The 56,865-nt window shown below is 65.2% G+C and carries 51 protein-coding genes and 1 other RNA gene (1 of these 52 only partly in view); 21 read left to right on the top strand and 31 right to left on the bottom strand.

The annotated features are described in order from the left end of the window. A protein-coding gene (locus ACVJ5M_RS09295) for an ABC transporter substrate-binding protein (protein ID WP_063981054.1) crosses the window boundary here: on the bottom strand, positions 1-1,008 show its 5' portion. The gene continues 30 nt to the left of window position 1, outside the view; only the first 1,008 of its 1,038 coding nucleotides appear in the window; it begins with the start codon at positions 1,006-1,008; its stop codon lies beyond the left edge, outside the window. A gap of 273 nt (positions 1,009-1,281) precedes the next feature. Here ACVJ5M_RS09295 and ACVJ5M_RS09290 point away from each other — a divergent pair, with 273 nt between their 5' ends. Then, a complete protein-coding gene (locus tag ACVJ5M_RS09290; RefSeq protein ID WP_354098869.1) occupies positions 1,282-2,199 on the top strand; it encodes a LysR substrate-binding domain-containing protein in 918 nt (305 codons plus the stop codon). Here the strand turns inward: ACVJ5M_RS09290 and ACVJ5M_RS09285 are convergent. Genes ACVJ5M_RS09285 through ACVJ5M_RS09245 form a run of 9 tightly spaced genes read right to left on the bottom strand, consistent with a single transcriptional unit; the run spans position 2,189 to position 10,981 of the window. Beyond that, positions 2,189-3,562: an amidohydrolase family protein gene (locus ACVJ5M_RS09285; protein ID WP_063981052.1), complete on the bottom strand. Its 1,374-nt coding sequence runs from the start codon at positions 3,560-3,562 to the stop codon at positions 2,189-2,191. The genes ACVJ5M_RS09290 and ACVJ5M_RS09285 overlap by 11 nt on opposite strands. After that, positions 3,559-5,142 (bottom strand): ABC transporter substrate-binding protein, encoded by a 1,584-nt coding sequence (locus tag ACVJ5M_RS09280; RefSeq protein ID WP_456679280.1) that lies wholly within the window; start codon positions 5,140-5,142, stop codon positions 3,559-3,561. The genes ACVJ5M_RS09285 and ACVJ5M_RS09280 overlap by 4 nt, the downstream gene beginning before the upstream one ends. 22 nt (positions 5,143-5,164) lie before the next feature. Then, a complete protein-coding gene (locus ACVJ5M_RS09275; RefSeq protein WP_063981050.1) occupies positions 5,165-5,821 on the bottom strand; it encodes an aspartate/glutamate racemase family protein in 657 nt (218 codons plus the stop codon). A gap of 8 nt (positions 5,822-5,829) precedes the next feature. Then, complete coding sequence (locus ACVJ5M_RS09270) at positions 5,830-6,714, bottom strand: polysaccharide deacetylase family protein (protein ID WP_063981049.1); 885 nt, start codon at positions 6,712-6,714, stop codon at positions 5,830-5,832. Continuing rightward, a complete protein-coding gene (locus ACVJ5M_RS09265; RefSeq protein ID WP_354099849.1) occupies positions 6,701-7,516 on the bottom strand; it encodes an ABC transporter substrate-binding protein in 816 nt (271 codons plus the stop codon). The genes ACVJ5M_RS09270 and ACVJ5M_RS09265 overlap by 14 nt, the downstream gene beginning before the upstream one ends. A gap of 15 nt (positions 7,517-7,531) precedes the next feature. After that, a complete protein-coding gene (locus ACVJ5M_RS09260; RefSeq protein ID WP_063981047.1) occupies positions 7,532-8,296 on the bottom strand; it encodes an amino acid ABC transporter ATP-binding protein in 765 nt (254 codons plus the stop codon). Then, entirely contained in the window at positions 8,293-9,150 is an 858-nt protein-coding gene (locus ACVJ5M_RS09255) for an amino acid ABC transporter permease (protein WP_063981046.1), read from the bottom strand. The genes ACVJ5M_RS09260 and ACVJ5M_RS09255 overlap by 4 nt, the downstream gene beginning before the upstream one ends. After that, positions 9,147-9,971 carry an ABC transporter substrate-binding protein gene (locus ACVJ5M_RS09250; RefSeq protein ID WP_283017567.1) on the bottom strand — a complete coding sequence of 275 codons (825 nt, stop codon included), beginning with the start codon at positions 9,969-9,971 and terminating at the stop codon, positions 9,147-9,149. The genes ACVJ5M_RS09255 and ACVJ5M_RS09250 overlap by 4 nt, the downstream gene beginning before the upstream one ends. 53 nt (positions 9,972-10,024) lie before the next feature. After that, entirely contained in the window at positions 10,025-10,981 is a 957-nt protein-coding gene (locus ACVJ5M_RS09245; protein WP_084795331.1) for an N-carbamoyl-D-amino-acid hydrolase, read from the bottom strand. 151 nt (positions 10,982-11,132) lie between these two features. On the opposite strand from ACVJ5M_RS09245, the gene ACVJ5M_RS09240 reads away from it, so the two are divergent. After that, on the top strand, positions 11,133-12,059 hold the full coding sequence (locus ACVJ5M_RS09240) for a LysR family transcriptional regulator (protein WP_063981043.1): 927 nt from the start codon (positions 11,133-11,135) through the stop codon (positions 12,057-12,059). A 29-nt stretch (positions 12,060-12,088) separates the two neighbouring features. Next, positions 12,089-12,802, top strand: coding sequence for a type 1 glutamine amidotransferase (locus ACVJ5M_RS09235; RefSeq protein ID WP_063981042.1), 714 nt, complete (start codon positions 12,089-12,091; stop codon positions 12,800-12,802). A 274-nt stretch (positions 12,803-13,076) separates the two neighbouring features. Here the strand turns inward: ACVJ5M_RS09235 and ACVJ5M_RS09230 are convergent, their stop codons facing one another. The 9 genes from ACVJ5M_RS09230 to ACVJ5M_RS09190 all read right to left on the bottom strand — a co-directional run bounded on the left by ACVJ5M_RS09230 (position 13,077) and on the right by ACVJ5M_RS09190 (position 20,132). Beyond that, positions 13,077-14,036 carry an IS5 family transposase gene (locus tag ACVJ5M_RS09230; RefSeq protein ID WP_283016890.1) on the bottom strand — a complete coding sequence of 320 codons (960 nt, stop codon included), beginning with the start codon at positions 14,034-14,036 and terminating at the stop codon, positions 13,077-13,079. 106 nt (positions 14,037-14,142) lie between these two features. Next, positions 14,143-14,610 carry a nuclear transport factor 2 family protein gene (locus ACVJ5M_RS09225; protein WP_063981040.1) on the bottom strand — a complete coding sequence of 156 codons (468 nt, stop codon included), beginning with the start codon at positions 14,608-14,610 and terminating at the stop codon, positions 14,143-14,145. 93 nt (positions 14,611-14,703) lie between these two features. Further along, entirely contained in the window at positions 14,704-15,153 is a 450-nt protein-coding gene (ybgC, locus tag ACVJ5M_RS09220; RefSeq protein WP_084794960.1) for a tol-pal system-associated acyl-CoA thioesterase, read from the bottom strand. A 69-nt stretch (positions 15,154-15,222) separates the two neighbouring features. Next, the gene (locus tag ACVJ5M_RS09215) at positions 15,223-16,137 is read right to left on the bottom strand and encodes a metallophosphoesterase (RefSeq protein WP_283018005.1); all 915 of its coding nucleotides are present in this window, start codon (positions 16,135-16,137) and stop codon (positions 15,223-15,225) included. 148 nt (positions 16,138-16,285) lie between these two features. After that, positions 16,286-17,338, bottom strand: a complete 1,053-nt coding sequence (gene ruvB, locus ACVJ5M_RS09210; RefSeq protein WP_063981038.1) for a Holliday junction branch migration DNA helicase RuvB — start codon at positions 17,336-17,338, stop codon at positions 16,286-16,288. Beyond that, positions 17,335-17,865, bottom strand: a complete 531-nt coding sequence (locus ACVJ5M_RS09205; RefSeq protein WP_063981037.1) for a hypothetical protein — start codon at positions 17,863-17,865, stop codon at positions 17,335-17,337. The genes ruvB and ACVJ5M_RS09205 overlap by 4 nt, the downstream gene beginning before the upstream one ends. Next, a complete protein-coding gene (gene ruvA / locus ACVJ5M_RS09200) occupies positions 17,862-18,479 on the bottom strand; it encodes a Holliday junction branch migration protein RuvA (protein ID WP_354100154.1) in 618 nt (205 codons plus the stop codon). Before ruvA ends, ACVJ5M_RS09205 begins: the two co-directional genes overlap by 4 nt. A gap of 142 nt (positions 18,480-18,621) precedes the next feature. Then, a complete protein-coding gene (gene ruvC, locus ACVJ5M_RS09195; protein WP_028157463.1) occupies positions 18,622-19,149 on the bottom strand; it encodes a crossover junction endodeoxyribonuclease RuvC in 528 nt (175 codons plus the stop codon). A gap of 236 nt (positions 19,150-19,385) precedes the next feature. Beyond that, entirely contained in the window at positions 19,386-20,132 is a 747-nt protein-coding gene (locus tag ACVJ5M_RS09190; RefSeq protein WP_063981035.1) for a YebC/PmpR family DNA-binding transcriptional regulator, read from the bottom strand. 203 nt (positions 20,133-20,335) lie between these two features. Here ACVJ5M_RS09190 and ACVJ5M_RS09185 point away from each other — a divergent pair, with 203 nt between their 5' ends. The 5 genes from ACVJ5M_RS09185 to ACVJ5M_RS09165 all read left to right on the top strand — a co-directional run bounded on the left by ACVJ5M_RS09185 (position 20,336) and on the right by ACVJ5M_RS09165 (position 28,332). Further along, entirely contained in the window at positions 20,336-22,084 is a 1,749-nt protein-coding gene (locus ACVJ5M_RS09185) for a methyl-accepting chemotaxis protein (RefSeq protein ID WP_283018003.1), read from the top strand. A 108-nt stretch (positions 22,085-22,192) separates the two neighbouring features. Next, positions 22,193-23,617, top strand: a complete 1,425-nt coding sequence (locus ACVJ5M_RS09180) for a methyl-accepting chemotaxis protein (protein ID WP_063981033.1) — start codon at positions 22,193-22,195, stop codon at positions 23,615-23,617. 733 nt (positions 23,618-24,350) lie between these two features. Then, on the top strand, positions 24,351-24,815 hold the full coding sequence (locus tag ACVJ5M_RS09175) for a (2Fe-2S)-binding protein (RefSeq protein WP_187387920.1): 465 nt from the start codon (positions 24,351-24,353) through the stop codon (positions 24,813-24,815). A gap of 8 nt (positions 24,816-24,823) precedes the next feature. Beyond that, positions 24,824-26,992, top strand: coding sequence for a xanthine dehydrogenase family protein molybdopterin-binding subunit (locus ACVJ5M_RS09170; RefSeq protein WP_063986084.1), 2,169 nt, complete (start codon positions 24,824-24,826; stop codon positions 26,990-26,992). Continuing rightward, a complete protein-coding gene (locus ACVJ5M_RS09165) occupies positions 26,989-28,332 on the top strand; it encodes a c-type cytochrome (RefSeq protein ID WP_354100153.1) in 1,344 nt (447 codons plus the stop codon). The genes ACVJ5M_RS09170 and ACVJ5M_RS09165 overlap by 4 nt, the downstream gene beginning before the upstream one ends. 270 nt (positions 28,333-28,602) lie before the next feature. Here ACVJ5M_RS09165 and ACVJ5M_RS09160 read toward each other — a convergent pair whose 3' ends face one another. Further along, positions 28,603-29,700, bottom strand: coding sequence for a cyclase family protein (locus tag ACVJ5M_RS09160; RefSeq protein WP_063981030.1), 1,098 nt, complete (start codon positions 29,698-29,700; stop codon positions 28,603-28,605). A gap of 120 nt (positions 29,701-29,820) precedes the next feature. On the opposite strand from ACVJ5M_RS09160, the gene ACVJ5M_RS09155 reads away from it, so the two are divergent. Next, positions 29,821-30,888: a CobW family GTP-binding protein gene (locus tag ACVJ5M_RS09155; RefSeq protein WP_063981029.1), complete on the top strand. Its 1,068-nt coding sequence runs from the start codon at positions 29,821-29,823 to the stop codon at positions 30,886-30,888. Positions 30,889-31,094: 206 nt separating this feature from the next. On the opposite strand, the gene ACVJ5M_RS09150 is transcribed toward ACVJ5M_RS09155, so the two are convergent. The 5 genes from ACVJ5M_RS09150 to ACVJ5M_RS09130 all read right to left on the bottom strand — a co-directional run bounded on the left by ACVJ5M_RS09150 (position 31,095) and on the right by ACVJ5M_RS09130 (position 33,604). Next, on the bottom strand, positions 31,095-31,919 hold the full coding sequence (locus ACVJ5M_RS09150) for a TIGR00282 family metallophosphoesterase (RefSeq protein ID WP_028150900.1): 825 nt from the start codon (positions 31,917-31,919) through the stop codon (positions 31,095-31,097). Continuing rightward, entirely contained in the window at positions 31,897-32,493 is a 597-nt protein-coding gene (locus tag ACVJ5M_RS09145; RefSeq protein WP_166079786.1) for a 5-formyltetrahydrofolate cyclo-ligase, read from the bottom strand. Before ACVJ5M_RS09145 ends, ACVJ5M_RS09150 begins: the two co-directional genes overlap by 23 nt. Before the next feature lie 190 nt (positions 32,494-32,683). Next, positions 32,684-32,844, bottom strand: a non-coding RNA gene (gene ssrS, locus ACVJ5M_RS09140) — 6S RNA. Positions 32,845-32,903: 59 nt separating this feature from the next. Next, complete coding sequence (locus ACVJ5M_RS09135) at positions 32,904-33,287, bottom strand: cell division protein ZapA (RefSeq protein WP_028150902.1); 384 nt, start codon at positions 33,285-33,287, stop codon at positions 32,904-32,906. Then, a complete protein-coding gene (locus ACVJ5M_RS09130) occupies positions 33,284-33,604 on the bottom strand; it encodes a DUF4164 domain-containing protein (RefSeq protein WP_020608063.1) in 321 nt (106 codons plus the stop codon). The genes ACVJ5M_RS09135 and ACVJ5M_RS09130 overlap by 4 nt, the downstream gene beginning before the upstream one ends. A gap of 285 nt (positions 33,605-33,889) precedes the next feature. Between ACVJ5M_RS09130 and tkt the strand changes: the two genes are divergently transcribed. From tkt to ACVJ5M_RS09090, 8 genes are all read left to right on the top strand, one after another. Beyond that, a complete protein-coding gene (gene tkt, locus ACVJ5M_RS09125; RefSeq protein WP_063981027.1) occupies positions 33,890-35,875 on the top strand; it encodes a transketolase in 1,986 nt (661 codons plus the stop codon). Between the two features lie 168 nt (positions 35,876-36,043). Continuing rightward, positions 36,044-37,051, top strand: a complete 1,008-nt coding sequence (gene gap, locus ACVJ5M_RS09120) for a type I glyceraldehyde-3-phosphate dehydrogenase (protein WP_063981026.1) — start codon at positions 36,044-36,046, stop codon at positions 37,049-37,051. 138 nt (positions 37,052-37,189) lie between these two features. Further along, complete coding sequence (locus ACVJ5M_RS09115; protein ID WP_063981025.1) at positions 37,190-38,386, top strand: phosphoglycerate kinase; 1,197 nt, start codon at positions 37,190-37,192, stop codon at positions 38,384-38,386. Between the two features lie 52 nt (positions 38,387-38,438). Next, positions 38,439-39,506 (top strand): class II fructose-bisphosphate aldolase, encoded by a 1,068-nt coding sequence (gene fba / locus ACVJ5M_RS09110; protein ID WP_071916654.1) that lies wholly within the window; start codon positions 38,439-38,441, stop codon positions 39,504-39,506. A gap of 289 nt (positions 39,507-39,795) precedes the next feature. Beyond that, positions 39,796-40,821: a class I fructose-bisphosphate aldolase gene (locus ACVJ5M_RS09105; protein WP_063981023.1), complete on the top strand. Its 1,026-nt coding sequence runs from the start codon at positions 39,796-39,798 to the stop codon at positions 40,819-40,821. A gap of 3 nt (positions 40,822-40,824) precedes the next feature. Then, complete coding sequence (locus ACVJ5M_RS09100) at positions 40,825-41,499, top strand: thiamine phosphate synthase (protein ID WP_063981022.1); 675 nt, start codon at positions 40,825-40,827, stop codon at positions 41,497-41,499. Positions 41,500-41,507: 8 nt separating this feature from the next. Next, the gene (locus ACVJ5M_RS09095) at positions 41,508-42,590 is read left to right on the top strand and encodes a tetratricopeptide repeat protein (RefSeq protein ID WP_063981021.1); all 1,083 of its coding nucleotides are present in this window, start codon (positions 41,508-41,510) and stop codon (positions 42,588-42,590) included. Positions 42,591-42,674: 84 nt separating this feature from the next. Continuing rightward, positions 42,675-43,460, top strand: coding sequence for an inositol monophosphatase family protein (locus tag ACVJ5M_RS09090; protein WP_063981020.1), 786 nt, complete (start codon positions 42,675-42,677; stop codon positions 43,458-43,460). A 160-nt stretch (positions 43,461-43,620) separates the two neighbouring features. Here the strand turns inward: ACVJ5M_RS09090 and ACVJ5M_RS09085 are convergent, their stop codons facing one another. From ACVJ5M_RS09085 to ACVJ5M_RS09070, 4 genes are all read right to left on the bottom strand, one after another. Then, positions 43,621-46,776: a multidrug efflux RND transporter permease subunit gene (locus tag ACVJ5M_RS09085; protein WP_063981019.1), complete on the bottom strand. Its 3,156-nt coding sequence runs from the start codon at positions 46,774-46,776 to the stop codon at positions 43,621-43,623. A gap of 6 nt (positions 46,777-46,782) precedes the next feature. Further along, positions 46,783-47,976 (bottom strand): efflux RND transporter periplasmic adaptor subunit, encoded by a 1,194-nt coding sequence (locus ACVJ5M_RS09080; protein ID WP_187387919.1) that lies wholly within the window; start codon positions 47,974-47,976, stop codon positions 46,783-46,785. Positions 47,977-48,303: 327 nt separating this feature from the next. Continuing rightward, entirely contained in the window at positions 48,304-48,867 is a 564-nt protein-coding gene (locus ACVJ5M_RS09075) for a hemerythrin domain-containing protein (protein WP_063981018.1), read from the bottom strand. 302 nt (positions 48,868-49,169) lie between these two features. After that, positions 49,170-50,195 (bottom strand): SAM-dependent methyltransferase, encoded by a 1,026-nt coding sequence (locus ACVJ5M_RS09070; protein WP_063981017.1) that lies wholly within the window; start codon positions 50,193-50,195, stop codon positions 49,170-49,172. A gap of 381 nt (positions 50,196-50,576) precedes the next feature. On the opposite strand from ACVJ5M_RS09070, the gene ACVJ5M_RS09065 reads away from it, so the two are divergent. From ACVJ5M_RS09065 to ACVJ5M_RS09055, 3 genes are all read left to right on the top strand, one after another. Next, a complete protein-coding gene (locus ACVJ5M_RS09065; RefSeq protein WP_063981016.1) occupies positions 50,577-51,599 on the top strand; it encodes a hypothetical protein in 1,023 nt (340 codons plus the stop codon). 160 nt (positions 51,600-51,759) lie between these two features. Next, positions 51,760-52,788 carry a peptidoglycan -binding protein gene (locus ACVJ5M_RS09060; RefSeq protein WP_063986082.1) on the top strand — a complete coding sequence of 343 codons (1,029 nt, stop codon included), beginning with the start codon at positions 51,760-51,762 and terminating at the stop codon, positions 52,786-52,788. Then, entirely contained in the window at positions 52,788-53,234 is a 447-nt protein-coding gene (locus tag ACVJ5M_RS09055; protein WP_063981015.1) for a GNAT family N-acetyltransferase, read from the top strand. Before ACVJ5M_RS09060 ends, ACVJ5M_RS09055 begins: the two co-directional genes overlap by 1 nt. A 227-nt stretch (positions 53,235-53,461) precedes the next feature. Here the strand turns inward: ACVJ5M_RS09055 and ACVJ5M_RS09050 are convergent, their stop codons facing one another. Beyond that, positions 53,462-55,306, bottom strand: a complete 1,845-nt coding sequence (locus ACVJ5M_RS09050; protein WP_063981014.1) for an ABC transporter ATP-binding protein/permease — start codon at positions 55,304-55,306, stop codon at positions 53,462-53,464. A 200-nt stretch (positions 55,307-55,506) separates the two neighbouring features. Here ACVJ5M_RS09050 and rpmE point away from each other — a divergent pair, with 200 nt between their 5' ends. Further along, positions 55,507-55,734, top strand: a complete 228-nt coding sequence (gene rpmE, locus ACVJ5M_RS09045; protein ID WP_007599895.1) for a 50S ribosomal protein L31 — start codon at positions 55,507-55,509, stop codon at positions 55,732-55,734. Positions 55,735-55,928: 194 nt separating this feature from the next. On the opposite strand, the gene rcdA is transcribed toward rpmE, so the two are convergent. Continuing rightward, complete coding sequence (rcdA, locus tag ACVJ5M_RS09040) at positions 55,929-56,438, bottom strand: protease adaptor protein RcdA (RefSeq protein ID WP_028148425.1); 510 nt, start codon at positions 56,436-56,438, stop codon at positions 55,929-55,931. Positions 56,439-56,865: the final 427 nt, after the last annotated feature.

The raw sequence follows: 56,865 nt of genomic DNA, 5'->3' as shown, positions 1-56,865 counted from the left end.
GGTCCACTCCTCGCGCTTCTCGTTGATCACAGTCCAGTCCGGATTATAGAGCTTTGCCGCGCGCTCGCCGATCGGCGCCATCTTGCCGAGCTCCGGCGGTACCACCAGTGATTTCAGCACCGGGCCGTAGCCGTAGTCCTTCAGCATCACGAGCTGGATTTTTGGATCGAGCAGCATCTTGACGAAGTTCGATGCAAGCGGCGAGGCATTCGGCTTGGTGATCGGACACGCCGTCGTCAGCAGCGTCGCCGCGCCTTCCTTCGGATAGACGAAGTCGACGGGGAAGCCGGTGTTGGCGAAGCTCTGCACGCGGCCCGTGCCCCACACCGCGATCACGGCCTGGCCGGACTGGAACAGCTCGGTCATCTTGCCCGGCGACGGCTCATAGGCCAGCACGTTCGGATTGATCTGCTCCTTGAAGATCTTGAAGCCGGAATCGACGTTGGTCTCGCCGCCGCCGTTCATCTTCGACAGCATCACCAGCGCTTCGAGGCCGTAGGTGTTGTTGATCGGCGGGATCACGAGCTGCTTGGCGTATTTCGTGTCCTTCAGATCGTTCCACGAAGTGGGTGGCGCCCAGCCTTTCTCGGCGAACACCTTGGTGTTGTACATCAGGCCAGTCGCGACGATGCCGATCGCAACGGCGCGATCGTCCTTGAAGCGGGCGGTGTCATAGAGATCGGCGGCCGGCAAGCCTTCGAGCTTGCCGCAGAAGCCGAGCTGGATCGCCTGGTACATCGGGCCGTCGTCGACGATGGCAACGTCGATCTGCTGGTTGCCCTTCTGCGCCTGAAGCTTGGCCAGCGTATCGGTGGAATTGCCGGCGACGTACTCGACCTTGACCCCGTTCTCCTTCTCGAAGGCCGGGATCACCTCGTCGCGGATGGTCTTCTCGAACGAGCCACCGTAACCGGCGACATAGAGCGTTTTCTGCTGGGCCGAGGCGGCAGACGGGACGGCGATGAGCGCTGCGATGCTGACCGCGGTCAGAAGGCTGAGAGTCTTCATATGGACCGATCTCCAATACCGGGATGAGGTGACGTGCCGAAAAATCTCTGACTGAGGCGCCTTCCGCATTTCCTTCCGCGCCAACCCTCTCCGGACAGGGCTCCGGCCCCTGTTCGGTAGGTTTTGGCGCGATTCGGAGGTTTGAACCCCTCCAATCTGCCGAAAAAGCGGGCTGTCTCCAGTCCTGATGAAAAAGATCGCAAACCCGAGCTTCCATCGTCCAATGAATAATGGCACCCTCTGCATGCATAAATGTTATGGATGGAATTGGGGATGGCGCGGATCAATCCGCGGCAGGTGGAGGCCTTCCGCGCGACGATACTGACGGGCAGCGTGACTGAGGCGGCGGCGCTGATGACCGTGACGCAGCCGGCGGTCAGCCGGCTGCTGCGCGACCTCCAGGCGCTGCTGAAAATGGAGCTGTTCGAGCGGCGCGGCACTGGCCTCGTGCCGACCGCCGCGGCGATGGCGCTCTATACCGAGGTGGAGCGTTCCTTCGTCGGGCTCGAACGCATCACGGCGGCCGCCGAGGAAATCCGTGGCCGCCGCACCGGCTCGCTGCGCATCGCCGCGCTGCCGGCGCTGTCGAACGGCTATCTGCCGCGGCTCGCCGGACATTTCCTGAAAGAACGGCCCAACCTCAACCTCGCCTTCTTCGGCGTGATCTCGCCGATCGTGGTCGATTGGGTGCTCAACAATCAATGCGACATCGGCTTTGCCGAGGTGCCGATCGCCCATTCCGGCCTGCCGAGCCAGCGGCTGCCCGCTTTGGCGCGCGTCGCGGTGCTGCCGACCGGTCATCGCCTCGCGGAGAAGCAAGTTCTGGAGCCGCGCGATTTCGAGGGCGAGACGTTCATCTCGCTGTCGGCGGGATCGTCGAGCCGGCATCTCGTCGACCAGGTCTTCCATCGCCACGACGTCCGCCGTGTGCTCAGGGTCGAGACCACGCTGTCGGAGATCATGTGCGGCATGGTGTCGTCGGGATTAGGCGTCGCGATCTGCGATCCCTTCACCGCGCAGGAATTTTCCACCCGCGGCGTCGTCGTGCGCCGCTTCCTGCCGCGCATCGACTTCGAATTCTCCGCCGTTTTTCCGGCGCAGCGCAGCCCCTCGCCGGTGGCGCTCGATCTCGTCGAGACCATGCGCAAGGCGCTCGTTGAATTCGAGGACGACGCAACGCTCAGCCGTTGAACGCGGCCTGCGCCTCCGGCAGGTCCCAGATCTTGCCGATCGCCGCACTGCCCGCCGCCGTGATCGCCGCTTCATCGGCGCCGAGATAGCCACCCTCATCGACCAGCATGCGGCCGTCCACCATGACCTGATCGATGTTGGCGCGGTTGGCGAGCGCGATCAGCGCGCGGCGTGGGTCGAACAGCGGTTGAAGATGCGGATGGGTGAGATCGACGACGGTGAGATCGGCGGTCGCGCCGGGCTCGATCCGGCCGAGATCAGGCCGATTGATGACGTCGGCGGCGACTGCCGTATTCGCTTCGATCAGCTCCGGCGAGCTCGCGACATCGGCGCGGGCTGAGGTGACCTTGGAGATCAGCGACGCCGCATTGAGCTCGCCGAGCAGGTCCATGTTGTAGCCGTCGGTGCCGACCACGGTGCGCACGCCGTGCTCGGCGAAGCGGCTGAACGCCGCGGTGACGCCGGCGCGCGCGAACACGCGCGGGCAATTCAGCACGGTCATACCGCGCGCGGCCATCAGCTTGAGATCGTCGTCGGTGCTGAACATGCAGTGCGCGGCCATCAGGTCGGGCGCGAGCAGGCCGAGCCAGTCCAGATATTGCGCCGGCGTGCGGCCGCCATAGCGCTTGCCGATGGTCTCGACCTCGGCACGGCTCTGCGCCATGTGCGTCGTGATGGGCACGCCAAGCTCGCGCGCCCGTGCGGCGCAGGCCTTCAGCAGATCGGGGCCACAGGTGTCCGTGGCGTGCGGGCTCATCGCAAGACTGATGCGGCCGTCGCCGCGATTATTCCAGCGCTGATAGAGCGCGTCCCACGTTGCCATGTCGGCGGTGCCGTCGTCGCCGGAATAATGCACCACACCGTCAGGTCCCGCCTTGGCGTCCGACGTCGAGAACAGATACGGCGCGCCATAGAAGCGGATGCCCATCTCTTCGGCGGCATCGAACATCTCCGGGATCGAATTGCGGAACGGCTCCATCACGGTGGTGGCGCCGCCCTTGAGGAGCTGGAGGATGCCGAGCCGCGCGACCGCGATGCGCTCTTCCGCCGACAGGATATCGGCACCGCGCTTGGTCAGCGGCAAGAGCACCGTATAGACAATGCTCTGGTTGTTCTTGCGGCCGTTGCCGTCCTCGGTATGGCTGCGCGCCACCGCTTCGGAGAAGCAGTGATTGTGCAGATTCAAGAGACCGGGCAGCACGAAGCGGCCGGGGCGATCGTAGATCTCGTCCGCGCGCGGCCTGTCGCGCGTGACCGCGGCAATCTTTTTGCCTTCGATCAGGACCCAATGGTCGCGCAACACGTCCTGCGCGCCGTCTTTCCGTGACAGCACATAGCTGCCGAAAATTGCTGTGGTGCTCATGCGGGGCGCACGTTCCAGAAGACGGCGGTGCCGTCGAGAATGCCGGTGATGGCTTTGCGATAGGCGGTCGGCTGCTTGTACAGGCCGATCGGAATATAGGGGATTTCGTCGAACGCGACCGTCTGGATTTCGCGGCAGATGCGCTGCTGCTCGGCAAGCTCGGAGGCGGCCAGCCACTGGCTGCGCAAGGGCCCCATCCTCTCGCTCGCGTACCAGCCGGCGACCTTGCCTTCGCCGCGGATGTTGGTGTTGCCGGCCGGATTGAGCCAGTCGATGCCCTGCCAGTTGCCGACCGCGGCGCTCCAGCCGCCCTGCCCGATCGGGTCCTTCTTGAGCTGGCGCTGCAACACGACGGCGAAATCGAGCCCGGCATATTCGACGTTCATGCCGGCCTTGCGCAAGCTGTCGACCGCGATCTCGCCCAGCGGCTTCTGCGCCAGCGAGTTGGTGGGGACCAGCACTACGATCTTCTCGCCATTGTAGCCCGCGGCCTTCAGCTCGGCCTTGACCTTGGCGTAGTCGCGCGGCCCGCGGAACACGTCGAGGCCGACGTCGCTCGCCATCGGGGTATCAGGCGCGAAATAGCCGATCGGCGAGACCTGGAACGCCGGATCGGTACCGGCCACGGCCGTCATGAACGCGGATTGATCGATCGCACCCAGCAGCGCGCGGCGCACGGCAGGATTGTCGAAGGGCGGCTGCAGATGATTGAGGCGCAGCATGCAGGCGTAGCCTCTGGGGTCAAGGATGCGCGTCTCGATATCGCCGGCGGCCTTGATGATCGGCAGCAGATCGTGCGGCGTGGTCTCCTGCCAGTCCTGCTCGCCGGTCTGGAGCGCGGCGACGCCGGTGCCGGCATCGGGCGTGGTGGTCCAGACCACGCGGTCGTAATGCACGATCTTCGGACCCGCGGTCCAATTCGGTTTGCCGTCGGTGCGCGGCTGGTAGCGCTCGAATTTGGCATAGGCGTTGCGGGCACCCTGCACGCGCTCGTCGGCGAGATAGCGGAACGGGCCACTGCCGATCACCTCGGTCAGCGGCTTGAACGGGTCCTGGCTCGCCAGCCGCTCCGGCATCATGAAGCAGGGATTGATCGCCGCTTTGCCGAGCGCCTGCGGCAGCAGCGGGAACGGACGCTTGAGGCGGAAGCGGATGGTGCGGTCGTCGGCGGCCGAGAGCTCGGCGGTCGCCTCCAGCAGCTCGCCGCCAAAGCCGTCGCGCGCCGCCCAGCGGCGGATGCTGGCGACGCAGTCGCGGGCCAGCACACGTTCGCCATCGTGCCAGAACAGGCCATCGCGCAAGCTGAGGTCCCACTGCAGCAAGTCAGCGGAGATGGCGTGGCCCGACAGCATCTGCGGCGAGACCTGGAGCGAGGAGCTCATGCCGTAGAGCGTGTCGTAGACCATGAAACCATGGTTTCGCGACACCTGCGCGGTCGAATAGATGGGGTCGACGAAGGCGAGGTCGATGACGGGAATGAAGCGCAAGGTGCTCTGCGCTTCGGCGCGGACGATGCCCGGCAGCGACAGCGCCGGCATTGCTGCGGCAGCCTTGAGGAGCGAGCGGCGGGAGATCGGCATGACAAAAGGCTCCTGAAGGATCTTACGTGTTCAACAACACCGCGCCGATTGCAGCGGCGACCGCCTGCTGCGCCGGCTCGATCACGGGCACACCGATCGCATCCGCGATCGCCGCGCGGTGCGAGGCCATGCCGGCGCACCCCATCACCACGACATCGGCGCGGCATTGAGTGACCAGCGCGCGGCCGGCATCGACCAAGCGGCCGCGGATATCGGCGCCTGCCGTTTCCGCCGCACTCGCGCCGACCGACCAGCTTCCGGCGTAACGGCTATCGACGCCCATCACCCGCGCCATGCGTTGCTGGCGGCGGATGCTCGACGGCGACAGCGCGATGATGCCGAAGCGTTCGCCCAGCATCAGCGCGCGAAAGATTCCGCATTCGGCGATGCCCAGCACCGGGCGTCCGCCGGCGGCCTCACGCACCGCATGCAGGCCGGGATCGCTGAAGCAGGCGAGCACGAAGGCATCCGCATCGTCACGCGTGACGCGGTTGACCAGCGGCATGACCACGCTATCGGCATCGCGCTGCGAGCTGATGCCCGGCGGTCCTTCGGCGAGGCCAACCACCTCGATGTCAGGCCCGCCGGCAATGCGCAGCGGCGCGACCGCCTCGTCGATCGCCGCCGTCACCGACGCCGAGGAGTTGGGGTTGATGACGAGGATGCGACGACGGGTCATGGTGCTGCTCAGCGACTACCGGCTTCGTGGCGCAGGAAGTTTTCCGCGATCTTCTCGCCGGTTGTGATCCAGACATCCGGGCACGACTTTGCGTAGGTCAGGAACTCGCGCAACAGGCGCAGCCGCATCGGGCGGCCGCTACATTGCGGATGCAGCACGGTCGTCACCATGGCGCCCCAGTCCCTGGTTTCGTCGAGCTCGTCCTTCCAGATCGAGAGCACATGCTCCTTGGGGAAGATCGAGCGCGGGCTGAAGCGGGCGGAGAGGCCGTGCATCCAGTCGTCATAACTCGCTGTGACCGGCAGCTCGATCGTGCCGGGCTTGCCGTCGGCCAGACGATGGCGATAAGGCCGCACGTCGTCGCGGAACGACGACGTGTAGACGATGCCGTGACGTACGAGTGCTGCGCGCAGCTCCTCGGTGAACTCGCCATAGGGCGCGCGATAGCCGGTCGGCCTGACGCCGAGCCGGCGCTTCAGCGCCTCGAAGCCGCGCTCCAGCTCCTCCTCGATCCAGGGATCGCCGGGATCGGGCAGCAGATGGTGATAGCCGTGATGGCCGATCTCGTGGCCGGCCTTGAGGATCGACTCGGCCATCGCCGGATGCGCGTCGACCGACCATCCCGTGACGAAGAAGGTCGCCTTGAGATCGAGCTGGTCGAGCAGCTCCAACAGCTTCGGCGTGCCGACGCGCGCCTCATAGCCGCCATAGCTCATGGTGATGAGCCGCTGCGCGTGCACCGCGTCCTTGCTGGTCCACGCACTCTCCGCGTCGACGTCGAAGGAGAGGAACATCGCCGAAGTGTAGGGTTTCGGCCAGGGATATTCCGGCGCGGGATCGGCGGTGTTGGCCGGAACGAGCGGGATGCTCTTGAGTGCCTTACTGTCCAGCATTGATGGTCGCCTTCTCTAATCCGTTGTCGTTCAGTTTCCACTTGGCAAGCAGGGTCTTGTAGGTGCCGTCGGCGATCAGCGCATCGACCGCTTCGAGAATGGCCTGCTGCAGTGCCTTTTCCTTGACCGGCAGGGCGATGCCGGTGAATTGCTGCGCGATGGGCTCGCCCACGGGCGCATAGGCGCCGGGTTCGAAATCCATAATGTAGGGCAGCGTCTCGTTGCCCTGGGCCGCGGCATCGATGCGGCCCTGCCTCAGCTGGGTGCGGGCGTCGGCCGAGCCGTCGGTGCCGATGAACTGGATCGGATTGCTGCCGCAATTCTTCTCGCTCCACGCCGCGATCTGCGCCGGGAACATGGTGCGGCGGCTGGCGCCGACCTTCTTGCCGCAGAGCGATGCCGCGTCCTTGAACTCCGCCTTGCGCGACTGCTGCACGAAGAACTGCGGACCGCTCCTGAGATAATCGACGAAGGACGCGATGTCGTGACGGCTCGCGTAGTCCGTGAAACCGGACAGGATGGCGTCCACCCGCCCGGTCGAGATCGACGGCATGAACTCGGCAAAGCTCGTCTCCTGCCATTCGATCTTGACGCCGAGCTTGCGGCCGATGGCTTCGCCGAGATCGATGTCGAAGCCGGATAGCGCGTTGGTAGCGGGATCGCGGAATTCCATCGGCGGATAGTTCGGCACCAGCGCCACCTTGAGGCTGCCGCGCTTGGCGATCTCCGCCGGCAGCTCGATCGCCAATGCCGAAACGGTCATGACGCCGAAAAGCGCCGCCGCAACCCAAAGTCTCTTCATCAACACGCCCCCATCTCAGATCACCGCCGAAAGAAATGCCCTGGTGCGCTCCTCGCGCGGCGCACCCAATACGTCCGAGGCGCGCCCCTGCTCGACGATCGCGCCCTGGTCCATGTAGACGACGCGGTCGGCGACCTCGCGCGCGAAGCCGAGCTCGTGCGTCACCACCATCATGGTCATGCCGCTCTTCGCCAGCTCCTTTATGACCGCGAGAACCTCGCCGACGAGTTCCGGATCGAGCGCGCTGGTCGGCTCGTCGAACAGCATCAGCATCGGCTTCATGGCGAGCGCACGCGCAATCGCCACGCGCTGCTGCTGGCCGCCGGAGAGCTGCGCGGGATACCAGTCCGCCTTGGCGGACAATCCGACGCGCCGGAGCAGTTCGAGCGCCTCCGCGCGCACCTCGTCGGACTTGCGCCCCTGCACCTGAAGTGGACCTTCGATGATATTCTCCAGCGCGGTCTTGTGCGGAAACAGGTTGAAGCGCTGGAACACCATGCCAGTCTTCAGCCGCTGCCGCCCGATCTCCCGCTCGCTGAGACGGTAGAGCTTGCCGCTTTGCTCGCGCACGCCAAGCAGCTCGCCGTCGAGCCAGATGCCGCCGGCATCGATCGCGGCAAGCTGGTTGATGCAGCGGAGCAGCGTGGTCTTGCCGGAGCCGGAGGCGCCGATCAAACACATCACCTCGCCGGGCCAGACGTCGAGCGAGACGCTTCTGAGAGCCTGGAACTCTCCAAAGCTCTTGCTGACGGTGCGGATCGCGACGAGGGGGTTTGTCATCGCGCCAGCCGCAATGTGCCGCGGGCAAAACGGCGTTCGAGCAGCATCTGGAGCGGCGTCAGGATCGAGACCACGAGCAGGTACCAGAGCCCGGCAACGATCAGCAGCTCGATCACGCGCGAATTGGCGTAGTAGATGTTTTCGGCGTTGTGCAGCAGTTCCGGATACTGGATGACGCTCGCGAGCGAGGTCGCCTTCACCATGCCGATGAACTCGTTGCCGAGCGGCGGGATCACGACGCGCATCGCCTGCGGCAGGATGATCCGGCGCAGCGCGCGCAGCCGCCCCATGCCGATCGCCTGTGCCGCCTCGTATTGCCCGATGTCGACCGACAGCATGCCGGCACGCATCACCTCGGACGTATAGGCGCCCTGGTTGATGCCGAGCCCGAGCAGCGCGGCAAGGAACGGCGTCATGACGTCGACCGCGCGCGCAGACCACAGGCCGGGAATGCCGATGGTCGGAAACACCAGCGCGAGGTTGAACCACAACAGCAGTTGCAGGATCAGCGGCGTGCCACGGAACAGCCAGGTGTAGCCGGCCGCGACCGTCTTCAGCACCGGATTGGGCGACAGCCGCATGACCGCGACGACGACGCCGAGGACAATGCCGAGCGCCATCGCCAGCACCGCCATCACCATCGTGTTGACGATGCCTTCGAGAATGACTTTTGCGGTCAGGAAGCGGCTGACATAGGACCATTCGATCTGACCGCCGGCGAAGGCGCGCACGATCACCGCCAGCACGAGGACGATCAGCGCCGCGCTGAGCCAGCGAAACCAGTGCGGCTCGCGCGCGACCCGCATCCCCGACAGATCAGGGAAACCCTCCGCGAGTGCCGGCACCGGCTTCATTGCGGCGCCGCATTCAGCATGGGCTGGGCCACCGCGTTGGCCCCCAGGCCCCATTTGTCGAGAACGGCCTTGTAGGTGCCGTCGGCGATCATCGCCGTGAGCTTCTCCGTCACCACCTCGCGCAAAGCCGCATCGTCCTTGCGGAACATGATGCCCTGGTAGCCTTTGGCGAAGGGCTCGCCGACGACGCGATATTTGCCGGGCTCCTGCGTCTGCGCGTAAGGCAGCGTCTCGCTGCCCTGCACTGCGGCGTCGATGCGGCCCTGCTTGAGCTGGTTGCGGACGTCGATCGAGTTCTCGCCGGGGACGTACTGAATGGCCGGCTTGCCGGCCGGCTCGCAGTTCTGCTTGCTCCACTTCTCGATCTCGACCGGGAAGCTGGTGCTGCGGGTGGTGCCGACCTTCTTGCCGCAGAGATCGGTCGCGTCCTTGGCCGCATTGTCCGCCATCACGAAGAACTGCGGGCCGGTCGCGAGGTAGTCGACGAAAGCGGCGGTCTCGCGCCGTGAGGCGCGGTCGGAGATGCCGGAGATGATGAAGTCCGCGCGCCTGGTCTGGAGCGACGGGATCAGCTCGGCGAACGGCGTCTCGCTCCAGACGATTTTTACGCCAAGCCGCTTCGCAAGTTCGTTGGCCAGATCGACGTCGAGCCCGACGAGCTCGTTGGTGGCGGGATCGCGGTACTCCATCGGCGCGTAGGTGGAGTTGACCGTGAGCTTCAACGCGCCCGCCTGCTTGATCTCCGCGGGAAGCTCCGCCGCTTGCGCCGACGTTACGGTAGCCAGTACTGCGAGACCGAGAGAGAGCGAGAGGCGTATCATGTCAGCTCCTTTGCCAACGTTTTGCTTTGAGTCCTTTGCCAGCGCCGTGCCAGTCAGTCCGCGTCGAGAACGGCCGGCTCGATGACGCCAGCGCGTTCGGTGATCACCCTGTATTGCTCCGGCCGCCGGTGGGCGGCGAAGTTGAACATCTTGTCCTTGCCCTGGCGGCAGAGATCGAGATCGATGTCGGCGATGATCACCTCGTCGGCCAAAGTCTGGGCTTGCGCAACGATGCGGCCATTGGGATCGACGATGCAGGAGCCGCCGATCAACCCGGAGCCGTCCTCCTCGCCCGCCTTCGCCACCGAGATCGCCCAGGTCGCGTTCATGTAGGCGTTGGCCTGCGTCACCAGCGTCGAGTGGAAGGTGCGCAAGGACGCGTCTTCAGTGACGCCGCCATTGGGATCATAGGCGGCCGAATTGTAGCCGATGCAGACGAGTTCAACGCCTTGCAGGCCGAGCACGCGCCAGGATTCCGGCCAGCGGCGGTCGTTGCAGATCATCATGCCCATGATGGCGTGGGCCCAGGCCGATCCGGCGCGGAAAGCGGGAAAGCCGAGGTCGCCATATTCGAAATAGCGCTTCTCGAGTTGCTGGTAGCGCGCGCCTTCGCGCGGCTCGACCGAACCCGGCAGATGCACCTTGCGATAGCGGCCGAGGATCTCGCCGTCGCGATCGACCAGGATGGCGCAATTATAACGTCGACCGTCCGGCGTCAGCTCCGCATAGCCGACATAGAAGCCGACGCGCAGCGCGCGCGCACGGTCGAACAGTTTTGCCACGGCCGGGTTCGGCATGCCGCGCTCGAAATAGTGGTCGAGCGCGTCGCCTTCGAGCAGCCAGCGCGGGAAGAAGGTGGTGAAGGCAAGCTCGGGAAACACCACGAGGCTGGCGCCGTGGCCGGCGGCCTCCTCCAGCATGTCGAGCATTCGCGCCAGCGTATGCTCGCGCGTATCGGCTTTTTGCGTCGGCCCCATCTGTGCGGCGGCGGCGCGAAGGACACGAACCAAGATTGCCTCCAATATGTGCGCAGTGCTGCCTCAATGGGCGAATGAACCCCTTGATGCGACGTGCAAATCCGCGACCATTACGCGGAAGCGGGGCTGCAAAATCAATTCGTTCTGCTATGATGTTTTGGCCCAGAGTATAATTGGCAGTGATATGAACCTGCGTCAGCTCGAGATCCTGCGTGCCGTCATCCGCCATCGCACCACGGTGGCGGCGGCGGACGAACTGGCGCTGTCACAGCCCGCGGTCAGCAACGCGCTGAAGACGATGGAGGCGCAGGCGGGCTTTGCGCTGTTCGAGCGCGTCAACAACCGGCTGTTTCCGACCGCGGAGGCGATGGCGCTCTACAAGGAGAGCGAAGCCATCTTCGCGCTGCACGCCAAGCTCGAGAACCGCGTCCGCGATCTGCGCGAGAACCGCTCCGGCCATCTGGCGCTCGTCGCGACGCCGCCGCTGGCCTACAGCATCATCCCGTCGGCGCTCTCAAGCTTCCTTCGCCGCCGCCCGGAGACGCGGGTGTTCTTCGACGTGCGGCGCTATGAGGGCATCATCGAGGGGGTGCTCAGCCGCGTTGCCGAGCTCGGCTTCGCGCTCGGGCTGACGCATCATCCCGGCATCGCGCATGAGGTGGTGCACACCGGCGAGATGGTGTGCGTGCTGCCGCCGCGGCATCCGCTTGCCGACAAGCCCGTGATCTCGGCCGCAGATCTCTCCGGCATGCCCTTCATCGGGCTCGAGCGCGGCACGCGGCTCGGTGAGGCCGTGCGCGACAGCTTTGCCCGCGCCGGCGCGCCGTTCCAGCCGACCGTCGAGGTGCGCTACTGCAACACGGCTTGCGTGCTCGCCGCGGCCGGCGTCGGCGCCGCCGTGGTCGATCCGTTCTCGCCGCGGCAGAACGGCGGCAGCGGCCTCGTGGTGCGGCCGTTCACGCCCACGACGCACGCGGTTGCCTATATGCTATGGTCAGAATCCGAGCCGCTGTCGCGCCTGGCCAAGGCGTTTCTCAACGAGGTCCGGAAAGAGAGCGCACAGCTGGCACGCACAGCGCCACACCAGCAACATGGGGCAGAAAGCGACTGAGCTTCGCAACCTTTTCACCCGGGGGGCACATGGCACGCATCACCATCATCGAGACCGGACAGGTCCCGCAGAAGTACCGCGAGCAGCACGGCTCGTTTCCCGACATGTTCGAGCGCATGGTCCGCGCCGAGGATCCGACCGCCACGGTGGACGTCGTCAGCATCCCCAATGGCGACGCACTCCCCGACCCGAGCAAGCTCGAGGCCGTGCTGATCACCGGTGCTGCCGCCGGTGTCTATGACGGGCTCGACTGGATCGCGCCGCTGGAAGATTTCGTGCGCACGGCTTACGCCAACAAGACGCCGATGGTCGGTGTCTGCTTCGGCCATCAGCTGATCGCGCAGGCGCTCGGCGGCACCGTGCAGAAGTCGGAGAAGGGCTGGGGCATCGGCCGCCACGTCTATCAGGTGCTGCCGGAGAACGGCGTCGTCGACGGCAAAGCGGTTGCGATCGCCGCCTCGCATCAGGACCAGGTGGTCGAGCCGCCCAGCGATGCGCTGACGATCCTCTCGTCCGAATTCACCCCGCATGCGGGCCTGCTCTACGCCAACGGCACCACGCTGACCGTGCAGCCGCATCCGGAATTCGACGTGGAGTTTGCGCAAGTGTGCTGCGAGCTCCGCGACGGCAAGGCGCCGGAGGATGTCGTTGCGACCGCGAGGGAGTCGCTGGCGGAGCCGATGGACAACGCGAAGCTGGGTGGGGCAATCACGCGGTTTTTGGCGAGGCGCGCGGCGCCTTAATTCAAGGTCCTCGCCACGCGCACCTCTTCCCTTCTCCCCTTGCGGGAGAAGGTGGCGCGAAGCGCCGGATGAGGGGTTGCCTCAGCGCACTCAATAAGAGTCGGACTCGCGGAGGGAGACCCCCTCACCCGTCTCGCCGCTGCGCGGCGAGCCACCCTCTCCCACAAGGGGCCTGTTGCGTTATCGGCTCTTGAGGCTGAAGACGTCAGGAGCGAGTGCCCTGGTCCCGGCAATTGCCTGCCAAGATCTGTAGTTGTCGCCCTGAGCGGGCAGCTCACGCGGCGATCGTGGCCCACCGCCTCATGTTGAAGGCGATTGAGGCGAGCAGGACTTGCCCGGTCGCCTTGATCAGACCGACGTAGCGGATGCAGGTCAGCCGCATGCGGCGTTTGAGAGTAGCGAAGGTGGTTTCGACCTGGGCTCGTCGGCGCGCGATGAGGAGGTTGTAGCGTTTGAGCCTGGGCGGCAGTTCCGGGTGATGTCTGTTGGGCCGACGAGCGATGCGGGGCTTCTTGCCTTCCGCCTTCAGCCGGGCCCGTCGGGCATGGGTGTCGTAAGCCGCATCGGCCCAGACCACGGCTTCATCGCCGCGAATCAAAGCGTCCGCCGGTGTCGTGTCGTTGATGTTGGCCGGTGTGGTCAGTACCGCGCGGATCAAGCCGGATCCTTCGTCCACACCCACATGAGCCTTGTAACCGAAGGTCGAGCCGCTTTTGCCCTGCCGTTTGGCAAACCGGGCATCAGGGTCGTTTGAGGGGCGATCCGCCTTGGGCGGAGCCGAGACTGCCTGGATCAAGGTCGCATCCAGCATCGTGCCGCGCTTGAGGATCACGCCAGCATTCTCAAGCTGACGATCCAATTCGCCAAACAGCTTCTCCAGCAGGCCTTGTTCAACGAGCTGGTTCCGGAAGCGGTTCAGGACCGTATGGTCGGGCGTCGCATCCTCAAGGCTCAAACCGACGAAGCGCTTGAACGACAACCGGTCGCCCAGCGCTTCCTCGAGTTCGCGCTCCGAAAGACCATACAGCGACTGCAACAGCACAGCACGAAACAGCACCAGCACCGGATAGCCTGGACGACCGGGGCTCCCTTCATCCCGCAAATGGCCGATCAGCTTCTCGAACCGGTACCACTTGACCAGGCCGGCCAGCCGATCCAGCGCCGCATTGGCGCCGGCTCCCTTCGGCATCAGTGCTTCCACAAAGCTCGGCTGTCCCGTCCGCTTGACCGCCATCGCTACCCTCCAAGGCTTTGCCCTAGGGAATCACAATTGACGAATTACGCAACAGGCCCACAAGGGGAGAGGGTGCAGCGAGCTCGCTGCACTATCTCCGCAAACCTCAGAACGGATCCGTCCCCAGCCCCGGCACATCCGCCGGCCGCGGTCCCGGCGCCGGCCAGTGAAACCGGCGGTCCTTCTCGGCAATCGCGATATCGTTGATCGACGCCTCGCGGCGCCGCATCAGCCCGTGCTCGTCGAACTCCCACTGCTCGTTGCCGTAGGAGCGATACCACTGGCCGCTGGCGTCATGCCATTCGTACTGGAAGCGCACCGCGATGTGATTGCCGTCGAAGGCCCATAGGTCCTTGATCAGGCGATACTCCCGCTCCTTCTCCCATTTGCGGGTGAGGAACGCGACGATGGCCTCCCGGCCCTGGAACACCTCCGAGCGATTGCGCCAGCGGCTGTCCTCGGTATAGGCGAGCGAGACTTTCACCGGATCGCGCGAATTCCACGCGTCCTCGGCCATGCGCGCCTTTTGCGCGGCGGTCTCACGGGTGAAGGGTGGAAGCGGCGGGCGCGACATGGTGGCCTCATCGGTTGGTCCGGGCCGCAATTTATCGCCGCAATTGGCGGAGTCGATAGGCCATCACCTATCGGCCGATCACTTATCGGGCGATCAGGAAATCAGATCGGCCTTCATCAGGGCGCGGATCGATTTCGGGATCGGCTGAGCGCGGCCGCCGCTGATGAAGGCGACGCGCACCTCGGCTTTCACCAGCACGTCCTCAGCCCGCCGCACCTCCTGCGCCAGCATGATGGAGGCGCCCTTCACCGCAACCGGCCACGTCACGACGTCGAGCACGTCGTCCATCCGCGCGGGCTTCAGAAAGTCCAGATGCATCGAGCGCACCACGAAGGCAAAGCCCGCGCCCTCCGTTTCGACCTGGTCGAACAGCGCCTGCTGCTCGGCGCCCATCAGCCGCAGATGATTGGTGCGCCCGCGCTCCATGTAGCGGAGATAATTGGCGTGATAGACGATGCCGGAAAAATCCGTGTCCTCGTAGTAGACGCGGACCTGCATGTGATGGCGGCCGTCGCGGATCTCGCCGTCGAGATGGGCTGTCACGTCGCGAGCCTCTTCGCTTTTTGCAACCGACCCGTTTTGCGCAAAAACAGCCGGCCGCGCAAGCGCAGGTTATGCCACGGCCGGCGTCCTTCCCAGCGTCACTTCGACGATTTCAGGCGGCACGCCGACGCGGACCGGCATGATGCTGCAGCCGAGGCCGCCGGAGACGATGACGTCGCATTTCAGCCGGAAGTGACCATAGGCGAGCTGCACGCCGTGCTGAGGCGAAACAGCCGGCGACCAGCCGAACAGGCGGACCTGGCCGCCATGGGTATGGCCGGACAGTTGCAGCGCGACGCGCGCGGGTACGAGCGGCGCGATATTTGGCTCATGCGCGAGCAGGATAACCGGCGCATCGTCGGTGACCTTCGCCAGCGTGCCCGCGAGATCGTCGGCGCCAAGCCGATGCACGCGGCCATAGCGCTTCGCGGGATAGTAGGCGAGCTGGTCGCCGAGGCCCGCGAGCCAGAAGGAGCGTCCGTCCTTGGTGAGACGCACGACGTCGTTCTCGTAGACGGGAATGCCGGCCGCCTCCAGCGCGCGATGGGCGGCTGTCGGCCCGTGCCCGGCCTGCTGCACGGCCCTGTCCACCCAATAGTCGTGATTGCCCATGACGGCATGGACGCCGAGCGGTGCCTTGAGGCCCGCGAGCACCTTGGCCCATTCGCTCGACGGAATGATGCGCGTGACCTGGTGAACACCCGCAACATAGTCGCCGAGCAACACGATGACATCGGCGTTGAGCGCATTGGTGCGATCGACGATGCCCTCGATCCGCTCCAGCGACATCCAGGGATCGCAGGCATGAATGTCGTTGACGATGGCGATCTTGAGCGGAAAATCCGCCGGCCATTGCCGCGGGGTCGGGTGATAACGGGTGACGCGGAGCCGCAGCGGCTCAATGCCGACGCCATAGGCCGCGGTCGAGACGCTTAGCGCGGACAGGCCGCCGATGGATCGAATGAGATGACGACGCGTGATCATGGAAGCCCGATGGTGATGCAGCTTTGTGATGCGGTCCGATTGGAGCGGAATTGGGGTCCGCTCGTGCAGACGGCCTGCATTTGCGTGCAGACCGTTTGCAAAGGTTACCGGAAGTTCATGACAACCGACGCACCTTACATCACCGCAATTAGTCGTCGCTCTCGTCCGAGCCGAACAGGCCGAACTGTGCCGCGGCATCGCGCGAGGGCTCGGCGATGCCGAGATGGCGGAAGGCGTGCGAGGTGAGCAGACGGCCGCGCGGAGTGCGCTGGAGATAGCCGCACTGAATGAGATAAGGCTCGATGATGTCCTCGATCGCATCGCGCGGTTCGGACAAGGCGGCGGCCATCGTCTCGACGCCAACCGGGCCGCCACCATAGTTCTGCGCGATGGTCGTGAGGTAGCGGCGGTCCATGGCGTCGAGGCCCGCGGCGTCGACCTCGAGCGCGCTCAGCGCATGATCGGCGATCTTGCGGTCGATCGAGGCGGCATCGGCGGCGGAGGCGAAATCGCGCACGCGCCGCAGCAGGCGGCCGGCGATGCGCGGCGTGCCGCGGGCGCGGCGCGCGATCTCGTTGGCACCGTCGGCGCTCATGCCGACATTGAGCACGCGCGCGCCGCGGGTGACGATGCTTTCCAGCTCTTCGATCGTATAGAAGTTGAGGCGGACCGGGATGCCGAAGCGATCGCGCAAGGGATTGGTGAGGAGGCCGGCGCGCGTGGTGGCGCCGACGAGCGTGAATTTCGACAGCTCGATCTTCACCGAGCGTGCCGCCGGGCCCTCGCCGATGATCAGGTCGAGCTGAAAGTCCTCCATCGCGGGATAGAGCACCTCTTCCACCGCCGGGCTGAGCCGATGGATCTCGTCGATGAAGAGCACGTCGCGCTCTTCGAGGTTGGTGAGGAGCGCGGCGAGATCGCCGGCCTTGGCGATCACCGGACCCGAGGTCGCGCGAAAGCCGACGCCGAGCTCCTTGGCGACGATCTGCGCCAGCGTGGTCTTGCCGAGGCCGGGCGGGCCTACGAACAGCACGTGATCGAGCGCCTCGCCGCGCTTGCGTGCCGCCTCGATGAAGATCGAGAGGTTCTTGCGCGCCTGCTGCTGGCCGACGAAATCGGACAGCGACTGCGGGCGTAGCGCGGTGTCGCCGACGTCATCGGAGCGGCGCTCGGGCGTGACGATGCGTGGGGGAGTGGTCATGCGGGCAGGATAACACGATGCAGCGGTTTCGCGAGCCACCAGCACAGGCTGGCCGGAATGACGGCGACGACGGCGAGCATCGCCGAAAGCTTCAGCGCCTCGGGCGCGGAACGGACACTCGGCACGATCACCGCCGAGGTTTCGGAGGGCACGACGAACATGCCAACCATGACGAAGCCGGCCGCGCCCACGGCCGCGGCGAGCCACGCCATCCAGATCATGTTGAGATCGGCGTAGACCGCCGCCAACGCAAATATCAGGCCGGCGACGACTGCAGGAAGGAACGAGGCGAGAATCGTGACGATGGCCAACAGCACGACCGCGATCGAAACCAGAGCACGCAGTGCTTCCAGTTCGAGGAACACGAGAAACATCTGCAGCACCGCGGCGCCGAGCGCCGTTACCGTCACAGCAACCAACGCGGCGGTCGTCAGCGGCCCGACAATGGAGAAAATCACGACGATACCGGCCACGCGCGAAAGGCGACGAAGCAGGGCGGCGACGGGATTGGCGTGGGCCGCGCTCACTTTGACAGCTCCTTCAGGCCTAGCCGGATGAGTTGCGCGGTCTCGGCGCTCTCGCCCGCGCTGCGCGATGCCGATGCGATGGCCGCAGCCGCCTGCGGCTGGCCGTAGCCGAGATTGACCAGCGCAGAGATCGCGTCCGCCACCGGGCGCGGCGCGCGCTGGTCGTCGACGGCGCCGGCGAGATGGACGACGGCGGGATCGACATTGGCGAAGGCTGGCGCCTTGTCCTTCAGCTCGGTAACGATGCGCTCGGCAACCTTGGGGCCGACGCCCGGCGTGCGTGCCACCGCGGCCTTGTCGCGCAGCGCGATCGCGTTGGCGAGATCGGAAGGCGCCAGCGTGCCGAGCACGGCGAGCGCGACCTTGGCGCCGACGCCCTGCACGGTCTGGAGCAGGCGAAACCATTCGCGCTCCTGATCGGTGCGGAAACCGAACAGCTTTATCTGGTCCTCGCGGACATAAGTCTCGATCGACAGCACCGCGGCCTCGCCGGGCGAGGGCAGATGCTGCAGCGTGCGGGCCGAGCAATGCACCTGATAGCCGACCCCGCCGACGTCGAGGAGCACATAATCGTCGCCGTAGGAATCGATCAGGCCCTTGAGCTTGCCGATCATCTCGGGACCTCAGCTACGGCAGGCACTTCTCTCTCGTCATGGCCGGGCTTGACCCGGCCATCCACGCCTTTGACATCGACGAGAAAGAACGTGGATGCCCGGGACAAGCCCGGGCATGACGCCGGCGATGCATGACGATCGATCATATCCCCACCACCTTCAGCCTGAGCGCCGTGCTCTGGCGGTGATGGGCGTGGGTGATCGCGATGGCGAGCGCGTCGGCGGCGTCCGCTGACGGCGGCTCGGCTTTCGGCAGCAAGATCTTCAGCATCATCGCGATCTGGTGCTTGTCGGCGTGGCCGGCGCCGACCACCGTCTTCTTGACCTGGTTCGGCGCGTATTCGGCGACGGTAATGCCGAACATCGCGGGCGCCAGCATGGCGACGCCGCGGGCCTGGCCGAGCTTCAGCGTCGCGACGCCGTCCTTGTTCACAAAGGTCTGCTCGACCGCGGCTTCCATCGGCTTGTGACCGGACAGGACGGCGGCAAGCCCCTCATGGATCGCGAGCAGCCGGCTCGCCAGCGGCAGATCGTCCGGTGGTTCCACCGAGCCGCAGGCGACGTAGATCAAACGATTGCCCTCGGCCTCGATCACGCCCCAGCCGGTGCGGCGCAGGCCGGGGTCGATGCCGATGATGCGAACGGGGCCACGAATCGGGAGCGCAGTCATGGGCCAGTGATAGCGGCTGGCTGCGGTGGGGGAAACAGAAACAGAACGGAAGTAACAGGGGAAGTGGGGCTCGTCGGAGATCGCCGCGCTGCCCGCAGCACCCTCCGACGTCATACCCCGCGAAAGCGGGGTATCCAGTACGCCGCGGCTTCTCCGTTTCCCTCAGACGTCTCTGGAATACTGGGTCGCCCGGTCAAGCCGGGCGACGACAGCGGAATCCGGGGCTGGTGGCGACCTCAGCCGCCAATCTTCGCCATCAGCGCGTCCGACACCTCGAAATTGGCGTAGACGTGCTGGACGTCGTCGTGCTCGTTGAGCAGGTCCATCAGCTTCAAAAGCTTCTCGCCGGTCTCGTCGTCGACCGCGACCGTATTCTGCGGCTTCCAGATCAGAGCGGCCTTGCGCGGCTCGCCGAACTTGGCTTCCAGCGCCTTGGCGACGTCGCGATAGCCTTCGGTCGAGGCGTAGATCTCGTGTCCACCTTCGCCCGATACCACGTCGTCGGCGCCGGCCTCGATCGCGGCATCCAGCACCGCGTCGTCGGAGGCGACGCTGCGGTCGTATTCGATGATGCCGGTGCGGTCGAACATGAAGGAGACCGAGCCGGTTTCGCCGAGATTGCCGCCCGACTTGGTGAAGAAGGAGCGGATGTCGGAGGCGGCGCGGTTGCGGTTGTCGGTCAGCGCCTCGACGATGACGGCGACGCCGCCGGGGCCGTAACCCTCGTAGCGGATCTCGTCATAGTTCTCGCCCTCATTGCCGAGCGCCTTCTTGACGGCGCGCTCGATATTGTCCTTCGGCATGTTCTCCTGGCGCGCCGCGATGATGGCGGCACGCAGGCGCGGGTTCATGTTGGGGTCGGGGGTGCCCAGCTTGGCCGCGACGGTGATTTCCCGCGCCAGCTTGCCGAACAGCTTCGACTTCTGGGCATCCTGCCGCCCCTTGCGGTGCATGATGTTCTTGAATTGGGAATGTCCGGCCATGCGTGTCTCGTAAGGAATCGTGCGCCAAAGGTGAGCGTGGGAAGCGCGGCCTTATAGGCCGCCAACCCACCGGAATGAAAGAGGCTCTACGACTTTAAGGTAATACCGTAGTGTCCCGTGCCTAGGAGTCAGGCACCGTTAACCCTGATTTCATTCCGGCTTGCGAAAATAGCAACCGCCCGTTCCCCGACAAGAGTGACCTGATGGCATTCGCATTGTTTCGGAAGCGTCTGCCCGACTTGTCCACGCCCGTGGCACCCCCACAGGCCGCGCCGTCGCCGGCCGATCCCGCGCCCGCCCTGTCGGCCGAGGGCGATTCCGCCAGGGAAATCCTGGAACTGCTGGAACTCGAGCTCGGCGCCATGATCCGCCAGCTCGAGCGCGCCGCCAATTCGGTGGCCGGCGGCGCGGAGGCGACCGCGGCAACGCTCGCGGACATTCGCGAGCGCACCGACGCCCTCACCGGTCGGACCAATGCCGCGCAGTCGAACGCCTCGACCTTCGCCCATGCCGCCGACAAGTTCACCCAGTCCGCGCAAGGCATCGGCGCGCAGGTGCGCGAGGCCGGCAAGCTCGCCGACGAAGCCAGCGCCGCGGCGCAGGAAGCCCGCGCCAATGTCGACCGCCTGCGCGAATCCTCCGCCGCCATCGGCAATGTCGTCAATCTGATCGCGCAGATCGCGCGGCAGACGACGCTGCTCGCGCTCAACTCGACCATCGAGGCCGCGCGTGCGGGTGCGGCCGGCAAGGGCTTTGCGGTCGTCGCCACCGAAGTGAAGGCGCTCGCGGTGCAGACCCAGGGCGCGACGGAGGAGATCACCAGGAAGATCGACGCGCTTCAGCGCGACGCCGCCGGCTCGGCCGACGCCGTGCATCGCATCGCGCAGGCGATCGAGGCGATCCGCCCGGTGTTCGATACCGTCAACGGCGCGGTGGCCGAGCAGAATGCCACCACCAGCGAGGTCTCCGGCAACGCGGCCAGCGCGTCGCAGTTCGTCATCTCGGTCGGCGAGAGCGCGGCCGAGATCGATGCCGCGACCAAGGCGGCCGAGACCCACGGCGAGAACGTCGCCAGCGCCGGCAAGGCCGTCACCACCTTCGCGCGCAAGCTGAAATCGCGCTGTGCCGTGCTGCTGCGCCAGAGCGAGCACGACGACCGCCGCAAGACCGAGCGGCTGCCCTGCCATCTCAAGTTCGAAGCCGCGCGCGGCGTGTTGCAGGTCTACGAGATCGCGATGGACGGCGTGCTGATCGGCGGCGCGGAGGCGGCGAAGCTTGCCACGCAGGCCGTCGTCGACGGCACCCTCGAAGGCGTCGGCGCCTGCCGCCTGCGCGTGATCGAGCAGTCCAAGACCGGCGCCCGCGCGCAGTTCGTCAGCCCCAACGCCGATCTCAGCGAGAAGATCGAAGACAGGCTCTGGTCGATCCACGAGGAGAACACCGAGTTCGTCACCCGCGCCATGGAAGCCGGCACGGCGGTGACCCGGATTTTCGAGCAGGCGGTTGCACGCGGCGAGGTCAAGATCGACGACCTCTTCGACACCGATTATGCGGAAATCGCCGGCACCAATCCGCAGCAATACCGCACGAAATATCTGGACTGGGCCGACCGCACGCTGCCGCCGTTCCAGGAAGCCTTTCTCGCCAAGGAACCGCGCATGGCATTCTGCGCCATGGTCGACCGCAACGGCTTCCTGCCGGTGCACAACAAGATCTATTCGCATCCGCAGCGGCCGGGCGACACCGCCTGGAACACTGCCAACAGCCGCAACCGGCGGATCTTCAACGATCCGGCAGGGCTCGCCGCCGCGCGCAACCTGCGCTCGTACCTGGTCCAGAGCTATGCCCGCGACATGGGCAACGGCAACACCGTGATGATGCGCGAGATCGACGTCCCGATCCGCGTCCAGGGCCGGCACTGGGGCGGATTCCGCACGGCTTACAAGCTGTAGTGCACGCTCAGGCAAGACGCCGGCCGCGAATCATCCTTTAAGGCTGGAATTGGAATGGGAATGCCGCGGAGAGCCGGCGAACGGCTCTGACTGGAGGACTCTCAAAACATGTCCGTCGCACAATTTGCAGTCCTGGACACCGGCTCCAACCGGACACTTGCCGAACGTCTGATCGACCAGCTCGCCGACCGCATCGGCGGCCTCGGCGTCGAGCTCGCCGACATCGCCGGCAACGTCCAGGAGGTCGCAAACCGCGTCGCGAACCAGTCCGAACGGTTCCATCACCTCCAGGAGACGGCCGAGACCATGGTCTCGGCCAATCACGATATCGCCAACGCATCGCAGGCGGTGCAATCGACCGCATCGGCGGCGGTCGGCGAGATCGCGCAGTCGCGCGGCGCGGTCGACACCGCGGTCAGCCACATCTCCGAGCTCGTCGCAGCCGTGGAGCGGATCGAGGCGCGCCTGAGCGCGGTCGGCTCGGCGCTGGCGCAGGTGGCAAAAGTGTCCGGCTCGATCGAGGCGATCGCGAAGCAGACCAATTTGCTCGCGCTCAACGCCACCATCGAGGCGGCCCGCGCCGGCAATGCCGGCCGTGGTTTTGCGGTGGTCGCAAGCGAGGTCAAGAATCTCGCGGAGGCTACCCGTGCGGCCACGCATCAGATCTCCGACACCGTGCGCGATCTCGACGGCCAGATCGAAGGCCTGATCGGCGAGAGCAGCGACGCTTCGCAACGCGCTAAGACTGCCGGCGAAGGCGCCCAGCAGATCTCCGGCATCATCTCGCGGGTCCAGCAGGGTTTTGCCTCGGTGGAAGCGGAGATTGACAGCGTCACGCGCGCCGCGACCTCCAATCTCGGCCATTGCGACACGGTCATCAGCGAGCTCAACGAGCTCGCCAAGGGCGTCGACCTGTCCTCGCGCGATCTCAAGAACGCCGATCAGCGCGTGACAAAACTGCTCGACACCTCCGAAGCGCTGATCGCAATGATCGCCGACAGCGGCGTGGAGACATCGGATGCGCCGCTGATCCGCGTCGTCGTCGAGACCGCAAAGCGGATCTCGGACGAGTTCGAGGCCGCAATCGACCGCGGCGAGATCACGCTCGACCAGCTCATGGACGAGAACTACCGGGAAACCCCCGGCACCGATCCCAAGCAATACAAGACCAACTACGTCGACTTCACCGACCGCGTGCTGCCCGCCATCCAGGACCCAATCCAGAAGTCCGATTCCCGCATCGTGTTCTGCGTCGCCTGGGCCAAGGGCGGCTATCTGCCGACCCACAACCCGAACTACCGCCTGCCGCAGGGCAAGGACCCCGTCTGGAACAACGCCAATTGCCGCAACCGCCGCCTGTTCAGCGATCGCGCGGTGAAGAAGGTCGCGGCCAACACAAAACCGTTCCTGCTCCAGACCTATCGCCGCGACATGGGCGGCGGACAGTTCGTGCTGATGAAGGACCTGTCCTCGCCGATCGTGATCCGCGGCAAGCACTGGGGCGCCTTCCGGATGGGTTTTCGGCAGAGCTGAGGGTCGCTCCGGCGGCCCCCTGAATCAAAAACCTGAAAAACAACCCCATGCACAGTAGCGGGGGCCAGGGGAATCAAGGACTTACGCCGGCAGGCCAGGACGCAGTTTGACGCGTCGGGCAAAACAGGCGCATAATACTACTATTCCGAAATCACCCATACGTGCAGACAAACCCCTCACCCGGGTCAGTCTGCATCTGCCAGCGCAGCAGCCCACTCCCGCAAAGTGGAGCTATCGCGTATGGCATTTTGCACGACCTGAGCGCGCGCCTCGTCCTTCGAGACGACCGCTTCGCGGTCTCCTCAGGATGAGGCTAAGCGGCATCGGTGCTCGTCAAAACGACGGCCGCACACTCAGTCCTCATCCTGAGGGCCCGCCGCAGGCGGGCGTCTCGAAGGATGGCCGCGAGCAAGGACGTGCCACGGCCCGACTTTCCCAATCGCACGAATTTCGTCATCGCATGAATTTCCGCATTCGCACGATCATCTGCGGCGATCAACGATGCATGCGACGAAAATGCGTCACAACATGACGATTATCATATCAATTGGCCCAATTCCGCTGCAGCGATCGCCGCACAAATTCGTGAACGTCATGGCCTGACGCGTCGGCAACGCAAATATGCATCGCCGGATATTCTGGCGCTTCATCGTTTCGCATCAGTATGATTATTGTCGCGCACGAATTCGCCGACGAGATCGCCGCAAGCGATCAAGCGAGCAAGGGGATGCATATGGCAACAACTCTCACCATCAACGGCGAAACGAAATCGTTCGACGCGCCGCCGGAAATGCCGCTGCTGTGGGTGCTGCGCGACATCCTCGGAATGACGGGCACGAAATTCGGCTGCGGCATCGCGCAATGCGGTGCCTGCACGGTGCATGTCGACGGCAAGGCCGTGCGCTCCTGTGTCCTGCCGGTCAGCGCGGTTGCGAACCGCGCCATCACCACCATCGAACATGTCGGCAATACGCTCGCAGGCGCGAAGGTGCAGAAAGCCTGGCTCGATCTCGAGGTGGTCCAGTGCGGGTATTGCCAATCCGGCCAGATCATGGCGGCCGCCGCTCTACTGGCAACCACCTCTCATCCGGATGATTCCGACATCGACGCCGCGATGGCTGGCAACATCTGCCGCTGCGGCACCTATGTCCGCATCCGCGAGGCCATCAAGCAGGCCGCCAACGGCCGTCAGTCGTGAGGTCCGCCATGAATGCACACAACAGCCTCTCCCGCCGCACGCTTCTGACCAGCGGTCTTGCGACCGGTTTCCTGCTCGCCTTTCACCTGCCCCTACGGGCCGCCGTCAACGAGCCGGAGCAGCCGAAGGATACGACCGACGGCAAGTTCGCGCCCAACGCCTTCATCCGTATCGACGAGACCGGCCAGACCACGCTGATCATGCCGCAGGTGGAGATGGGTCAGGGCATCTACACCTCGATCTCGATGGTTCTGGCCGAAGAGCTCGACGCCGATTGGGCAAAGGTCGGGGCGTTGCACGCGCCGCCAAACGACAAGTTCTACGCCAATCCCGCCTTCGGACTGCAGGCGACGGGTGGTTCGACGTCGATCCGCGCCTGGTGGAAGCCGCTACGCGAAGCGGGTGCCAGCGCGCGCGCGATGCTGGTGCAGGCCGCCGCCGCGCAATGGCAGGTCGAGCCCGCGAGTTGCACGACGTCCAAGGGCGAAGTCATCCATGCGGCAAGCGGCCGCAAGCTCGGCTATGGTGAGCTCGCGCTGGCGGCACAGAGCCAGACACCGCCGAAGGATGTCCCGGTCAAGGACCCCAAGGACTTCGTCCTCATAGGCCAACCGCTGAAGCGGCTGGATACACCGGACAAGGTCAACGGCAAAGTCGTCTACGGCATCGACGCGATCCTGCCCAACATGAAGATTGCCGCGATCGCCAATTGCCCGGTGTTCGGCGGCAAGGTCGGCAAGGTCGATGACAGCGCAGCGATGAAAGTCGCCGGCGTGCGCAAGGTCGTCGTGCTCGACGACGCCGTCGCCGTGATCGGCGATCACATGTGGGCGGCCAAGAAAGGTCTCGAAGCGCTCAAGATCGAGTGGAACGAAGGACCGAACGCCAAGATCTCCACCAAGGACATCTGGGACGATTTACGCAAGGCCAGCGAGAAGGATGGCGCGATCGCGAAATCCGTCGGCGACATCGCCAAGGGGCTTGCCAGCGGAGACAAGTTCGAGGCGAGCTTCGAACTGCCGTTCCTCGCGCATGCCTCGATGGAGCCGATCAACGCCACCGTTCACGTCAGGCCGGATGCCTGCGAGATCTGGACCGGCACACAAATCATGACGCGCGTGCAGTCGGAGGCGGCGAAGGCCGCCGGCCTTCCCGTCGAGAAGGTGATCGTCAACCAGCACCTGCTCGGCGGCGGTTTCGGCCGCAAGCTCGAACCCGATATGGTGGTTGCGGCGGTCAAGATCGCCAAGCAGGTCGACTATCCCGTCAAGGTGATATGGACCCGCGAGGAGGACATCCAGCACGACGTCTACCGCCCGGTCTATCGCGACCAGGTCAATGCGACCCTGGTCGATGGCAAGGTGGCGGCCTGGAAGTACAAGATCGCAGGTTCTGCGGTGATTGCCCGCTGGCTGCCGCCAGCGTTCCAGAAGGGCGTCGATATCGACGCGGTCGACGCCGCCGTGGAGACGCCCTACGACTTTCCCAACTTCCACGTCGAATATGTCCGTGCCGAGCCACCGGCTGTGCCGACCGGCTTCTGGCGCGGTGTCGGCCCGAACAACAATGTGTTCGCGTTCGAATGCGCGCTGGACGAACTTGCGCGCAAGGCCGGCAAGGATCCGGTCGAATTCCGAAGGTCGATGCTGACCAAGACTCCGCGTGCGCTCGCGGTGCTCAACCTTGCCGCGGAGAAATCCGGCTGGGGCCAACCGCTGCCGGCCCGCGTTGGCCGTGGCGTCTGCCTGCAGCCATCGTTTGCGAGCTTCCTCGCAACTGTGGTGGAAGCCGAGATCGACGACATCGGCGAGATCACCCTGCGCCGCATCACCTCGGTGGTGGACACCGGCATTGCGGTCAACCCCGATACGATCAAGGCGCAGATCGAGGGCGGGCTGATCTTCGGCCTCACCGCCGCGCTCTATGGCGAGATCACCATCGACAAGGGCCGCGTGCAGCAGTCGAACTTCCACGACTACCGCATGATGCGCATCAACGAGACGCCGAAGATCGAGGTCATCGTCGTCAAGAGCGGCGAAGCGCCCGGCGGCATCGGCGAAGCCGGCGTCAATGCCGGACCACCGGCCCTGCGCAACGCGATTTACGCCGCAACCGGCGTGGCGCTGCGGCGCCTGCCGATCGACCGGAAACTTCTGGCTGCGGGGAAGAAGGCATGAGCGGCAAGATGCGTATCCTCACAAGCCTGGTCGTGATCGCCATCGTCGTGGCGGCGCTCGGCGTCTGGATCATCCGTGGGCCCGGTCCGCTCGACTTCGCCGGCGGCACCAAAGTGGCGCTGGCGGATTATCGCGCCGGCAAGCCGACCGGCGTGCCGGCCAAGCTGGAGAAAGCGAGTGTGGTCGAGCGCGGCGAGTATCTCGCGAAGGCGGCCGACTGCATGGTCTGCCACACCAAGCCCGGCGAGAAGGAATATTCCGGCGGGCTCGGCTTCAAGCTGCCGTTCGGCACGCTCTATTCGACCAACATCACGCCGGACAAGGACACCGGCATCGGCAATTACAGCGACCAGGATTTCCTCAACGCGGTCCAGCGCGGCACGCGTCATGACGGCGCGCGGCTCTATCCGGCCATGCCCTACACGTCCTACACCTACATGACGGACGAGGACGTGCTGGCGGTGAAGGCGTATCTGTTCAGCCTGCCGGCAGTGCGCGCGAAAGCGCCCGACAACACGCTGTCGTTCCCGTTCAACCAGCGCTGGGCGATGATCTTCTGGTCGGCCGTGTTCAATCCGGACACGCGCTTTACGCCGGATACCTCGAAGAGCCCGGAGTGGAACAGAGGTGCGTATCTCGCCGAAGCGCTGGCGCATTGCGGCGAGTGCCACACGCCGCGCAATCTCGGCTTTGCGCTCGACAACCGCAAGAAGTTCGGCGGCGCGATCACGGCCGGCTGGCGCGCTTTCAACATCTCCTCCGACAAGGCCACCGGCCTCGGCAATTGGCGCGACGAGGATCTGATCTCGTATCTCTCGCTCGGCCACGCGCCGGGCCACGGCTCGGCCTCGGGTCCGATGGGCGAAGCGGTCGATCACAGCTTCAGCCAGTTCGCTCCCGAAGACATCCGCGCGGTCGTCGCCTATCTGCGCAGCGTGCCGCCGGTGGCCTCGCCCGACCTGCCTGCCACCACGGCACCGGCCGCGCCCGCCTCGCACAAGGACGGCGTCACGGCCGACGCACGCGGCAAGATGGTGTTCGCCAGCGCCTGCGCCAGCTGCCACGGCTGGAGCGGCGAGAGCCCGGTCTCGCCGATGGCGACGCTGACCGGCACCTGGGCCGTCAACGACCCCGCCGCCACCAACGTCGCGCAGATCGTGCTGTCGGGCACCAAGCGGCATACGCCCGACGGCGCGCTCTCGATGCCGGCGTTCGGCGATGCGTATAGCGACGACGAGATCGCGACGGTGGCGAACTACGTCACGGCACGGTTCGGCACCAAGGGCTCGAAGCTGACGGCGAAGGATGTCGCGGAGCTGCGGGAGCAGACGGCGGAGTAGTGTACGACGAGATTGACGCGTGATCGCGCGCCAATCTCCGCCGTCGTCCCGGACAAGCGAAGCGCAGATCCGGGACCCATACCCACAGGGCGGGGTTTGGCGAAGATTCGGTGTGGGAGCTGTGCCCCGCACTACTCCCTGGGGTTATGGATCCCCGCCCCCGTGCGCAATTGCGCACTAGGCGGGGACGACACCGAGGATGTGGCGCCGCTTTCAGCTCAACCATAACATCGGCGCGGACGCGTCACCCGCCCGCGCCGATGCGTATCGTCACGTAATCGCAATCGGACATCCGTTGCTTCCCGTCGCGCCCTTGATGGGCGCCGGGGTGAACGAATAGACGAACTGATACTTCTTCTCGGCGATCAGATCGTCGAAGATCAGGTTCTCGTGGTTGTGGATGCCGTGCTTGGTCTGCAGCTCGGCGTGGACCACGAAAGCGAGCGACTTGTCGGGATTGGGCACCACCTCGACCGCCCAGGTGTCGGCGCCGGTCAGCGCAAGATCCTTTTCGACCACCCACTTCGCAGCATCGAGGCCGATGCCCGGCTCGCCACTGTTGAAGCGATCATTGTTCTTCATCCACAGCGAGCCCCAGCCGGTGTGGAACATGATCGCGTCGCCAGGCTTGATGTCGCTCTCGGGGATGTTCTGCTTCGCCAGCGCCGCCTTGATGTCAGCCGAGGTGATCTCCTGCCCCGCATCCATCATGCCGCCCTTGAGCGCGACCATGTCGAGCAGATGCGCGCGGGTGAAGATCGGCTTAAGCTTCTCGATGCCAAGCTTCTTGAGCCCGTATGCGTCGCTAATTTCTGCAGCTGTGAAGCCATTGTAGAATCGCATCTCGCTCTTGTCGCCGTCCTTGCCGAGCTGGACTCCAATATGGCCGAGGCCGTCGAACTGCGTACCGGTCTGGCCGATCTCGGTGGCCAGGAATTCGTCGTGATAGACCATCTTATTGTCACCGAACGGGCCGCCGGTCGGGCTGCCGGGAATGCGCAGTGCGAATATACGCGCACCAAACAGCGGCATGGCGGCTTCGTAGACGCGGCCGATCTTGTAGATCTTGCCGTCCTTGATCCATTTCGCCGCGTCGAGGACCTTCGCCGGGGTGATGTGGTTGGATGCGCCGGACTCGTCATCCTTACCCCATTTCGATGGCCACCAGGGCTTGTCGGTGCCCTTGGGCATGGAGGTTGCAGTCTGCGCCTGGGCCTCACTGATCGGTGCAAGCGCGAACTTGCCGTGCATCGAGCCGGCGAGCGCGGCTCCAGCAACGCCGGCGATGCCCGCGGTGCGGAGCAGGGTCCGGCGATCCGTCGTGGAGCCGCCGCCGTCTTGATCTACGTTATTGATCTCGTTAGACATTCCACCCTCCCAGGTTGTGGTCAGAACAATGTCTGACTCTAAAATTGTTTCCGCTAGCCTCCTCCTCCGCTACGCTGTTGTCCAGCGACAAAAATAAGACGGCCGACGCGAGAGCTTCCCATGGGCCTGTTCGAAAGCGATAAATCCGCGCAGCGACTTCCGGTCTCGCTGATCACCGGCTTTCTCGGCAGCGGCAAGACCACGCTGCTCAATCGCTTGCTGCGCCACGACGGCATGAAAGACAGCGCCGTCATCATCAACGAGTACGGCGAAGTCAGCCTCGACCATCTCCTGGTCGAACGCGTCGACGGCGAAGTCGCCGTGCTTGCGAGCGGATGCATCTGCTGCACCATCCGCAGCGACCTGGAGCAGACGCTGCGAGACCTTCTGGTGAAGCGGGACCGCGGCGAGATTCCGCCGTTCCGCCGTATCCTGGTCGAGACCACCGGGCTCGCCGACCCCGCGCCGATCGTGCAGCTTCTGCTCAACAATCCGCTCGTCTCGCACTTCCTGCGGCTCGACACGGTCGTGACCACGGTCGATGCGGTCAACGCGCCGCATCAGCTCGACCGGCAGTATGAGGCGGTGAAACAGGTGGCGTTGGCCGACCGGCTGTTGATCACCAAGAGCGACCTGGTCGAGGACATCGCCGCGCTTGAGCTGCGCCTGCGGCGGCTCAATCCCGGCGCCAGAATCGAAAACGTCAGTCACGGCGAGATCGATCCCGCGCAGCTATTCGGCGCCGGCCTGATCGATCCCGAGCTGAAAAGGATAGACGTTGAGCGCTGGCTCAACGAGCGGGCCTTCGCGGAACCAGATGCGCACGCCGGCCATGCGCATCACGATCATCACGCGCACCATGATCATGACCATCATGATCACGATGCGTCGATCGCGAGCTTCATGCTGGCGTTCGACGAGCCGCTCGACTGGATGGCCGTGACGCACTGGCTTGCGCATTTACGCAACGCGCGCGGCCAGGATCTGCTGCGGGTGAAGGGGATCCTCAATCTCCGTGACGAACCGACGCCGATCGTGATCCATGGCGTGCATCACGTCTTCCATCCGCCGGTCGCGCTCAGCGGCTGGCCCGACAGCGATCGCCGCTCGCGCATCGTCTTCATCACGCGCGGGATCTTGCGGGCGGACGTGCTTGAGCTCTGGCAGGCGGTTCGCGCCGCAGCGTGAGGCGCGTCGAAATGAGCGACGCTGCTCTTACCCTCCCCTGGAGGGGGAGGGTCGATCGCGCGAAGCGCGAGCGGGGTGGGGTGATCTCTCCACGCGGGCACTGTTCGTCGCGGAAGGACCGTCACCCCACCCCGCTACGCATTCCGCTTCGCTTCATGCGTAGCGACCCTCCCCCTCCAGGGGAGGGTGGCCAATACCGTGAGACTTCAGCTCAACCAGAACTTCGGCGTCGCCGGCTCCAGCCGGCCGCCGACGCGCACCGGCGCAATCTTTAGCGCAAGGCCCGTGGCATCATCCGTCTCGACCGCAACGCCGCTGAGCGTTGCAACGCCAGCCGCCGGCTCGAACCGGCCGGAGGGAATCCCCGACGTGAAGCGCCGCAGCGGTTCTTCCTTCTGCATGCCGATGATGGAATCGTAATCGCCGGTCATGCCGGCGTCGGTCATGTAGGCCGTGCCGCCCGACAGGATCTGGTGGTCGGCGGTCGGCACATGGGTGTGGGTGCCGACGACGAGGCTGGCGCGGCCGTCGCAGAAGAAGCCGATGCCCTGCTTCTCGCTGGTCGCCTCGCAATGGAAGTCGACGACGATGGCGTCGGCGGCAACGCCGAGCGGACAGGCACCAAGCTCGCGCTCGAGCGCGGCGAAGGGATCGTCGAACGGGGTCATGAAGACCCGGCCGAGCGCGTTGACGACGAGCGCGTGCTTGCCGTTCTTGGTCTCCACCAGCGCGGCGCCGCGGCCGGGCGTGCCGCGCGGGTAGTTCGTGGGCCGCACCAGGCGTTCGGCGCGCTCGATGAACACCAGGGCTTCACGCTGGTCCCAGGAATGATTGCCGAGCGTCACCGCATCGGCCCCGGCATCGAGAAACTCCTGATAGATCGCTTCCGTGATGCCGAAGCCGCCGGCGGAATTCTCGCCGTTGACGACGACAAAATCGAGCGACCAGTCCTTGACCATGCCGGGCAGATATTCGGCGATGGCGTTGCGGCCGCTACGGCCGACGACATCACCCACGAAGAGAATGCGCAACTTCAGAACTCCGGAAATCGAACACGTCCGATTCCGTTAGCACATAATCCAGCGCGACGTCGTGCGATAGTGCCGGAACCGCCTTGATCTCCTGCGCTGCAAAAGCAAGCCCGATGCCGACGATCTGCTTGGTCTTGCGCAGATGCGCGAAGGTGTGGTCGTAGTGCCCCGCGCCATAGCCGATGCGATGGCCGAGACGGTCGAAGGCCGCGAGCGGCGTCAGCATGATGTCGGGGATGACTTCGGCCGCGGCCGGCGACGGCTCGGGAATGCCGAGCGGGCCGAGCATCAGGCGGTCGTTCGGATGGAAGATGCGGAAGATCAGCGACTGGCCGCGGGCGGTGACGCAGGGCAGCGCGAGCCTTGCGCCCGCCTCGGCGAGCGCCTTCATCAGCGGCAGCGGATCGATCTCGCTGCGGATCGGGGAATAGCCGGAGACGATGCTGCCGGGCAGGAGCGGGAACGGCAGCCCGCGCTTGGCGAGCTTTGCGGCGGCGGCGGTGCGCTTCTTCTCGCTCAGCGCATCGCGCGCCGCGAGGGCTTTGGCACGGAGTTCGGCTTTCGAATTGGACATGCGCTTTGGTCCCCCACGTCATCACCCACCTTGTGCGCCCTTGCGCACCGGGGCGGGTGATCCAGTATTCCAGAGGCGGTGGTGATTCACACAAAGGCTGCGGCGTACTGAATGCGCCGGGCAAGCCGGAGCATGACATCTACCGAGCTGGCCGCAGTCGTTTCGACAAGCACAAACCAAGCAAAAAAAGTGCGAAGCCGCGAACGCCGTTGAAGCACTCGATCCCGGAGTTCCCTACGAAAGTAGGTGGGCACCATATGTCCGAGCCCACGGGCCCGGCCAGGGACAGTTCCCTAAAGGATCGATAAGGCCCCGGGGATATATGGCTCCTGACGCACGTCGCAGCCTCGCCCGCGCAATGTAACAACGATACTGACGAACCGCCAGCCCAACGGGCGGTCCGCCCAAAATCAGCCGATCGCGATCCCGTTGCCCACCGTCCGGTTCAGGACCTGGGTCGACTTCTCGATGCGCTCGGCGGCGGCGTTGAGCGCATTCACCACGGCGGTCTGGGTCATCCGGGCGCGCTCGACGGCGGCATTGCGGAAATCCCTGAGCTCAGTCAGCTCCTGCTCCATGGTGCGGACGCGGTTGCCAACGTCGACCAGCTCGTCGCAGACGGTCAGCGCCGCCATCACGGTGAGCCTGGCATCACCGATCTCGCCGAATTTTCCGCGCAGCGACTGAATTCGCGTCTCCAGGCTTTCGGCGAGCTTGAGCAGCCGCACCTCCTGGCCCTCCTCGCAGGCCATGCGGTATTGCCGGCCGTTGATGGTGACGTTGATGTGGCTCATCCGTCCTCTCCGGTATCGAGCACCGAGCGTATCGTGACGATTGCGGAATCCAGCCGATCGGAGATTTCGCGATTGGTGCGCTCGAGCTTGCGCGCCTTCACCAGCGCGCCGTCGAGCTCATCGGCAAGCCGCGAGCGATCCGCGCCCAGTGCCTGGATTCGCGCCGCGAGCTCGTTCTCGTCGCGATCGGCATCGCGCCGCCGCTCCACCGCGCTTTCGAGCGCGTCGAGCGCCGCCATGAGTCTGCGGGTCGCGATCTCGATCTCGACGGCCGAGGACTCCGTCATGGCAGAGCTGTTTGAAACGCGATCGTTCATGCAGTCAGCGGCGGAACCTGTGGCCTTGCCCGTGGGGCTTGCCGTCCGGCAAAAGACTCGGTTCGGCAAACGGTTAGAAGCAGAAATTTACGTGGCAAGCTAGCGGAGCGCAACGCCGCCGCGAAACTATGCACTGCTAAGCAACTTTTACGGCCAAACCGACGTTTGATTGCCTTGGACTCCCGGAACCGAGGTGCTATCCCAGCCCAACCTTCCGTGGCCGCCAGGCTCCCCCCACGCGGCCCGCACCACCGCCAAGCGCCTCATTTCAGACGGATTTCAGACATGACGCAAGTCGACCACAACCGCATGGCCAACGCGATCCGTGGCCTATCGATGGACGCTGTCGAGAAGGCGAAATCGGGCCATCCCGGCCTGCCGATGGGCGCCGCCGACGTCGCCACGGTGCTGTTCACGCAATTCCTGAAATTCGACGCCACTGCCACCGACTGGCCCGACCGCGACCGCTTCGTGCTCTCGGCCGGCCACGGTTCGATGCTGCTCTATTCGCTGCTGTATCTGACCGGCAATGCCGACATGACGCTGGATCAGCTCAAGCAGTTCCGCCAGCTCGGCGGCTTGACCCCGGGCCATCCCGAGAACTTCCACACCAAGGGCATCGAGACCACCACCGGCCCGCTCGGCCAGGGCATCTCGACCGCGGTCGGCATGGCGCTCGCCGAGAAGATGCTGGCCGCCGAGTTCGGCAAGAAGATCGTCGACCACCACACCTATGTGCTCGCCTCCGACGGCGACCTGATGGAAGGCGTGTCGCAGGAAGCGATCGCGATGGCCGGGCACTGGAAGCTCGGCAAGCTGATCGTGCTCTACGACGACAACGGCATCTCGATCGACGGCCCGACCTCGATCTCCGATTCCGTCGACCAGGTGAAGCGCTTCAAGTCCGCGGGCTGGGCCGCCGAAAAGATCGACGGCCATGACCAGGCCGCCATCGCCGCTGCGATCACCCGCGCGCAAAAATCCAACAAGCCGACGCTGATCGCCTGCCGCACCACCATCGGCTTCGGCGCGCCGCACAAGGCCGGCACCGCGAAGGCGCATGGCGAGGCGCTCGGCGCCGACGAGCTCAAGGCCGCCAAGGAAAATCTCGGCATCTCGCTCGAGCCGTTCTCGGTGCCGGATGACGTGCTTAAGGCCTGGCGCGCAGCCGGCAGCCGCGGCGCGGCGGCACGGCAGGAATGGGAGGGACGGCTCGGCGAGCTCGGCAGCCGCAAGCGCGCCGAGTTCGAGCGCCGTCTGCGCCACGAGCGTCCGGCCTCGCTCGCGAAGGCCGTGCGCGCCTACAAGAAGGAGCTGCTGGAAAAGCCGATGACCGCGGCGACCCGCAAATCCTCGGAAGCGGTGATCGAAGTCATTGCCGGCGCGATGCCGATGGAATTCCTCGCCGGCTCGGCCGACCTCACCGGCTCCAACAACAACAAGGCGAAGTCGGCCACAGCTTTCTCGGCCAAGACGCCAAAAGGCCGCTTCATCCATTACGGCATCCGCGAGCACGGCATGGCGGCTGCGATGAACGGCATCTTCCTGCATGGCGGCTTCGCGCCGAACGGCGCGACCTTCCTGGTGTTCACCGACTATGCGCGACCCGCGATGCGCCTTGCCGCGTTGATGGGCGCCGGCGTCGTCTACGTGATGACGCACGACTCCATCGGCCTCGGCGAAGACGGCCCGACCCACCAGCCGGTCGAGCATCTCGCCGCACTTCGCGCCATTCCGAACATGCGCGTGTTCCGCCCCGCCGACTCCATCGAGGTCGCCGAGTGCTGGGAGCTTGCGCTCAATCGTATCGACGGCCCGACCGTGCTGGCGCTGACGCGTCAGAACCTGCCGCAGCTCCGCACCAATGCGCCGAACGACATTCCCTGCGCGGCCGGCGCCTACGAGCTGGTCGCCGCCCAGGGCGAAGCCAAGGCAACGCTGTTCGCTTCCGGCTCCGAGGTCGAGATCGCGGTCGCCGCCCAGAAGCAGCTCGCCGAGCGCGGCATCGCGTCACGGGTGGTCTCGGTGCCCTCGCTCGAGCTTTTGTTAGCGCAACCAGAAGCCAAGCGTGCCGAGATCATCGGCAACGCGCCGGTGAAGGTCGCGATCGAGGCCGCAGTGCGCTGGGGCTGGGACGCCGTGATCGGCCAGGATGGCGATTTTATCGGCATGCATTCGTTCGGCGCGAGCGCGCCGGCGAAGGATCTTTACAAGCATTTCGGCATTACCGCCGAGGCTGCGGTTAACGCTGTGCTGAAGCGCGTTAGCTGAGAGTTGAGCTTGCCAAAAAAAAGGACTACGTAGTCTCTCATATGATCAAGCATCGCCCGGCCGAACCGGGCGTCCGCCCTAAAAAACCCTCGCAGGCGCGCTAAGCGCGTTGTGCGGGATGATCGGGGTTATCGAACACGTCATTGAACGGTCATAAGGAGATGAAACATGGCAGTCCGCGTCGGAATTAACGGTTTTGGCCGCATCGGCCGCAACATCCTGCGGGCTATTGCCGAGTCCGGCCGCAAGGACATTGAGGTCGTCGGCATCAACGACCTCGGCCCGGTCGAGACCAACGCGCATCTCCTTCGCTTCGACAGCGTCCATGGCCGCTTCCCCGGCACCGTGACCGTCGATGGCGACTCCATCAACCTCGGCGGCGGCAAGATCAAGGTGACCGCCGAGCGCGATCCCTCGAAACTGCCCTGGAAGGATCTCGGCGTCGACATCGCGATGGAATGCACCGGCATCTTCACCGCGAAGGACAAGGCCTCCGCGCATCTCACCGCCGGCGCCAAGCGCGTGCTGATCTCCGCGCCCGCCGACGGCGCCGACGCCACCATCGTCTACGGCGTCAACCACGACACGCTCACCAAGGATCACCTGGTCGTCTCCAACGGCTCCTGCACCACCAACTGCCTCGCGCCGGTCGCCAAGGTGCTGAACGACCTGGTCGGCATCGAGACCGGCTTCATGACCACGATCCACGCCTACACCGGCGACCAGCCGACGCTGGACACGCTGCACAAGGATCTCTACCGCGGCCGTGCGGCGGCGATGTCGATGATCCCGACCTCGACCGGCGCGGCGAAGGCAATCGGCCTCGTGCTCCCGGAACTCAAGGGCAAGCTCGACGGCGTCTCGATCCGCGTGCCGTCCCCGAACGTCTCGGTCATCGACCTCAAGATCGTCGCCAAGCGCGCCACCGACGCCAAGGAAATCAACGCGGCGATGAAGCGAGCCTCCGAGCAGCAGCTCAAGGGCATTCTCGGCTACACCAATCAGCCGAACGTCTCGATCGACTTCAACCACGATCCGCACTCCTCGACCTTCCACGAGGACCAGACCAAGGTGCAGAACGGCACGCTGGTGCGTGTGATGTCCTGGTACGACAACGAGTGGGGCTTCTCGAACCGCATGGCGGACACCGCCGTCGCGTTCGCGAAGGTGATCTAACTCCGCTCTCGTGTCCCGGATGCGATGCAGCGTGAAACGCTGCGTCGCAGATCCGGGACCCATGTCCCTCCAGCGTAGGTCCCGGCTCTGCACGGCGGCACTCCGCGCCGCTATGCGCCCGGGACAAGAGAGTGTCCGATGACCAACAAATTCCGCACCCTCGACGACGTCGATGTGAAGGGCAAGCGCGTGCTGCTGCGCGTCGATCTCAACGTGCCCATGGACAACGGGCGCGTCAGCGACGCGACCCGGCTCGAGCGCGTTGCGCCGACCATCACCGAAATCTCGGACAAGGGCGGCAAGGTCATCCTGCTCGCGCATTTCGGCCGGCCGAAGGGACGCGACCCCAAGGAGTCGCTCAAGCCGGTTGCCGAAGCGCTGTCGAAAGTCGTGAACAGGCCCGTCGCCTTCGCCGACGACTGTGTCGGCGAGCCCGCGGCCACGGCCGTGGCTGCGTTGAAGGATGGTGACATCCTGTGCCTGGAAAATACCCGCTTCCACAAGGAAGAGGAAAAGAACGATCCCGCCTTCGTCGCGGAGTTGGCAAAACTCGGCGACATCTGGGTCAATGACGCCTTCTCGGCCGCGCACCGCGCCCATGCCACGACCGAAGGCCTCGGCCACAAGCTGCCGGCCTATGCCGGCCGCACCATGCAGGCCGAGCTCGTCGCGCTGGAGAAGGCGCTGGGCTCGCCGACCAAGCCCGTCATCGCGATCATCGGCGGCGCCAAGGTCTCGACCAAGATCGATCTGCTCGAAAACCTCGTCACCAAGGTCGACGCGCTCGTGATCGGCGGCGGCATGGCCAACACCTTCCTGCACGCCCAGGGCGTTGGGATCGGCAAGTCGCTGGCCGAGAAGGATCTCGCCGCGACGGCGATCCGCATCATGGAGAAGGCGGAAGCCGCCAATTGCGCGATCATCCTGCCGGTCGACGCCACCGTCGCCTATCATTTCGCGGCGAACGCGCCCTCGCATGCCTACGGGCTCGATGCGATCCCGGCCGACGGCATGATCCTCGACGTCGGCCCGCAATCGATCGCGCGTGTCCACGCCGCCATCGACGACGCCGCCACGCTGGTCTGGAACGGACCGCTCGGCGCCTTCGAGATGCAGCCGTTCGACCGCGGAACGGTGTCGGCCGCCAAGCACGCCGCCGAGCGCACCAAGGCCAAGAAGCTGATCTCGATCGCGGGCGGCGGCGACACGGTCGCGGCCCTCAACCAGGCCCATGTGGCCGGTCAATTCACCTATGTCTCGACCGCCGGTGGCGCATTCCTTGAATGGATGGAAGGCAAGCCCCTTCCCGGCGTCGAAGTTCTGCGCACCAAGTAATCAGTCGGCCTTTTAAGTCGGCCTTGCAGGCCCAAACCGGAGAAAAAGACAGATGGCTCGGATCACGTTACGTCAATTGCTCGACCATGCAGCGGAGAACGATTACGGCGTACCGGCCTTCAACATCAACAACATGGAGCAGGCGCTGGCGATCATGGACGCCGCCAACACGGTCGACGCGCCCGTCATCATCCAGGCCTCGCGCGGTGCGCGCTCCTACGCCAACGACATCATGCTCAAGCACATGATGGACGCGGTGACCGAGATCTATCCGCACATTCCGGTCTGCGTGCATCTCGACCACGGCAACGAGGCCGCGACCTGCATGACCGCGATCCAGGCCGGCTTCACCTCGGTCATGATGGACGGCTCGCTCAAGGCCGACGGCAAGAGCCCGGCCGACTGGACCTACAATGTCGGCGTCACCAAGACCGTGACCGACATGGCCCATCTCGGCGGCATCTCGGTCGAGGGTGAGCTCGGCGTGCTCGGCTCGCTCGAAACAGGCATGGGCGACAAGGAAGACGGCCACGGCGCCGAAGGCAAGCTGAGCCACGACCAGCTCCTGACCAATCCGGACGAGGCCGTGAAGTTCGTTCAGGAGACCAAGGTGGACGCGCTCGCGATCGCGATGGGCACCTCGCATGGCGCCTACAAATTCACCCGCAAGCCCGACGGCGACATCCTCGCCATGAAGGTGATCGAGGAGATCCACCGCAAGCTGCCGAACACGCATCTCGTGATGCACGGCTCCTCGTCGGTGCCGCAGGACCTCCAGGACATCATCAACGAGTTCGGCGGCAAGATGAAGCCGACCTGGGGCGTTCCGGTCGCCGAGATCCAGCGCGGCATCAAGAACGGCGTGCGCAAGATCAACATCGACACCGACAACCGCATGGCCATGACCGGCCAGATCCGCAAGGTGTTCAAGGAGCACCCGGAAGAGTTCGACCCGCGCAAGTACCTGAAGCCGGCGATGGAAGCGATGACCAAGCTGTGCAAGCAGCGGCTCCAGGAGTTCAATACCGCAGGCCAGGCCTCCAAGTTCAAGAAGGTCCTGACCCCCGCCGAGATGGCCAAGCGCTACGCCAAGGGCGAACTCGATCCGAAGGTGGCGTGATCTATCCCTCCCTCTCCCCGCTCTTCGCGGGGAGAGGGTCGGGGTGAGGGGCTCGCTCCGCGAATTGTGCCCTATCGATAGACCTGTACCCCCTCACCCGGATTTTACGCTACGCGCAAAATCCGACCTCTCCCCGCAGGCGGGGCGAGGTGAAGGGGCGCCCAGCCCGCTCTTTTTCGCCCAACTGACCTCCCGCCCCTTTACCCTGCGACGAACGTTAACTCGGCAATTGCCCGAGAACGGTCTATTTTCACAGGCAAGGGCAGCATCGTTTTGGGAGGACCTCTCGATGAATCTGACTGAGCTCAACAGGATCGCGACCGCCATGGTCGCGCCCGGCAAGGGCATCCTTGCCGCCGACGAATCCTCCGGCACCATCAAGAAGCGATTTGACGCGATCGGGGTGGAATCGACGGAAGGCAATCGCCGCGACTATCGCGAGATGCTGTTCCGCTCCAGGGAGGCCATGAGCCAGTACATCTCCGGCGTGATCCTCTATGACGAGACGATCTGGCAAGACGCGAAGGACGGCACGCCACTGGTCAAGCTGATCGAACAGAGCGGCGCCATCCCCGGCATCAAGGTCGACGAGGGCACGCAAGCCCTGCCGATGTGCCCGGGCGAGCTCGTCACCGTCGGGCTCGACAAGCTCGCCGAACGCCTGAAGAAATATTACGAGCGCGGCGCGCGCTTCGCCAAATGGCGCGCGGTGATCGATATCGGCAGCGGCATTCCGTCGATGACCGCGATCGGCGCCAACGCCCATGCGCTGGCCCGCTACGCAGCGCTGTGCCAGGCCGCGCAGATCGTGCCGATCGTCGAGCCTGAGGTGCTGATGGACGGCGATCACGACATCGACCGCTGCTATGAAGTGACGACCCGCGTGCTCAACAAGACCTTCCAGGAATTGCGCGTGCAGCGCGTTGCGCTCGAAGGCATGGTGCTGAAGCCGAACATGGCGATCTCGGGCAAGAAGTGCGCGAAGCAGGCTCCCGTCGAGGAAGTCGCGGAGAAGACAATTCGGCTGCTGAAGGCCTGCGTGCCCGCGGCCGTGCCCGGAATCGCCTTCCTCTCCGGCGGCCAGTCGGACGAAGAGGCGACTGCGCATCTCAACGCCATGCATAAGCTCGGGCCGCTGCCCTGGGGCCTGACCTTCTCCTACGGCCGCGCGCTGCAGGCCGCGCCGCAGAAGGCCTGGTCCGGCAAGGCCGAGAATGTCGCAGCCGGCCAAAGTGCATTCAGCCATCGCGCCCGGATGAATGGTCTGGCGTCCAAGGGCGAATGGCAAAGCAGCCTGGAAAAGAAAGCAGCCTAGATCTTGTCGAACAAATCGCCTCCGCCGCGCCCGGCGCCGCGTCTCTATCTCGCGACGCCTGCCGTCGATGATCCCGCTGCGCTCGTCGCCGAGCTGCCGGGCCTGCTCGCTGCCGCCGACGTCGCGGCCGTGCTGCTGCGGCTGAAGGAGACCGACCAGCGCACCATGATCACGCGCATCAAGGCGCTGGCCCCACCGGTCCAGAAGGCGGGCGCCGCGCTGCTCGTTGAAGGTCATGCCGAACTGGTCGCACGTGGCGGCGCCGACGGCGCGCACCTGCCCGGCATCGCCGCGCTGAAAGAGGCGCTGCCATCGCTCAAGCCCGATCGCATCGCCGGCGTCGGCGGGCTGACGACGCGGCACCATTCCATGGATGCGGGCGAGATAGGCGCGGACTACGTGCTGTTCGGCGAACCTGATGCAAAGGGCCAACGCCCGTCGTCCCAGGCGATCGCCGAGCGGCTGGACTGGTGGGCCGAGCTGTTCGAGCCGCCCTGCGTCGGCTTTGCCACCTCGCTCGAAGAGGCGCACGACTTCGCCGCCAGCGGCGCCGATTTCGTGCTGGTCGGCGATTTCGTCTGGTCCGATCCGCGCGGTCCCAAGGCCGCGCTGATCGAGGTCGACGCTGAGATCAAGAAGGCCCATGCGGCTGCGCTTGCGGGTCAGGAGCACGGCTAGCGCCCGACATGAAGCTCCCGCGCATCACCATCCTGGCCACGCTGCTGCTGACGGCGCCCGCGGCCGCGCAGCTCCAGATCACGCCGCCGGTGGCCACGCCTGGCGCTGTGCCTGAGAAACAGAAGCCCAAGCCGCCTCCGGCCGCCAAGAAGAAGGAGGCCGCGCCGGCGCCAAAACCTTCGGCCTCGCCCAAGCCGGCCGCCTCGCCCAAGCCGGCGCTGCCCGCAACCGTGATCCCCGCACCGGCAACCGACAATCCCAATGTCGATCTGGTGTTCGGCGCCTATCAGCGCGGCCAGTACAAGACGGCGTTCGATCTCGCCACCGCCCGCGCACAAGCAGGCGATCCCAAGGCGATGACCATGCTCGGCGAGCTCTATTCCAACGCCATGGGCATCCGCCGCGACTACGCCAAGGCGCTGGAATGGTACAAGCGCGCCTCCGATGCCGGCGACCGCGAGGCGATGTTCGCGCTCGCCATGCTGCGAATTTCCGGCCGCGGCGGCTCGGTCGACAAAAGCGAGGCGGTGAAGCTGATGGCGTCCGCCGCCAAGCTCGGCGAGCCCAAGGCGGCCTATAACCTCGCGCTGCTTTACCTCGACGGCCAGACCCTGCCGCAGGACGTCAAGCGGTCCGCCGAGCTGCTGCGTCAGGCCGCCGATGCCGGCCTGCCAGAGGCGCAATACGCGCTGGCGACCTTCTACAAGGAAGGCACCGGCGTGCCGAAGGACCCGGAACGCGCGGTGCGGCTGCTCCAGGCGGCTTCACTGGCGGACAATGTCGATGCCGAGGTCGAATATGCCATCGCCATGTTCAACGGCACCGGCACGGTGAAGAACCAGCCGGCCGCCGTCGCGTTGCTCCGCAAGGCCTCCCGCCAGGGCAGCGCGATCGCGCAGAACCGCCTGGCCTGGGTGCTGATCAACGGCATGGGCACGTCCGTGGACAAGGTCGAGGGCTTTAAATGGCACCTGGTGGCGAAAACCTCCGGCAAGGGCGATCCGGAGCTCGACAAGCAATTGTCCGACCTGCCGGCCGAGGACCGGGGCAAGGCCGAGGCCGCCGCCAGAAAATGGCTCGGGACCAAATGACTTGACGCAAAGGCCCTCGCAGGGCACCCCATCCTTCAAACAGGCGCGATTTCGCGCCATTTCCCCCGATCAAGACCAGAGCACATGCTGTATTCCGCCACTATCAACGTCATGGTCAAGGCCGCGCGCCGCGCCGGCCGCAGCCTCAAGCGCGATCTCGGCGAGATCGAGCATCTCCAGGTCTCGCTGAAGGGGCCGGCCAATTTCGTCTCGCTCGCCGACAAGCGCGCCGAGGAGATCCTCTACCAGGACCTCGCCAAGGCCCGCCCCGGCTACGGCTTCATCGGCGAGGAAGGCGGCACCCGCGAAGGCAGCGACAAGAGCCACACCTGGATCGTCGACCCGCTCGACGGCACCACCAACTTCCTGCACGGAATCCCGCAATTCGCGATCTCGATCGGCCTCGTGCGCGAGGGCACGATCATTGCGGGCGTGATCTACAACCCCGCCAATGACGAGCTCTACATCGCCGAGCGCGGCAAGGGCGCCTTCCTCAACGACCAGCGCCTGCGCGTCGCCGGCCGCCGCCAGCTCAACGAATGCGTGGTGGCCTGCGGCCTGCCCCATATCGGCCGCGGCGACCACGAGGAATTCCGCCGCGAGATGACCGCGATCCAGGACCGCGTCGCAGGCCTCCGCCGTTTCGGCGCCGCCTCCCTCGACCTGGCCTTCGTCGCCGCCGGCCGCCTCGACGGCTACTGGGAGCGCAATCTGCAATCCTGGGACATCGCCGCCGGCATGATCATGGTGCGTGAGGCCGGCGGCACGGTGAGCGACATCTCAACGCCGGGCGACGCGCTGGTGACCGGCCACGTCGTGTGCGGCAACGAGTTCGTGCACGGGGAGCTGGTGAAGATTTTGCGGAAGTAGGCTTAGGGCGAACCCTACGCTTCACACTCCGCCGTCATCACCCGCCTTGTGCGCACTTGCGTACTGGAGCGGGTGATCCCGTATTCCAGAGACGTTTGTTGGATACGGAAGGGCCGCGGCGTACTGGATGCCCCGCCTGCGCGGGGCATGACAGCTCGCCTTATGGCTTCGCCGGCGCGGGCGGCCCATACGTCTCGCCGGCCTTCGCGGCCTTCGGCTCCCTGTCCCCGGCCAGCACGCGCTGTACCGAGACGAAGAACACCGGCACCATCAGCAGCGCCAGGATCACCACCGCGATCATGCCACCCATCACGATGCTGCCGAGCGCTTGCTGGCTGGCGCCGCCGGCGCCATGCGCGATCGCCATCGGCAGCACGCCGCAGATGAAGGCAAGGCCGGTCATCAGAATCGGGCGGAAGCGCAGACGGCAGGCCTCGATGGTGGCTTCCACCAGCGGCTTGCCTTCTTTCCGCAGATCCTTAGCGAACTCGATGATCAGGATCGCGTCCTTTGCCGCGAGGCCGATGATGGTGATCAGGCCGACGGTGAAATAGACGTCGTTGGGCAGGCCGCGCAGCATCGCCGCGGCCACCGCGCCGACGATGCCGAGCGGCACCGTGAGCAGCACCGCGAGCGGAATGGTCCAGCTCTCGTAGAGCGCGGCAAGACACAGGAACACCACGAACACCGACAGCGCCAGCAGGAACGGCGCCTGCGACCCCGACAGCTTTTCCTGGAGCGACTGTCCGGTCCATTCATAGCCGAAGCCGCGCGGCAATTTGCTGGCAAGCCGCTCCATCTCGGCGATCGCGTCGCCCGAGGTGAAGCCGGGTTTCGCCTCGCCGGAGATGCGCACTGCGGGATAATAATTGAAGCCCGCGATCTGCGTCGGGCCGCGCGCCCATTCGACCGTGGCGAAAGAGGAGAACGGCACAAGCTGGCCACGACTGTTCTTGACGTTGTAGTTGAGGATGTCCTCGGTCCGCATGCGGTCGCGGGCATCGGCCTGCACCACGACGCGCTGCATGCGGCCGCGGTTCGGGAAGTCGTTGATGTAGTTCGAGCCGAGATTGGTCGAGATCGTGTTGTTGATGTCCTCGAAGGTGACGCCGAAGGCGCCGGCCTTCTCGCGGTCGATCACGAGATTGACCACGCCGGCCTCGGGCAGGCCCTCGATATAGACCTTCTGAAGCACCGGGCTCGCATTGGCCTCCGCGATCAGCTGGTCGGCGGCGCGCATCAATGCCGGATAGCCTTTCTGGCCGCGGTCCTGGAGGCGGAACGAGAAGCCCGAGGAGTTGCCGAGATTGTCGATCGGCGGCGGCTGGAGCGCAGAGATCTTTGCATCGCGGATCGACGACGACAGATCGCGGTTGATGTCGTTGACGATCGCGGCGGCGGAGTCCTTCGGCCCGCGCTCCGACCAGTCCTTCAGCGTGATGAAGGCTTGCGCGGTGTTCATGCCCTGCCCGGAGAAGCTGAAGCCGGTGAGGAAGGTGACATCCTTCACACCCGGCCGCTCGGCGAGATATTTCTCGACCTTCTCGATGACGGCCTCGGTGCGGGGATACGACGAATCCGACGGCGTCTGCACGTCGGTGGTGACGAAGCCCTGGTCGTCGATCGGCAGGAAGCCGCCGGGCAGGCTGACGAAGGCCCAGGAGAGACCAACCAGCAGCGCGACATAGACCAGCATCAGGCGGCCGGTCCGCTTCAGCGAGAAGCCGACTGTGCGGGAATAGCCCTCCTTGCCGCCTTCGAGCATGCGGTTGAACCAGCCGAACACGCCCCGCTTCGCATGGCCGTGGCCGGCCGCGACGGGCTTCAGAATCGTCGCGCACAGCGCCGGCGTCAGCGACAGCGCGAGGAAGGCGGAGAAGCCGATCGCAGCGACCATGGTCACCGAGAACTGGCGGTAGATGATGCCGACCGAGCCGGGGAAGAACGCCATCGGCACGAACACCGCCATCAGCACCAGCGTGATGCCGATGATGGCGCCCGATATCTGCGCCATCGCCTTCCGCGTCGCTTCCTTCGGCGGCAGGCCTTCCTCGGACATGATGCGCTCGACGTTCTCGACCACGACGATGGCGTCGTCGACGAGGATGCCGACCGCGAGCACCATGCCGAACATCGAGAGCATGTTGATGGAATAGCCGGCGAGCAGCAGCGTGGTACACGCGCCCAGCAGCGCCACGGGCACCACGATGGTCGGAATGATGGTGTAGCGGATGTTCTGCAGGAACAGGAACATCACCACGAACACCAGCACCACGGCCTCGACCAGCGTCGTCAGCACCTTCTTGATCGAGGCCTCGACCACGGGCGTGATGTTGTAGGGGATCTCGTAGGAGATGTTGGCCGGGAAGAAGCGCGACAGCTCCTTCATCTTCTCCTCGACCGCGCTCGCGGTCGCCAGCGCGTTGCCGGTCGGCGACATCAGCACGGAGAGGCCCGCGGTCGGCTTGCCGTTCAGGCGCGTGTTGAACTGGTAGCTGAGGCCGCCGACCTCGATGCGTGCGACGTCGCGCAACCGCACGGTCGAACCGTCGGCATTGGCGCGCAGGATGATGGAACCGAATTCGTCGGGGGACGAGAGCTGGCCCTTGACCAGCACCAGCGAGGAGGTGCGCTGGCTCGAGGTCGACGGCTCGGCGCCGATGCTGCCCGAAGCGACCTGTGCGTTCTGCGCGGCGATCGCCTTGTTGACGTCGTCCGCGGTCAGCCCGTAGCCGACCAGCTTTGCCGGATCGACCCAGACGCGCAAGCTGCGCTCGGTCGAATAGAGCGTGGCGCGGCCGACGCCGGGGATGCGGCGGATCTCGCCGAGCACGTTGCGGATCATGAAGTCGCCGAGGCCGACTTCGTCGAGGCTGCCGTCGGTCGAGTTCAACGTAATGATCTGGAGCACGGCGCTCGAGGCTTCCTCGATCAGGATGCCCTGCTGGATCACCGCGCGCGGCAGCCGCGCTTCGACGCGCTTGATGCGGTTCTGCACCTCGACGGAGGCGGCGCTGGTATCGGTGCCCGGCTGGAAATTGGCGATGATCTCGACCTGGCCGAGCGAGTCGCTGGTCGATTCGAAATTGAGGATGCCGGAGGCGCCGTTGAGCTCCTCCTCGATCAGCCGGGTGACGCTGTTGTAGAGGTTTTCGGGCGAGGCGCCGGGATAGCTGGTCGAGATCGAGATCGAGGGCGGCGCGATGATCGGATATTGCGCGATCGGCAGCAGCGGAACCGCGATCGCGCCGATCAAGCAGATGAACAGCGCGACCACCCAGGCGAAGATCGGCCTGTCGATGAAGAAACTCGCCATGGCGCGTTACCGCGTCAGCTTCTGGGCGTGCCGATTGTCCGCGGTGGCGTCCGCTTCCGACCAGGATTGCGGCTTCACCTTGTCGCCGGCCGCGAACTTCTGGAAGCCTTCGACCACGACCTTGTCGCCGGCCTTCAGGCCCTCGGTCACGAACCAGAGTCCGTCCTGCACCGACCCGGTGCGGACCGGTTGCACGGCGATGTGGTTGTCGTCCTTGACGACGAACACCTCGCTGCCGCCGCCGCCATTGCGCTGGATCGCCTGCTGCGGCACCGCGATCGCGTCGCTGTCGAGTCCCTGGTCGATGCGGACGCGGACATACATGCCCGGCAGCAGCTCGCGCTTGGGATTGCGGAATTCGCCGCGCAAGGTCACCTGGCCGGTATGGGCATCGACCTTGGCATCGGAGAACAGCAGCTTGCCGTCGAGCGAATAAAGGGTGTTGTCGTCGAGCACGAGGCGCACCTTGGCGGCATCGGCCGCGATGCGCTCGAGGTCGCCGCTCTCGAAGGCGCGGCGGAGCTGGTTGAGCTCGGTCACCGACTGGGTGAAGTCGGCATAGATCGGATCGAGCTGCTGGATGCTGGCGAGGTTGGTCTCGTTCTGCACCGCGAGCGCACCCTCGCTGACCAGCGCCGCACCGACGACGCCGTCGATCGGCGCGCGCACGGTGGCATAGTCGAGATTAAGTTTGGCGCGCGCGAGTTCGGCCTTGCGGCCTTCGACCTCGGCATGGGCCTGACGCTCGGCCGCGATCGCCTTCTCGTTCTCGGCTTCCGGGGCAGCGCGATCCTTGGTGAGGGTGGCGATGCGGTGCGCCTGCTGCCTGGCCTGCATCAACCCGGCCTCGGCCTTGGCGACGGCCGCCTCGGTGGCCATCACCTCGACCTCGAACGGACGCGGATCGATGCGATAGAGCGCATCGCCCGCCTTCACCTCGCTGCCCTGACGGAACAGGCGCTCGACGACGATGCCGGAGATGCGCGGCCGCACGTCGGAGACGCGCGTCGGCGCGATGCGGCCCGGCAGCTCGCGCACCACGGCGCGCGGCTGAGGCTTGACGATGACGATGCTGACGTCAGGATCGGCGGGCTGGGCAGCGGACACCGCAGAGACGGATTCGTCGCAGCCCGCGAGCAGCGGCGTAAGGGCCGCGAGCATGATTGCAACGCATGCCGATCGCGCGCGAAGTCCTGACATGAAGTTAAGTGCCCCGATGTTGTTGAAACTGAAATCATGCTCCGCGCGAGCCCGTTCTGGGCGATTCCATGCGGCTGATGCCGTCAAGATAGAAGGTACTTGCTGCGACGCAACGCATTGCGCGGGCGGCTCAATGCCACATGAGCTATCGTGCTGAGTTCAGGGCGCTTTTCGGGACTCACCGGATTGTGAGTCGGGTTCCATCACCGCGAGCTGCGACAGAAGATCGCAACGGATCGTTACGAGGGTGTGTACCCATAAAGACGATCAAAGCGTTATGCGCGTGATCCGAAGCCGACGTCACCCGCGAGAGCAACGCTCGCTCGACTAATGTCGGCCGGCTTCAGCCTCCTGCTCTAACTGCAAGATCCGTGCTCGTAGCGTGTCAAAGGTTTCTTCGGCAGCCTCGCTAAACAGCGGGTCCTCATGATTGATTGAAGCAGAAGCGATCTCGGTCCAATCCTGAGGCTCTAAAGCCTTGAGGGCGGCAGGAAAGAAATCACGATCTTCCATCATGATGTGACGCCGCTCGCTCTCTATGAAATCGCGAACGACCTTGTCCACATTTTGCCGCAGGATTTCACGATCCGCGAGGACGTAATCGACCGCTTGAGCGACGCGGCGCAAACGCTCGGTCCCCTTCTGGTGCTCAAGTGTGAGGTTACCGATCTTTGCAGCCGCAGCGGGATCGCGACGTTTTAGCTTGGCGAAGACCAGCTCCTCAAGAGGATGATGGTACATCTCGGGATAGAGTTCGAAATAGCTGATAACCGCGCGAATAACTTCGTAGTCAGGGCGGTCCCCGCGATCGAAAATTTCCAGCTCGCGCTCGAGGACGGCGAGCAGTGTCTCGATATTGCGATGTTCTCGGGACAAGCGCTCAATGATCATTGCAGCCTCCAATGAAGTCATTGAGAAAAAATTACATTAGCGTGAAAACATTTCAGCGCTTTGCGCTAGATCAAACCCGGGCCGGAAAGGGAAAAGACGTTATGTCATTGACCAGGGGTCAGTGGGTCACAATGGCTTTCCTGAGGCATTCAGATGTGTTGGCGCCGCGCAGCCTCATCACATTCACCCGCCTTTTGGACCCAACCCGGACCTCTGGCGAGGTCCGCTATCGCGCCTATCAGGGGCGCCGCGAACCTCATACCCTTCCCTGATCTTCGGCGCGAAATTGACGTGTACGCGCCCTAACCCGCCTTCATCCGGTAGTGGCTGACACCCCATTCGCTGCCATCGGCGTAGCCGAACAGCCCTGATGTCGCGAGGAAGAACCAGCGCCAGCGTCGCATCCACAAAGCGGTCTCCTCGCCATGGACGCTGCGCAGGGACGCTTCGATCGTGTCGCGATGCGCATCGAAATTAGCGAGCCAGTCGTTCGCGGTGCGCCGATAGTGCGTTCCGCTCCAGCACCATTCCTTCTCGATCCTGAAGACGTCGCCGAATTGCCTGACGAGGTGATGGCTCGGCATCAATCCATCCATGAAGACATGCTGCGCGATCCAGTCCTCGCGATTGGCACGGTCGAACAGATGAGAGCCGGAACGATGGGTGACGATGTGCATGAAGAAGCGCCCGTCAGGCGCGAGCCAGGACCGCACGCGCGTCATCAGCTTGCGCCAGTTCATCATCTGCTCGAACATCTCGACCGAGACGATGCGGTCGAACTGCCCATCGGGCGCGAACACGTTCATGTCCGCCGCGACCACGCGCAGGTTCAACAGCCCGCGCAGCCGCGCCTGCTCCTCGACATGGGCGCGCTGGGCCTGCGAGTTCGACACCGCCGTCACCTTCGCGTGCGGGAACCGCCGCGCCATCCACAGCGACAGCGAGCCCCAGCCGCAGCCGAGCTCGAGGATGGTCTGGCCGTCGGCGAGACCGGCGTGCTCGACGGTCTGGCGCAGCGCCTCCTCCTCCGCCTCCTGCAGCGTGCTCGCATCGGACTTGTAGAAGCAGGACGAGTAGTTGCGGTTGGGCCCGAGCACCTCCGCAAAGAACGCCGCGGGCACCTCGTCATGCCCGGCATTGACGGCACCCGCGTCCCCGGCGATCGGCCGCAGGATCATCCGCCCGGCGAAGGCGGCATCGTCGGCCGCACCCAGCGCGGCCATGCGCGTCGCCGTGCGCGAGCACAGGCGCTGGATCGCGGCGCGGATCACGACGTCCGGCAGCGGCACGCGTTCGGCAGTCCCGAAGATCGCGGAAACGACGCTCATGCGATCACTCCGTTGATCAGGTCTCGTTGTGGCGGCTGCGAAAGGAACGGACAGGTTCGGGCGTTGCCACCCGCCCGGCGGGCTCTGAGATCAAGACAGCATCGACCGCCCCGCAGATGCTGCCGCGCCACCCAGGCGAGCGCCATCCGGACCGCGAGCAAGAGCGCGATGACTGCCACTCCCCAGGATTCGTCACCATGCAAAAATCCGACCTAAGCCTGCGGAATGCCGAAGTTTTGCAAATTACGCCTCTATCAAAGCGCGGTTTCAGCTTTGGGTTCCGGGAGCTCTCCACGAAATCGGCACATCCGGCGCTTTTTTTGGGCTACCGCTGTGCCATAGTGCGCCCCGCAAGCAAGTTCGTAACGGATGATACCGGCCATGCCGCCAGGCGCCTCGCACCGCTCCCCCATTGATATCGAATATACCAAGCTATCCTCACCCAGCGTTTTCCTGGTGCGGATGCTGGTCTTTCTGGTGCTGTGCACCCTGGTCGGCGTGGTGCTCTACAAGCAGATCATCCTGGCCTTCTTCGCCAATCCCGGCCTCAATGCCCTGATCGGCGGCGTGCTGTTCATCGGCATCATCCTGGCTTTCCGGCAGGTGATCCGGCTCTACCCCGAAGTCTCCTGGGTCAACAATTTCCGCATCGCCGATCCCGGCCTGGCGCCGTCCCGGCACCCGAAACTGCTGGCGCCGATGGCCATGATCCTCGGCGGCGAGCGCACCGGGCGGATGACGATCACCCAGACCACCATGCGGCACCTGCTCGATTCGATCGCGACCCGCCTGGACGAGGCCCGGGACATCTCCCGCTACATGACCGGCCTGCTGGTCTTCCTCGGTCTGCTCGGCACCTTCTGGGGCCTGATCGAGACGGTCGGCTCGGTCGGCAAGGTGATCGACGGGCTCAAGGTCGGGGGCGATTCCGGCGCCCTGTTCGACACGCTGAAGGAGGGCCTCGCCGCCCCGCTCGGCGGCATGGGCATCTCGTTCTCGAGCTCGCTGTTCGGCCTCGCCGGCTCGCTGATCCTCGGCTTCCTCGATCTGCAATCGAGCCAGGCCCAGAACCGCTTCTACACCGACCTCGAAGACTGGCTCGCCACCACCGTGCGCGAATATGGCCACGGCGAGGTTGCGGTCGCAGCCGGTGGCGGCGGCGGCGTTGCCAGCGGCGAGCTCCAGGCCGCCGTCGAGCGCTTACGCTCCGTGCTCGAGGAAGGCAGCGCCAGCCGCGGCACCACGGCGGCAATGGCGAGCCTTGCCGAAGCCATCCAGGCGCTGGTCTCGCACATGCGGACCGAGCAGCAGATGATCCGCGAATGGGCCGACGGCCAGGGCGAGCAGAACCGCGAGATCCGCCGCCTGCTGGAGCGCATCGCGCGCCAGCCTGAGAAGGGTTGAGGACACGACGAAGGTTTCGTGCCCCGGACGCGATGCAGCACGAAGTGGTGCATCGCTGAGCCGGAGCCCAGAGCCTTCACCGAGACAAATGGGTCCCGGCTCTGCGCAGCAGCGTTTCACGCTGCAGCGCGTCCGGGACACGAGAGTGGAGATCGACGACATGGCTCTAGCCCGCGGCCGCCGCAGCGAAGCCGGCTTCAACTACTGGCCCGGATTCGTCGACGCGCTGTCGACGCTGGTGCTGTCGATCGTGTTCCTGCTGTCGGTGTTCCTGGTCGTGCAGTTCTTCCTGTCGCAGGAGGTCACCGGCAAGGACAAGGCGCTGGAGCAACTCAACGCCAAGATCGCCCAGCTCAACGAGCTCTTGTCGCTGGAGAAGCTCGGCAAGCTCACGCTGGACGACCAGGTCTCGCAATTGAAAGCGGGCCTCGCCTTGGCCGAGACCGAGCGCGATCGCATCAAGGGGCTCTATGACGGCCTCGCCGCCGCCGGCAACGACGCCCAAGGCAAGTCCACCGAGCTCGGCAAGGCGCTGGACTCGGAGAAGGCGGTGTCGGCGCGGGCGCTGGCGCAGATCGAGGTGCTGAACCAGCAGATCAGCGCGCTGCGGCGGCAACTGGCGGCGCTGGAAGAGGCGCTCGACGCCAGCGAGAAGCGCGACAAGGAATCGCAGAACCGCATCGCCGATCTCGGGTCTCGCCTGAATGTTGCCTTGGCGCAGCGCGTGCAGGAATTGTCGCGTTATCGCTCGGAGTTCTTCGGCCGCCTGCGCACCATCCTCGGCAACCGCCCTGACATCCGCATCGTCGGCGACCGCTTCGTGTTCCAGTCCGAAGTGTTCTTCGACACCGGCCAGGCGACCTTGCTGCCCGAGGGCCGCGCCGAGCTCGACACATTGGCGACCGCGCTGATCGATCTCGACAAGAAGATCCCGAACGAAATCCCCTGGGTGCTGCGCGTCGACGGCCACACCGACGTGCGCCCGGTCAGCGGTGCGAACTTCAAATCGAACTGGGACCTGTCCGCGGCGCGCTCGATCTCGGTGGTGCAGTATCTGATCTCGCTTGGTGTGCCCGCCCAGCGCCTCGTCGCCGCCGGCTTCGGCGAATTCCAGCCGCTCGACGCCGCCAACACGGAAGAAGCCTACAAGCGCAACCGCCGCATCGAGCTGAAGCTGACGGAGCGGTAGTGAGCGCCCTCCACCTCCGCCCCTACCACCCCGAGGACGAAGCCGCCGCGATCGACCTCTGGCATCGCACCTGGCAGCAGGCCTATCCGCAGATCGATTTCGCCGCGCGGCTGGACTGGTGGGGCGAGCGCTGGCGCAAGGATCTGGTGCCGAAAGCCTCGATCGTCGTCGCCGAAGCGGACGGCGTGCTGACCGGCTTCGTCACCATCGACGGCGAAGGCTATCTCGACCAGCTCGTGGTCGATCCCGCGCACTGGGGCTCGGATGCGGCCAGGCTGCTGGTGGATGAGGCCAAGCGCCTGTCACCGTCAGGCGTCACGCTGCTCGTCAACAAGGACAATGCCCGCGCCATCCGATTCTACGAGCGCAACGGCTTCGCGCATGCCGGCGAGGATTTGAACCCGACCTCGGGACGGCCAGTGCTGAAGATGACTTGGCGGGCGTGACGAGGTTTGCTGCCGACCCCCCTCAGCTGTCATGCCCCGGCTTGCCGCCTTCGCTGAAGCTTCGGCGTGCCGAGCGCTCGTGTGGGCCTCGGCGTAGCCTTGGCGGAGCCGGGACCGGGGCATCCAGTACGCCGCGACTTCTCCGAATCTCACTGCTGTCTCTGGAATACTGGATCGCCCGCTTTCGCGGGCGATGACACCGTGAATGAGGCAACAGGCGGGACGCCTCACGCGCCCTCGAACTGCAGCCTCGCCAGCCTCGCGTAGAGCCCGTTCGCAGCAACGAGCTCGGCATGCGTGCCCTGCTCGACGATCTTGCCCTGGTCCATCACCAGGATGCGGTCGCAGGACAGCACGGTGGCGAGACGATGTGCGATCACCAGCGTGGTGCGGTGGCGCATCAGCTCTTCCAGCGCGGTCTGGACCAGCGTCTCGCTTTCGGCATCGAGCGCGGAGGTGGCTTCATCGAGCAGCAAGAGCGGCGCATCGCGCAGGATCGCGCGCGCGATGGCGATGCGCTGGCGCTGGCCGCCGGAGAGCGTGACGCCGCGCTCGCCGAGCGGGGTCTCGAAACCTTCGGGCAGGCGGCGAATGAACTCGGCGGCATGCGCGAGCTCGGCGGCACGCTCGACCTCGGCATCGGTCGCATCGGGCCGGCCGAAGCGGATGTTCTCGCGGGCGCTCGCGGCAAACACGTTGGATTCCTGCGGCACCAGCGCGATGCGCAAGCGGAAATCGCGCGGGTCCGCGGATTTGACCGGCACGCCGTCGAGGGAGATCGCGCCGCCCCGCGGGTCGTAGAAGCGCAGCAGGAGATGAAAGATGGTGCTCTTGCCGGCGCCTGAGGGGCCGACGATCGCGACCTTCTCGCCGGGGCGCACGGTGAACGACACGGCATCGAGCACATTGACGTGAGGCCGCGCCGGATAAGCGAAGCTGACCTGGTCGAAGCCGACCTCGCCGCGCGCCGGCACCGGCAACGCGCGCGGGGACGCCGGCGCGGTGATCTCGGGCTGCACATGCAGGATCTCGAACAGGCGCTCGGCGGCGCCGGAGGCGGCCGAGACCTCGCCCCAGACCTCGCTGAGCTGGCCGAGGCCAGCCGCGGCGAAGGCCGCATAGAGCACGAACTGGCCGAGCCGACCCGGCGAGATCGTACCGATCAGGACGTCATGCGAGCCGATCCAGAGGATCGCGACCACGCTTGCGAACACGATGAAGATGATGATGGCGGTGAGCACGGCGCGGGCCTGCGTGGAGGTGCGCGCGGCTTCATAGGCCTGCTCGACCTCGCCGCCAAAACGCTTCTCGGCTAGCCCTTCGCTGGTATAGGCCTGCACAGTGCGGATGGCGCTGACCAGCTCGCCCGCATAGGCGGAGGCTTCGGCGAGCGTGTCCTGCGCATTGCGCGACAGACGCCGCACCCAGCGCCCGAACGCGACCAGCGGCAGCACGATCAGGGGAATGGCGAGCAGCACGAAGCCGGAGAGGCGCGGGCTGGTGATCACCATCATCGCCGCCGCACCGAAGAACATCATGAGATTGCGCAGCGCGATCGAGACGGAGGCACCGACCGCGGACTTGATCTGGGTGGTGTCGGCCGTGAGCCGAGACACCAGCTCACCGCTGCGCGCGGAATCGAAGAAGGCCGGCGAGAGCGAGAGCAGATGCGCGAAGACGTCGCGCCGCAGGTCGGCGACGATGCGCTCGCCGATCGTCATCACGAGGTAGTATCGCGAGGCGCTGGCAAGCGCGAGCACGGCGACCACCGCGATCATCACCGAGAAGTAGCTGTTGATCAGCGCGATGCCTTCCGGCGTCAGGCCGAAATCGATCATCCGCCTCACAGCGATGGGCACCAGCAGCGTGGTCAGCGCCGCGACCGTGAGCGCGACGAAGGCGAGCGCCGCGCGGCCGCGATAGCGCGCCACATAGGGCGCGAGTGCCAGCAACGGCCGCAGCTTGGCGCGGCTCTTCGCCGGCGTCTCGATCAACTCGGCTTCGATCGACGGGGCCTCAGGCCCGGCGCGCTCGTCGCGGTACTGGTCGTCAAGCCGTTCCACAGCGCTCATGAGATCGGACCCAAGGAGACATATTAGCTCCACATAGGCCGCTGCGGGGGGAGTGGCAAATCCGGGATGTCCCTTAGGGGACGGCCCGGTTCTCCTTTGCCCACAATGGCTTGTTTTAAAGGGGCCTGTGGGGTATAGACCCCGCCAAATCCGTCATTCGATAGCCACTCAAGACAGGCGCCGGGCGCCGAGGAATTGCCATGAAAGCCGAAATTCATCCGAATTATCATACGATTAAGGTCGTGATGACCGACGGAACCGAGTACCTGACCCGCTCCACCTGGGGCAAGGAAGGCGACACGCTGAATCTCGACATCGACCCGAAGTCGCACCCGGCCTGGACCGGCGGCAACGCCCAGCTGATGGATCGCGGCGGCCGCGTCTCGCGCTTCCAGAAGAAGTTTTCGGGCTTTCTCAAAAAGGATTGATCCCGCCCGCAAGGCTGGACACGAAAAACGCCCCCGGTCAGACCGGGGGCGTTTTTGTTTGTGGCGAGACCTGTAGGGTGGGCAAAGAGAAGCGTGCCCACCATTCCTTCTACGATCCGGAAAGCAAAGTGGTGGGCACGGCGCTTTGCGCCTTTGCCCACCCTACGAGACCTGTGACTACGGCACTTGGGTGCTTACCGCTCGAACGCGGCCTTCAGCGCGTTGAGCTGCGGCACCAGCGGGTTGCCGATCGCCACGTATTCGACCGGCGGGGTGTGGATGGTGGTGTCGAGGCGGCGCACGCGGGTCTGAAGGCTCATCGAGCGATGGATCAGATCCTGGAGCTGCGAGGGCAGCTTCTCGACGGTATCGGACGGGCCGGGATCGGCGGCGCTGAGCTTGACCTTGGTCTTCTCGCGATTGGCCTGGCTCAGCGTCATCTCGCCTTCCTTCACCGCGCGGTGCAGCAGCAGCCACGAGGCAAGCTGCATCAGGCGGGTGGTCAGGCGCATGCTCTCGGTCGCATAGGTGAGGCTGACGGCGCGATCGAGCGCCTTGGCCTCGGTGCGGCCGGCGCCATCGAGATAGGCGGCGGTCTCTTCCACCAGGTCCATGCCCTCACGGAACAGGACGCCGAACGCCGCAGAATTGGTGAACCGCTCGCTGAGTTGAACGAGAGCACCTTCGGCTTGCAAACGTTCCATGGTTAACGCCCCTTACGCAACTGTCTGACTGTCCGGCTTTGGCGCCGGGTTATGATGAACAAATCATTGCGCGGGCGGGACGCGGAGTCCAGCGGCAAGCGCGGATATGGTTTCCGCGCGTCTTTCCTCGGAATTCAACCGGAACGGGACCCAAAAAGGCAAAAAAAGAGCCGCCGGAGACCGGCGGCTTTGAAAGTTGATAACAGGGAGGCGTCAAACAGAGTGGACAGGAGCCACTCGGTGTCCAAACGAGGACAGCTCCAGTCATAAACCCGAAAGCTTAATTGGAAGTAAACGAGCTAATTTTTTGAGAGTTCGTTAGCCATGTCGGTCACTGGCCGAGGGGGCGGCGGAACAAACTCGGCACTCGTCATTCCGGGGCGCCACGAAGTCGCGAGCTTTGATGCGCAATTGCGCATCTGAGAAT

The sequence above is a fragment of the Bradyrhizobium sp. S3.7.6 genome, assembly GCF_054061875.1.
Note: the sequence above shows the minus strand (reverse complement) of the source record. Positions and strands in the feature narration are given on the sequence as shown.

Coding starts and splice junctions, on each gene's coding strand:
- ACVJ5M_RS09145 (WP_166079786.1), bottom strand. CDS start 32,493: ATGTCCAATTCGAAAGCCGAACTCCGTGCCAAAGCCCTCGCGGCGCGC.
- ACVJ5M_RS09190 (WP_063981035.1), bottom strand. CDS start 20,132: ATGGCCGGACATTCCCAATTCAAGAACATCATGCACCGCAAGGGGCGG.
- tkt (WP_063981027.1), top strand. CDS start 33,890: ATGACGCAAGTCGACCACAACCGCATGGCCAACGCGATCCGTGGCCTA.
- ACVJ5M_RS09060 (WP_063986082.1), top strand. CDS start 51,760: ATGGCTCTAGCCCGCGGCCGCCGCAGCGAAGCCGGCTTCAACTACTGG.
- ACVJ5M_RS09165 (WP_354100153.1), top strand. CDS start 26,989: ATGAGCGGCAAGATGCGTATCCTCACAAGCCTGGTCGTGATCGCCATC.
- rpmE (WP_007599895.1), top strand. CDS start 55,507: ATGAAAGCCGAAATTCATCCGAATTATCATACGATTAAGGTCGTGATG.
- fba (WP_071916654.1), top strand. CDS start 38,439: ATGGCTCGGATCACGTTACGTCAATTGCTCGACCATGCAGCGGAGAAC.
- ACVJ5M_RS09215 (WP_283018005.1), bottom strand. CDS start 16,137: ATGATCACGCGTCGTCATCTCATTCGATCCATCGGCGGCCTGTCCGCG.
- ACVJ5M_RS09115 (WP_063981025.1), top strand. CDS start 37,190: ATGACCAACAAATTCCGCACCCTCGACGACGTCGATGTGAAGGGCAAG.
- ACVJ5M_RS09130 (WP_020608063.1), bottom strand. CDS start 33,604: ATGAACGATCGCGTTTCAAACAGCTCTGCCATGACGGAGTCCTCGGCC.
- ACVJ5M_RS09095 (WP_063981021.1), top strand. CDS start 41,508: ATGAAGCTCCCGCGCATCACCATCCTGGCCACGCTGCTGCTGACGGCG.
- ACVJ5M_RS09075 (WP_063981018.1), bottom strand. CDS start 48,867: ATGATCATTGAGCGCTTGTCCCGAGAACATCGCAATATCGAGACACTG.
- ruvA (WP_354100154.1), bottom strand. CDS start 18,479: ATGATCGGCAAGCTCAAGGGCCTGATCGATTCCTACGGCGACGATTAT.
- ACVJ5M_RS09160 (WP_063981030.1), bottom strand. CDS start 29,700: ATGTCTAACGAGATCAATAACGTAGATCAAGACGGCGGCGGCTCCACG.
- ACVJ5M_RS09170 (WP_063986084.1), top strand. CDS start 24,824: ATGAATGCACACAACAGCCTCTCCCGCCGCACGCTTCTGACCAGCGGT.
- ACVJ5M_RS09230 (WP_283016890.1), bottom strand. CDS start 14,036: ATGGCGGTCAAGCGGACGGGACAGCCGAGCTTTGTGGAAGCACTGATG.
- ACVJ5M_RS09090 (WP_063981020.1), top strand. CDS start 42,675: ATGCTGTATTCCGCCACTATCAACGTCATGGTCAAGGCCGCGCGCCGC.
- ACVJ5M_RS09185 (WP_283018003.1), top strand. CDS start 20,336: ATGGCATTCGCATTGTTTCGGAAGCGTCTGCCCGACTTGTCCACGCCC.
- ACVJ5M_RS09085 (WP_063981019.1), bottom strand. CDS start 46,776: ATGGCGAGTTTCTTCATCGACAGGCCGATCTTCGCCTGGGTGGTCGCG.
- ruvC (WP_028157463.1), bottom strand. CDS start 19,149: ATGACTGCGCTCCCGATTCGTGGCCCCGTTCGCATCATCGGCATCGAC.
- ACVJ5M_RS09250 (WP_283017567.1), bottom strand. CDS start 9,971: ATGATACGCCTCTCGCTCTCTCTCGGTCTCGCAGTACTGGCTACCGTA.
- ACVJ5M_RS09225 (WP_063981040.1), bottom strand. CDS start 14,610: ATGTCGCGCCCGCCGCTTCCACCCTTCACCCGTGAGACCGCCGCGCAA.
- ACVJ5M_RS09050 (WP_063981014.1), bottom strand. CDS start 55,306: ATGAGCGCTGTGGAACGGCTTGACGACCAGTACCGCGACGAGCGCGCC.
- ACVJ5M_RS09235 (WP_063981042.1), top strand. CDS start 12,089: ATGGCACGCATCACCATCATCGAGACCGGACAGGTCCCGCAGAAGTAC.
- ACVJ5M_RS09155 (WP_063981029.1), top strand. CDS start 29,821: ATGGGCCTGTTCGAAAGCGATAAATCCGCGCAGCGACTTCCGGTCTCG.
- ACVJ5M_RS09260 (WP_063981047.1), bottom strand. CDS start 8,296: ATGACAAACCCCCTCGTCGCGATCCGCACCGTCAGCAAGAGCTTTGGA.
- ACVJ5M_RS09135 (WP_028150902.1), bottom strand. CDS start 33,287: ATGAGCCACATCAACGTCACCATCAACGGCCGGCAATACCGCATGGCC.
- rcdA (WP_028148425.1), bottom strand. CDS start 56,438: ATGGAACGTTTGCAAGCCGAAGGTGCTCTCGTTCAACTCAGCGAGCGG.
- ACVJ5M_RS09240 (WP_063981043.1), top strand. CDS start 11,133: ATGAACCTGCGTCAGCTCGAGATCCTGCGTGCCGTCATCCGCCATCGC.
- ACVJ5M_RS09265 (WP_354099849.1), bottom strand. CDS start 7,516: ATGAAGAGACTTTGGGTTGCGGCGGCGCTTTTCGGCGTCATGACCGTT.
- ACVJ5M_RS09180 (WP_063981033.1), top strand. CDS start 22,193: ATGTCCGTCGCACAATTTGCAGTCCTGGACACCGGCTCCAACCGGACA.
- gap (WP_063981026.1), top strand. CDS start 36,044: ATGGCAGTCCGCGTCGGAATTAACGGTTTTGGCCGCATCGGCCGCAAC.
- ACVJ5M_RS09290 (WP_354098869.1), top strand. CDS start 1,282: ATGGCGCGGATCAATCCGCGGCAGGTGGAGGCCTTCCGCGCGACGATA.
- ACVJ5M_RS09070 (WP_063981017.1), bottom strand. CDS start 50,195: ATGAGCGTCGTTTCCGCGATCTTCGGGACTGCCGAACGCGTGCCGCTG.
- ACVJ5M_RS09065 (WP_063981016.1), top strand. CDS start 50,577: ATGCCGCCAGGCGCCTCGCACCGCTCCCCCATTGATATCGAATATACC.
- ACVJ5M_RS09080 (WP_187387919.1), bottom strand. CDS start 47,976: ATGTCAGGACTTCGCGCGCGATCGGCATGCGTTGCAATCATGCTCGCG.
- ACVJ5M_RS09285 (WP_063981052.1), bottom strand. CDS start 3,562: ATGAGCACCACAGCAATTTTCGGCAGCTATGTGCTGTCACGGAAAGAC.
- ACVJ5M_RS09105 (WP_063981023.1), top strand. CDS start 39,796: ATGAATCTGACTGAGCTCAACAGGATCGCGACCGCCATGGTCGCGCCC.
- ruvB (WP_063981038.1), bottom strand. CDS start 17,338: ATGACCACTCCCCCACGCATCGTCACGCCCGAGCGCCGCTCCGATGAC.
- ACVJ5M_RS09175 (WP_187387920.1), top strand. CDS start 24,351: ATGGCAACAACTCTCACCATCAACGGCGAAACGAAATCGTTCGACGCG.
- ACVJ5M_RS09270 (WP_063981049.1), bottom strand. CDS start 6,714: ATGCTGGACAGTAAGGCACTCAAGAGCATCCCGCTCGTTCCGGCCAAC.
- ACVJ5M_RS09255 (WP_063981046.1), bottom strand. CDS start 9,150: ATGAAGCCGGTGCCGGCACTCGCGGAGGGTTTCCCTGATCTGTCGGGG.
- ACVJ5M_RS09275 (WP_063981050.1), bottom strand. CDS start 5,821: ATGACCCGTCGTCGCATCCTCGTCATCAACCCCAACTCCTCGGCGTCG.
- ACVJ5M_RS09280 (WP_456679280.1), bottom strand. CDS start 5,142: ATGCCGATCTCCCGCCGCTCGCTCCTCAAGGCTGCCGCAGCAATGCCG.